Genomic DNA, 56,673 nt, shown 5'->3' on the forward strand with positions numbered 1-56,673 from the left:
GCCCGTGCGCTGCTCTGCCGTGGCGGGATGGCGTGCGGATCAGCGCGTCGTGAAAGCCAAAGAAGCCTTCGCGTTTCGCTACAACAGCGATTGCCGCGGAACCGGACCCTTTTTGCCGCTGTTAGGCGAAAATCGCTACGGTACGGTGCAAATTCCGGTCACGCTTCCCACCTGGGATGAAGTGGTCGGACGCGAGGTAAAGGCGGATGAGTTCAATCGCTACATTCTGGACCGCATTCATCGTGACGCCGGTACGCCGGTCTATACCATCCATGCCGAAGTGGAAGGGATTGCGTATCAGCATGATTTCGACGAACTGCTGACCATGGCCGCTCAGGAGGGCATCGAATTCTGCCCGTTGAGCGAGCTGCTGCCAGATGACCTCAGTACCCTGCCCGTGGGAAAAGTGGTCCGTAATGAACTGGCTGGCCGGGAAGGCTGGCTTGGTTATCAACAAACCGTGAGTCCGGTCCCATGAAAACAGCCCGTTATGGCTTAGCGCTTCTCGCACTGTTTATCGTTTACTACCTCATTCCTGTCGATGTCCGCCTGCTGTGGCAGCCTGATGAAACGCGCTATGCGGAAATCAGCCGCGAAATGCTGGCCTCCGGAGACTGGATTGTCCCGCATTTTCTGGGACTGCGTTACTTTGAAAAGCCGATCGCTGGCTACTGGATCAACAGTATCGGGCAGATGCTGTTCGGGCACACCAACCTCGCCGTGCGCGCCGGGTCCATCTTCTCCACCGGCTTAGCCGCGCTGCTGGTCATCTGGATGGCCTGGCGTCTCTGGCGAGATAAGCGGACAGCCATTTTCTCTGGCCTGATCTTCCTGACCCTGTTCCTGGTGTATGGCATCGGCACGTATGCGGTGCTGGATCCTATCATCACCCTGTGGCTGGTGGCGGCGATGTGCAGCTTCTGGCTGGCCTCACAGGCGCAAACTGTTGCCGGAAAAGCGGGTGGCTATGTGCTGCTCGGGCTGGCCTGCGGGATGGGGGTGATGACCAAAGGCTTCCTGGCGCTGGCGGTACCGGTGATTGGCGTGCTGCCGTGGGTGATCGCCCAGAAGCGCTGGAAAGAGGTGCTGATTTTTGGCTGGCTCGCGATCCTGAGCTGCGTGCTGATTGTTCTGCCATGGGGGCTGGCCATTGCGCAGCGTGAGCCTGACTTCTGGCGTTACTTCTTCTGGGTTGAGCATATTCAGCGTTTCGCCCAGAGCGACGCGCAGCACAAAGCCCCGTTCTGGTACTACATACCGTTCCTGATTGCGGGTAGCCTGCCGTGGCTGGCGCTGCTGCCCGGCGCGTTTCGTCTCGGCTGGAATGACCGACAAAACGCGGGTGGCGGGTTCTATCTGCTGGGATGGGTGGTGATGCCGCTGCTGTTCTTCAGCATTGCCAAAGGCAAGCTGCCGACTTACATCCTGCCGTGCTTTGCCCCGCTGGCGATCCTGATGGCGCGCTATGCCTGCCTTGCGGCGGAGAAAGGCGCCAGAGCGTTGCGCATTAACGGCGGGATTAACCTGGCGTTTGGCGTTATCGGCGTGGTGGCGGCACTGGTGGTCTCGCCGTGGGGACTGTCTAAGCATCCGGTCTGGACCTCGGTCGAACTGTATAAAGTCTTCTGCGCGGTGGTCGCGTTCCTTATCTGGGCCGCGGTAGGCTGGTTTACGTTCAGGCAGAGTCAGCAGCGCTGGTGGCTGGCGGCACTGTGCCCTGCGGGGCTGGCGCTGCTGATTGGTTTTGCCATTCCTAACCTGGTGGTGGATTCCAAACAGCCGCAGTCGCTGGTCGACACCGTGCGCGAGCCGCTTCAGGACAGCCGATTTGTTCTGGCCAATAACGTGGGCGTGGCCGCTGGCCTGGCGTGGGAGCTGAAGCGCAATGACATCACGCTGTTTGGTCAGAGCGGCGAGCTGCGTTACGGGCTGGATTATCCTGATGTGAAAGATCGTTTTGTCGGTAGAGATGACTTCGCGCAGTGGCTGGCAGAGCACCGTCAGCAGGGACGCGTATCGCTGGTTATCCTGCTGTCAAAACGCGATGACCTTTCGCGGGCTAATCTGCCAGAACCGGACAGCCTGTATATCCAGGGCCGTCTGGCCTACCTGCAGTATCTGCCGAAGTGATGACCTGGATCTGGCTGATACTGGCAAGCCTGCTCAGCTGCGCGGGACAACTGTGTCAGAAACAAGCCACCCGTCCGGTGAAAGCCGGGCGGCGTGGGGCGCATATTGCGCTGTGGCTTGGCCTGGCCCTGCTGGCGCTGGGCAGCGGGATGCTGGTCTGGTTGGTGGTGCTGCAACGCCTGCCTGTCGGCATTGCCTACCCTATGCTGAGCCTCAATTTTGTCTGGGTGACGCTGGCGGCGAAGGTATTCTGGCGTGAAAACGTCGCGTTGCATCACTGGCTGGGGGTGGGGTTGATCATCGTTGGGATTGTTATCCTGGGAGGGAGCCTGTGAAAGGAGCGTTCTGGGCCTTATGCAGCGTGCTGTTAGTCAGCGCCGCGCAGCTGTTGCTGCGAGATGCCATGCTGGCACTGCCACCGGCCAGCGATGTTCTGGCGCTGATTTCCGCGCTATGGCACTTCTCATCCGGCACGGGCGCGCTGCTGCTGGGGTTGATGGGGTATGTGGCCTCTATGGGCTGCTGGTATCTGGCGCTGCATCGTATGGCGCTCAGCAAAGCCTATGCCTTGCTGAGCCTCAGTTATATTCTGGTGTGGGGCGCCGCGATCCTGCTGCCGGGCTGGGAGGAGCATTTCTCCTGGCACGGGCTGGCGGGGGTCGGGTTTATTATTCTGGGTGTGTTAGTGATTTTTCTGCCCCGAACGTCCCAACGTGAATAATCGACTCGTTGGTCAGGGTATAAGGGGTCGATGTGCAGACGGCAAGGCTCAGCGAGCCGACCTGTAGCTGACTGACCGCGTGTGTCTGCGCAGTGCTGTCGATGCTGACAATCTGCCAGGCACTGCCGCCACGCTGTTTCACAATCGCTTCTTTCCGTGTCCAGATACGCCAGAACGCAGTAAGCCGTTCCTCGGGCGCTTCACGCTCCAGCTCATCATGCTCTGTCACGCTGAATACCGCATTAGCCAGCGCCTGCCAGTTCTTCCTTGGACGAATCACTTCGATATCACAGCCGACTTCGCCTTCATCGCTCATCAGTAAGGCGATATCGTCACCGCTGTGGCTCAGGTTGAACCACAGTGGATGCCCCTTCGCAAAGGCTGGTTTCCCCTGCTCACCGTAAATGATGTCGGGGAGCGGGTGAGGGGATAACGTTCTGGCGAGCAGCGTCCTCCCGGCCAGCCAGGAGGCATGTCGGGCACCCAGAGGTGCCCTGTCTGCGAGCGTTGACGCCAGCGGGTCCGCGCTAAGGGTGGAGATCTTTCCCAGTACAAACTGGTACATAGTTACGCCCAGCGTTTAATGATAATCGAGGTGTTGATGCCGCCAAACGCGAAGTTATTGCTCTGCAGATACTCGCAATCGATCTGGCGGGCTTCCCCCATAATATAATCTAAAGCACCGCATTGCTCATCCGGGTGCGTTAAATTGAGCGTCGGGGCAAACCAGCCTTCACGCATCATCTGCAAGCTCATCCACGCTTCCAGCGCGCCGCAGGCCCCTAACGTATGGCCAAAATAGCTCTTCAGCGAGGAAACCGGCACGTTGTCACCATAGATAGCGGCAGTGGCCTGACTTTCTGCAATATCACCGCGATCGGTGGCGGTACCGTGCGCGGAGATATACCCCATATCCAGGGCGTTTAATCCCGCCATGGCCAGCGACTGCTCCATGCAAATCTGCATGGTTTCACGCTGAGGCTGGGTGATATGGGCCGCGTCACAGTTAGTGGCAAAGCCCACGATTTCGCCGTAGATCCTGGCTCCGCGCGCTTTGGCATGCTCCAGCTCTTCGAGTATCAGGGTACCTGCGCCTTCTCCAATCACCAGACCATCCCGTTGCGTATCGAACGGTGAAGGGGTGGTTTTGGGTTCGTCGTTACGCTGGCTGGTGGCAAACAGCGTGTCAAACACCGCCGCTTCAGACGGGCACAGCTCCTCAGCGCCCCCCGCAACCATAACGGTCTGGTAGCCGTGGCGAATCGCCTCCCAGGCATAGCCAATCGCCTGGCTGCCGGACGTACAGGCGCTCGACGTCGGGATGACGCGGCCACGTAGCCCAAAGAACAGGCCGGTATTCACCGCGGTCGTGTGCGGCATCATCTGCACGTAGGTTGTCCCGGTGATGTTATTGGTGTGCTTTTCGGTGAGCATGGTCGCGAATTCGCTGACCGGTCCGGTACTGCCTGTAGAAGAACCGTAGGCGATACCGGTTTGCCCGTTGGTGAGTACCGCTTCGCCAATCAATCCCGCCTGCTCCAGCGCCAGCTCGGTGGCGCGGGTCGACATCAACGACACCCGGCCCATGGCGCGAATACGCTTGCGGGTATAGTGTTCCGGCAGCGTGAAATCATCGATCGGCGCACCCAGCAGGGTGTGCAGGCCATCATACACCTGCCATTCCGGCATTTTACGCACCGCGTTTTCATACGCCAGCAGTCTGCTGGACACGGATTGCCAGTTTTCGCCAAAGGCGGTCACGCCGCCCATGCCCGTAATCACCACGCGACGCGTCATAGCATTCCTCCGTTAATGGAAATGACCTGGCGGGTGACGTAGCCCGCAATATCTGACATCAGATAGCTTGCCAGCCCGGCGACCTCCTCAGCCTGGCCCATGCGTTTCATTGGAATGATGGACATCGCTTCTTTCAGCGCGGCCTCTTCCATCTCAATCATGCCGGTATCAATCAGCCCCGGGGCAATGCAGTTCACGGTGATTTTGCGTTTTGCCAGCTCAATCGCCAGCGCTTTGGTGGCACCGATAATGCCCGCTTTTGCCGCGCTATAGTTCACCTGCCCGCGGTTGCCCATCACGCCGGATACGGACGATAAGGTGATAATACGTCCCCCTTTACGGGTGCCAATCATCGGCATAACGCAGGGGTGAATGACGTTATAAAAACTGTCGAGATTGGTGTGGATCACGCTGTCCCAGTCGTCTTCACTCAATGCCGGAAAGGCGCCATCGCGGGTGATACCGGCGTTGCTGACCACGCCATACCATGCGCCATGGGCTTCAATGTCCTGCTCCAGCACCTCGCGGCACTGTTCGCGGTTGCCCACATCAAAGGCGAGTAAACGACCGTTGCCACCCGCCTGCGTGATGGCGTCCAGCGTCTCCTGCGCGCCTGCGGCATCACGATGGTAATGCACGCCTACGGTAAACCCGTCGGCGGCGAGCTGGCGGGCGATGGCGCGCCCTATGCCTTTGCTGGCCCCTGTGACCAGTACGGAACGACTCATGCGTTAGATCCCTGATTAAAAAGCGAGGTTAATTCTTCTGCGCTCGGCTGAAAGGTGTTGACCCGGCCCGTGGCCAGCGTCTCTTCATCAGCGGAAATCGCGCATTCAAAACTGCCGAAGCGTTCGTCCTGCATCAGCAGTTTTACGGTGATTTCCAGCGTCAGACCTTGCGTAAAACGCCCGCTGGCGCAGACCAGCTCGCGCGCGCCGAGCACCATGCCCAGCGCAATATGATCCTGCCCCTGCTGCTGGCGATGCCAGCCTGACCAGACGCCGACGGTCTGCGCCATCAGCTCAAGCGCGTACCAGCCCGGCAGATCGCCATCGGCATTCAGAAACGGCGCCAGTACACTTTGCCTGTCGACCACAACGCGGCATACCGCCGTGTCATCCGTAACGCACTCAACGGACTCGAGCAGCATCATTGGCGCATCGTGCGGCAAATAGTCGACGGGTGATAAGTAGCTCATGACGCTCTCCCCAGCAGAATGCTGGCGTTATTGCCGCCAAACGCGAACGAATTAGACAAAATGACCAGTTTTTTCAGAGCGGCACTCTGGTGCAGCAGGCCGCACGGCGCCAGCGTGTCGTCTGGTGCGTAGCGGGCGAAGTCCTGCGGCGGCAAGGGCAGATTGCGCGTCAGAATCAGCCAGCTCAGGGCCGCTTCGGTAATGCCGGCAGCGCCCAGCGTATGGCCGGTAAGGTGTTTGGTTGAGCTGCACGGCACGCTTTCCCCGAAGAGATCGTGAACGACCTGCGATTCAATCTGATCGTTGAGCGGCGTGGCCGTGCCGTGCAGGTTGATGTAGCCGATATCATCCGGCTGCATACCCGCTTCGTTAAGCGCCTGCGTGATGGCCCTGATCGCCCCTTCACCCTGCGGATGAGGAGCGGAAATATGGTAAGCATCGCTGGATTCGCCCGTCCCGAGCAGCGCCACATCGGCGGGCTCACGGCTCAGCACCATCAGCGCGGCGGCTTCACCGATGGTGATCCCCCGGCGATCGCGACCGAACGGCTCGCAGAGCGTAGGGGAGAAGGATTCAAGGCTGTTAAAACCGTTGACGGGCATTCGGCTCAGGGTATCGGCCCCGCCGACAATGGCGATATCCACCAGTCCGGCGTCGATCAGGCGTTTGCCGCCGATCATCGCCCGCGCGCTGGAAGAGCAGGCCGTCGAGATCGTATAGGCCGGACCGTCGAGCTGAAGCCAGTTGGCAAGGAAGCGGGACGGATCGCCAAGCTCCTGCTGCGGATACTGCCAGCGCGTGCTGGTCTCGCCGTCGGTCATGCGGCGCACATGCTCATCGCCTTCATCCAGCCCGGAGGTACTGGTTCCCAGCACCACGGCCACGCGGTCGCGACCGACGCGGGCGATGGCCTCGTCGACGGTCGACTGAATCTGCGCCAGCGCGGCCAGCAGCAGCTGGTTGTTGCGGGTGCGGTGTGCGGACAAGGTGTCCGGGATGGTCGGCAGCTCGCCTTCCACGCCGCCCAGTACGGCTTCGGGTGAGTCCTGCAGCCAGCCGGTCCGGGCATGCATCCCCGGTGCCACGCCTGCCGTCAGGTTCGCGGCAATCTCATCAGGCGAGTTGCCCAGCGCGTTGACCATGCCAACAGCGGAAATATAAATCATCTCAGTCACCCAGATATTGAATGGTGATGTGGTATTTGAATACGTGTTGCTCGATGCTGATCGGCTCGCGCTTGCCTTTGCGCTGCAGGTAGACAATCTCCGTCACCAGCTTGCCGCTGGCGTTGCGCAGCTCGCGTCGATCGCCATTGTCCGTTAACGTCCAGCCCTTCGGCAACTGTGGCTGCCAGGCGCTAATTGGCCAGTGGCTGAGCATCACGTCGGCCAGCACCTGGCTGGCTGGCGGCAGCTGCGGCACGACGATCGACTGTTCGGTATTAATACCGGTCTCATCGTACGTCGCGAGGAACAGACGAATGCCCACGGAAGAGAGTCCGGCCAGCGTCACCTTATGCGCATCCGCGTTGAGCATCACCAGCAGAGACTGCGATTGTCCGTTAAAGCTGCCGGTCAGCAGCTGTTGGGAGCTTACTGTCGGGCTAATGCCGGGTGGCGGGAGCGTAACTTTAGTTCCCGGCTGGAGCCAGGCCTGGGGACGCGTCTCTTTGGTATCGGTCGAATGGCTGCAGCCCGCCAGCAGCAGCGCCGCGGCCAGCGCGGCGGCGCGGTAAAAAGCGTTCATTTACGTTTTCTCTCTTTCTTATCCGGCATCGCCAGCGGTGCCAGCAGGAAGGCGGTAAAAATACCGCTCACCAGTACGATACCAAAGCTGCTGATGGCCTGGGTGGCGCTGAAGACGAGCATGCCCAGCGTCAGCAGCGTGGTCATCATCGCCAGCGTAATCGCCAGCATTGAGGTCAGCGGCGTACCGCGCGGGTTGCTGAAAAACAGCGTGTAGTTAATGCCAATGCCGAGCACCAGTACCAGCGCCAGCAGTGAAAACAGATTCACCGGATGGCCCGTTGCGGCCAGGACCGCCAGCCCGCAGCTCAGCGACAGCACGGACGGTACCAGGCTTATCAGCCCTTTACGCCAGCCGAGGCGCAGCATTGCCCCACAGGCAATCACTGCCAGTGCCGCAAACAGTAGCCCCGTCAGCAGCGTGCGATAGAGGGCAAACAGGCTGTCAAAGCTGGCTTTGCGATCGACCCAGACGACGCCGTCATGGCGCGCGGCCAGTGCACTGAGGTGCGCGCTGTTTTTCGCGCCGTCCACCGGCACCAGCACGCCGCTTTCTCCATCAGGCAGGGTCAGCCAGAGCAGACGCCAGCCTTCGCTGGCCGGGCTTTTAAGCCACGCGTCCACGCTGACCGGCATGGCGTCGAGATTCGGGGAGACGGCGTTGAGCCCGGCGCTTTGCAGCACGTTCGTTACCGCAGGGGCAGCGTCGCGCAGCAGCGTAAGATCGCTTTTCTGGCGGGCCAGCGAGTTCAGCGGCAGGGTACGCCAGCGGGCGATCTCTCCCGCTTTTTGCGCCTCGGCCAGCGCCGGGGTAAAGGCTTCCAGCCGCTCCAGCGTTTGCTGAGGCGAGGCGCCATGGACCACAAACCATTTCTGATCGACGCTCTGTCCGGTCAGGGCGGTAATGGCCTTCTCCTGCGCCAGAATATCTTTTGGCAGGGCCTGCAGTTGGGCGATGTCGTCGTCCACCCTCAGGGTGCTCATCCCCACGGCGGAGAGCAGCGCCAGCGCGACGGGTAAACCAACGGACAATTTTTTATTGCGTCGCCAGGCGGCCAGCCAGCGCATCATCGGGACCATCAGCGGAACCGGGCGCACCGGTAAACCCCGGCACAGCCACGGATGCCAGAAAATCACCGTCAGGCAGGAGGCGCTCAATCCCACGGCGGCGAACACCGCCATCTGGCGGATCCCGGGGAAGGGGGCCAGCATCATTATCAGGTAGGCGGCGACGGTCGTCAGCAGCGCCAGCAGCAGCGCATTGCGCACTTTCCCCAGGCTTTGCCAGGGGGAATGCTCCGCGCCGTGCACCATCCGTTCGGTCAGGTAGTAGAGCGTGTAGTCGGCTGAAATACCGATGATGCTCATGCTCATCACCAGCGTCATCAGGTGCAGCTCGCCAAAGAGCAGCAGCGTTACCACCGTGCCCGCCAGCGCGCCGATGGCAATCGAGAGCACGCTCAGCAGCAGCGGACGCAGAGAGCGGAACACCGCCACGATGAGCAGGAACACGCCAAGCAGGGTGGCGATGCCCAGCGTTGAGACGTCGCGTTTGGCCTGCTGGCTGGCGTAATCGCTGTAAAACACGGTTCCGCGGGAAAGCAGCTGTGCCTGCGGGTAACGGGCTTTGAGCGTCTCCTGCAGCGCGTTAAGCGTCGTCACGAGCCGGTGGGTCTGCTGCATATCAAATGACGAGCCCGCCAGTTCACCGTGAAGCAGATACCAGTAGTTTCCCGCCTCATCTTTTGTGACCAGCCAGCCGTCCATCAGCCGCAGCTTCTGGCCGTTTTGCGCCAGAGCGAGCTGCGAGCCGCGCATCAGCATCAGGGGATCGTTTTGCAGCTCTTTACCGCTGACGCCGGAAAAGGCTGAATAGAGCTGAGATAAAATCCACTGCGCCTGCGCGTTTCCGCCGTTTTGCAGGCGGGCGCGGGTGGCGGGATCGATAAGGCCGTTGCGGTGCTGCCAGAAGAACTCTCCCCAGGCTTTTTGCCCGGCGGCGTCCATCGGGCCTTTGACTTCGCTGAGCGCGTCACTGCTTTGCAGCATCGCCAGCCACTGCTGCGCCACGCGCGAATCCGGCTCTTTGCCGGGGCTAACCAGCCAGACCAGCTGGCGGTCGAGACGCTGCATAAATCCGTCGTTAAGCGCCGGCGGGATCGCCCCCAGCGTCTGTTTCGGCAGCATGGCCAGCACGCTGCTGTTCAGCCGCGCGCCGGGCAGCCGCGACAGCAGCACGCCCAGCAGGATCAGGCATAGCGTGGCCCACAGCAGCGCCGGGCGCAGGGATTTACGGTGCGGCAAAGCGTTGGCGTTCGTCATCGGTCAGGCTGGCGGGCGTCAGTTGGTGGCGTGAAAGGGCGATATCGGTACGGTCACCCTGTTTGTCGTTGAGGCGAATCGTCTCCAGATAGGTCGCGCCGCCCAGATCGAGGGTGGCGAAAATCTTGTCCAGCGGCGTCGTTTTTGGCGTGAGCACCAGCGACCAGCGGCCTGCTCCCTGGTCTTTAAAATCGATGCGGAAGTTCTCTTCAAGCACCTTGCGGTCGGCCTGGAACAGGGCCCGCAGAAGGTGGTTGAACTGGAACATCTGCGGATTATTGTCGGCAGTGATGGTCTGCGGCGGCTGGCCGTTGATCGCCTGAACCATCCGCTTGTCGTCCAGCAGGAGCGTCATCGGAAACGGCGCTTTTTGATCCCACAGCAGGCCACTGTCGCGGGCGATCAGCATCTCGCCCTGCGAGCGCAGCGGCTGCGGCATATCTTTTATCGTGCGAACCTGTTCGAAGTGCGCGCGCACGACAGGCTGCTCGGTGAAGCGCTGCTGCAGTTCATCCAGCGTCACGGCGCTGACCAGCGGGCTGACGATCAGCGCCAGCAAAGGCAACCATTTCATGGCGTCACTCCCATTCGTTCAAACAGTATTGCCGGGCTCACAAAGCACATTTCGCGGGTGGCTTCTTCTACTGCCACCTGGATGGTGTAACCGGTGGTGGTGCGTTTGCCGGTCTGCGCATCGAAAATTTGATAGGCAATGCGCAGGCGGTTTTCATACTCTTCAATGTGCGCGCGGACGCGAATACGCTGCTCAAAGGTCACCGCATCGCGGTATTTCACCCGGGTATCGACGACGGGCCAGACGTAGCCGGAGGCCTTCATCTGGCGATAGCCATAGTTAAACTGATTGAGCAGCGCCTCGCGGGCGATCTCAAAATAGCGGAAATAGTTACCGTGCCAGACCACGCCCATCAAATCGACGTCGTGGAACGGAACGGTGATCTCGACTTCAGTCGTAAAGCGGGGATCGGTCAGCACCCTTTACTCCTTCTCTCTGGACTCTGGCAGATGCCAGAAATCGAAAAAATTAAACCAGTCGAGCGGCGACATGAGGGCGTAATGCTCCAGCCGCTGCGCGTAGCGATCGACGATATCCTGCAGCGCCTGCTGGCGTTCACCGCGCGGCAGGTGCAGCGGGTCGGCAAACGGTTCGCAGTGCAGGGTGAGCTTCCCCTGCTGGCGCAGAGCGAAAATCAGCACTACCGGGCAGCGCAGGATGGAGGCCAGAATAAACGGCCCCTGTGGGAACGGCGCAGGTTGGCCCATGAACGGACTCCAGATCACGCGCCAGTCACCGCCACGCTGCGGATTCACCGCGATGCGATCGCCCACAATCGCGACCCACTCTCCGCGCTCAAGCTTCTCTTTGATGGCAATCGCGGTGTCCGGGCCGATGTCGGTAACCGACATCAAATTTACGCTGGCCTGGGGCGCCATTTCGCTCATGATTTGCTTAAAGCGCTGGGCGTTCTCGCTGAAAACCAGGGCGTTGATGGTTTTGCTCTCTTCCAGCTGAGCCAGCGCCCGGCAGGCTTCTACGTCGCCAAGGTGCGAGGCGAGCAGGAGCTTGCCCTGCGGTGCCGCGATATCTAGCGCTTCGCTCGCGCCAGGAGCAAAGACCACGTCGCGCTCAAACTTCAGCTCACCGCGCCAGCTGGCGACTTTATCCAGCATCGCGTTTCCGAAGCGCATAAAATGGAAAAAACTGTTGAGCCGTGAGGGAACAGGCATGCTCCGCTGACGCAGTTCTTGCTTCACTCTCGCAATCCACTGCCGCGAGGCCTGCCGCGCCGGACGCGCGATAAGCCAGTACACGCCGATCACCGGCCACAGCAGCACGGCAAAGGCCCGCCGCCCCAGCAGTTGCCAGACGCGCAGCATCAGGCGCATCCCCCACAGACCCTTGACTTCGTCCTGCTGCGCCCAGTGCTGGCGGCGTCGACGGAAAAGCAGGCCGGGCATGCGGGGCAGCATGCCGAAGAAGAGTCGGGTATGCATCAGGGAGATCCGCACGTTATCTTTTAACGCATCGAAGTGGGACAACCCGTCCTTCGGATAGGTGACGCGGGTGGGCAGAAAGACGCTGGTGTTGCCCTGCCAGTAGAGACGGACCATCACTTCGGTGTCAAAGTCCATGCGTTTACCGAGCGGCTCACGCGCTGCCAGCCGCAGCGTGGGCGAGACCGGGTAGACCCGAAAGCCGCACATGCTGTCTTTAAGCTGCAGGGATAAGGTCTCAATCCACACCCAGACGTGGGTTACCCAGCGACCGTAGAGTCGCGAGCGTGGAATGGAATCATCGTAAATGGGCTGGCCGGAAATCAGCGCGTCCGGGTGGCGCTCTGCCAGCGCCAGCAGTTTGGGGATATCTTCGATGGCGTGCTGGCCGTCCGCGTCCACCTGCACGGCGTGGGTATAGCCCGCGCGCGCGCACTCCTCCAGCCCCCTGATGACCGCGGCACCTTTCCCGGCGTTTTGCGCCAGACGGACCAGCGTCATCTGTGGCTCCGCCGCCGCCAGGCGTTCGAGCTCCTGACGGGTGACAGCTTCGCTGCCGTCATCCACCACCAGGCACGGCAGGCCGAACGGTGCGAGACGCGACAGCACGCTGGCGATCATGGCGCCGTGGTTGTAGCACGGGATTAGAACGCAGGGGCGAAAGATTACTGACATAGACGAATCTTTCCGCTGCTGGCGGTATGGCGCTCATCCCCGGCGTGACGCTGGTAGCTGAAGGTCAGCATCTGACGTTCGGCATGCCACTCAAGCACCAGCGTGACCGTGGTTTCCGGCAGCAGAGGCGCCTGGAACTTCACGTTTTGAATGCTGTGAAAGCGGTAGCCCGGTGCCAGTAATGTCGTGGCGTAGTGCATCACCCAGTCAAGCTGTGCAACGCCGGGCAGTAGCGGTTGTACGGCAAAATGGCCCTGAAACCAGAACAGGGCCGCGTCGAGATGCAAAATGATTTCCAGCTTCTCCGGCTGTGTCTGGTGGCGCTCAATTTCATGAATTTTCATGAAACAACTCCTCTAACTGCGCATAGACACGCTTGTTCATACTGTTTACCGGCATTTCATCGACAATACGCCAGTAGCGTGGAACGGCGACCGGCTCAAGCCACGGCAGCAGGGCGCGACGCCAGGCGAACTCCTGCGCTTTTTTATCCTGCATATACCCGCGCTGACGAACCGCTTCGTCCAGGACCAGCAGTGCACCAATCCCCTGACGGCCTCCGCGCGTGACCGGCAGTACAGCCGCTTCGCAAATGCCGTCGAGCTCCAGCAGGCGACGTTCGATCTCGTTAAGCGAGATGCGCTTTTCTTCAATTTTGACCACCCGCCCGCGACGACCGGCGATGCTGAACAGCCCCTCGCTATCGAAGTGGAGGATATCGTCCAGCTGGAGTCCTTCAGCCTCATGGATCAGTGGCGACGTGACGCGACAGGCTTCATCTTCCAGATGGAAGATCACGCCGGGGAACGCCAGCCACGGGACGTTATCCTGCTGGCGATGGCGCCAGGCAAGGATCCCGGTTTCGGTACTGCCATAAATTTCATCCGGGCAGATGTTAAGCCAGCCAGCGGTGGTGGCGACGTCACACCAGGGCAGCATTCCGCCTGCGGAAATCAGCATCCTGACGGGCGGCGCGGCCAGCTCGGTATCCAGGCGCTTCAGGAACGCCGGGCTGCTGATGAACAGGTAAAGCCTGTCATGAGGAAGGGCGGCCAGCTGTTCTGCGTAATAGAGCATCGCGGCATGCAGCGGCAGACCCAGCGCCATCGGCAATACGATGCGGAATGTCAGACCGTACAGGTGTTGCGGTACGACCGAGGCGACAACGCTGCATCCGGCCAGACGCTCGCCGAAGCGGTCAGCCAGCAGACGGGCCTCGCGATCCAGACTGACGATGTGCTTAATCACCCGGCGCGGGGTACCCGTGGAGCCGGAGGTGAACAGCTCTACGAAGCGGCTTTCGTCAATCTCCGGCAGGGGCGCCCAGTGGTTAACTGTCTGATGGTGGGAGGCCACCACAATCAGCTTCCCATGGAAAGCGAGAGTCCGATCGCTCAGAACGCCACTAAACAACGCCTGCTGTTCTTCAAGCTGTGAGACGCGGCTATGGCCGGGAATGACCGGTGTTTTACCGGCATGCAGCGAGGCCAGCAGCGCAACAATAAACAGGTAGCTATTTTCAAAGCACAGCGCCCAGCGCTCGCCTTCCTGCTGACGCAGGGTGTCGACCAGTAAGGTCACGTCGTGGCGCAGCTGGCCCAGCGTCCAGGTACGATCGTCAAGCCAGGCAACGGGCGTATCGTCAGGGCGCGGCGCGTTTAACCACTGGCCCAGTGGAAGGGGGTTAGTCATTGTGCATCTCTTTTTTTATCACCCGCTGGCGCACCAGCCACTCTGTCGCCATCAGCGTCCCCATCAGGATGTAAGCCACCATACCGTTCCACAGCGTCCACAGATGCATGTCGCCGTGGAGGACGGTGAACAGCGCCATCGCGCCGTTACCGATGAAAAAGCCGCACCAGACGAGAGTCACCCTGCGGGTATAGCGCACGCCCTCCGGGGGCAAATCTGGCTCGCGCAAGCGCGCCAGTCGCTCGACAAGTGGCATCGCGGTCCACAGCGAACCCCCGAACACGGCCAGCATCACCAGGTTGACGACCACCGGGTAGAGCAGCAGCCACTGATGGGTTTTCAGCAGATAGCTGGCCGCGCAGAGCACGATGCCCGCCAGCGCAACACACTGCACCACGTACCGCATCGGGCCGGTGTTTCGCTGCGCCTGACGCAGCCGCAGCAGCAATACCAGTGCCATCACCGGTAACAGCCATTGCAGGCTGTTGTGCGTCAGCCCAAATCCAATGAGGAAGGGCCACGCCAGCAGCATCAGCCCCGTCAGCAGTGGGATGACCGGGAACGTCCGTCCACCACGCACAATGTCTTACTCTTCGCGCAGAAGCTGTTCGACGGCGTCTACCACATCCTGAACGGTACGAACCGATTTGAAGGTTTCCGGCTTGATTTTCTTGCCCGTTTTTTTCTGCAGATGAACAATCATGTCCACCGCATCAATGCTGTCCAGCTCCAGGTCTTCGTAAAGACGGGCTTCGGGCGTAATATCCTGCGGGTCGATTTCAAAGAGCTTGGTCAAAAGGCCACAGACTTCCTGATAAATGGTTTCTTGTTCGGTCATCGTGATCACATCTCAGGCGCGTTGAGCGTTGATAAAGGACGCCAGCGTGGCGACGGAAAAGAAGTGCTGGCGCATCTCTTCGCTTTCGGCGGAAAGCACCACGCCATACTGGTTTTTCACGGCCAGCCCCAGTTCCAGCGCGTCGATAGAGTCGAGACCCAGCCCATCGCCAAACAGCGCGGCATCGGTATCAATATCCTCTGCGGTAAGCTCGTCCAGATTCAGCGTGGTGATAATGAGATTCTTAATTTCAAGATAAAGCGCTTGCATCATTAATTCCTGACAAAGATTGAAGGCCTGATGTTAATCGATGCTGTAGATGCCGGTTTAACTGCCTTGCCGCCAGCGCCGGTTCTTGTTCAGTTGCATCGTAAAATTCGTCGATGTTCACGCGGTCGCGGACATCCACGGTGAAAACAGGTTTTTCTGGCGGTACATCATACCAGTGACTTTTTTTATCCAGCAGATGTTCGCTACAGTGGATCAGCACCACCCGCAGATCGCTGTTACAGCGCACGGCGATATTTGCCGCACCGCGCTGGAGAGAGATAGCCTCGCCAAACCGGGTACGCGTGCCTTCCGGGAAGATTAAAAGCGTGTCGCCCTGAGCCAGACGCTGCTGGCTGGCTGTGAGTAGGGGCTCGGCTTCGCTGTTAATCAGATAATCCGCCGCGCGGATAACGCCGCTGACAAACGGGTTGCGCAGCAGCGCGCTCTTCACCAGACAGTCGGTTTCCGGCATCACCGACGCCAGAATCACGTAGTCAATTAACGTGGGGTGGTTAGCCACCACCAGACAACCCCGATCGCTACGCAGCGCGTCAAGATTGTGAATGCGATAGTCAAGTACTCCGAGGCTGCGAGCAACGGTCAGGAAGAAGCGGAAGCTGGCCGCAATGCTGCGACGCGCCAGGCGACGACGGCTGGCGCGGTCGCGCTGGACGATCAGCAGCAGGTTGAACCAGACCAGCGACAGCAGCAGCCCGCCCACGCCAAACAGCGCGAAGCAGAAGCCGGTCATCACCAGACGCCATAACCAGTTGATACGGGCAGCCAGGCGGTTCATGTGCGTGTCCATTGCCACAGCATACGTTCCCCGGGCACCACAAACTGCCGTGCCTCGCTGAGATAGCGTTGCAGGAACAACAGGCTTTGCGGCAGGGTGGGTTCTTCACCCGTGCTGCCGCTGCGGGTTTCACACTGCAATCCGTTGCCGGATTCAATCACCAGCGCCAGCGCGTACGGCCAGGTGGGCATCTGCGGCGGTAACGCCGGATGGTAAAATTCCGGCAACGCGCCGTCAAAATCGACCAGCAGGACGCGGGAATAGCCCGCATGCAGCAGGCTCAGCACTTCACATAAGGCCTGCTGGAAGGTGTCCAGTCCGGCTGAGATGGATGACGAGACGATGGCCTGGCGTGCGGTAATCGTGAGATTGCCCACCGCGGAATTATGCACGGACATAGCGAAATCGGTGGGGGAAACGGACTGCCCGGTCGCCAGAGCATGCAGAATACGGTAGTTGCGCTCCAGTTCGCCGTGACGGCTGGAATAGACGACGGCATCAATGGCGTGCTTTTGCAGCATGGCAAGACCAATGTCCACCGCCAGCTTACTGCCTGAATTGAGGCGGCGCGCGGTCATCATGGGTAAAGCGGTCAGCCGGGGAAGCGGGGCCGCTGGGTCAACGGCCAGCTGCAGGCGCGACCACGCCTGCCACTCTGTGGCATCGCTGAGTCCTGGCGCTCTCGCCTGCCAGTCGATAATGTTCAGTGAAAATTTCATCTACGCGCGTCCGCGAAAAAAAAACCGTATTCAAAGGGCAGGCTGGGCCACCCGGGCAGCTACGCTGCTCTGTTGTTCACGTTTGGTGCATATCAGCAGGGTATGACCGACCCCAAGGTTGTCCAGCCGCTGTTCAACGCTGAAACCTGCGCTCTCCAGGTAGCGATAAAACTTCTCTACGCTGTAAAACCGGCTATTACCATTCGCCATACAGGTGAAATAGAGCGAGGTGGCATTCAGGCTGAAGGAGGCCGCTTCAAACTTCTGGGCATCCCAGAAAAGCTCCATGATGCACAAACGTGCGCCTGGCTTCATGACCTGTGCGACGCGCGTCAGCATGGCGACAATCTGATCCGGAGAGAAACAATCCAGGAACTGGCTCATCCACCAGACGTCGGCGTCACCCGGCAATGCTGCAGGGCTAAGCATATCGACAGCATGGAATGCAATACGATGAGAAAAACCTGCTTTTGCGATGTTTTCCTGCGCCAGCGCTATCTGCTGCGGCAGATCGAGGATCGTCACGGCAACATTTTCGTCATAGCGGCAGCAGCGTAACGACCATTTACCCGTATTTCCGCCCACATCGTACAATTTTGTCGGCGAGCTTGCGAATATATATGGTAACGCAGCGTCAAAAGCGGCGTCAGAATAGTAATGATCAAAGGCGAACCAGCTCTCTTTCGCCGGAGCCGGTAATTGGGATAATGCCGGGTAGATGGTTGGCCAGTCGCCAAACACGGCTAATCCGGCCGGCTTTTCTTCCTGCAGGGCGTCCGCCAGGTGAAATAGCCCCTGATAACAAACGTCCTGAGTGAAATCCATATTTACGCGGGTCATTGCGTCGTGCAGTAAAAAATGTCCCACTTTTGCCAGAAAATAACGTCCATCCTGTTGGGTAACGATGCGTCCGCTTAATCCCATATCCAGCAGGACGCTAACACCATAGCTACTCAGGGTGCTGTTTTCGGTTATTTCCTCGAGGGTAGCTCCCTCTTTGCCTTGTTTATCGAGCCAGGCGAGAACGCCAGAGTTACGCAGACAAAGCGCAGTCTGGAATAACATCGGGGCAAAGGCGATGCGTTGCGCTTCGGTAATGGCATCCAGTGCGCTGAGTGTGTCCTTTTCGTACATTACTGCGTAACCTTTTAGGGCAATAAAGAGAGGTTATCGGGCCATACGCGGCCCGACTTTAGAAAAATATTACAGCGCGGCGCCAGCGGAGAGGTTCAGCTGAATATCGTGGTCGAGGTTATTCACCCAGCGGTTATAATTCTTGTGAATTTTACCGTCTGCCGCTTTCAGGTTAAGGCTGTTTTCATAGTTGATTGAATAGCTTGTTGCCGTGTACGGAATACTCACCTGGACCGAGTGATCGCGTGACTGCAGACGTCCCTTAATCACCCCAGGACCCGCTTCCGTCATGATCCAGTCACGCTTTTGGCCTGCTTTCAAAATTGCCGTTTTTACCTGATCGGCAGTATGACCCGCGCTGACAATAGAGTGAACCTGAGCGATTGGGGCGGTACGCGCACAGCCTGCCAGTGCACCCACGAATACGGCAGCAGTACACCATTTAACGATCTTTTTCATCAACAACTCCATATCAATAATAACAATTAAAGGTAGTGTTTTTTACAAATAATACGCATCCGGCTTTTTTTGACCGCCAGATGTATTTTTAATCAATATTAATGTTTGCATTGCGTTGACGCGAAGGCGGGCATAATAACATGGAAAATAAATAAGAATTTCATTTTTTATAATTTGCGTTAAATCATGGATTGCGTTTCAACATAATGCGCGTGGAGTAAATAAAGACAGAGTGAATATCGCCTTAACGCAAATAAAAATACCGCGACGGATTAGGGACGCGGTAATTTACGGTGTATTACTGACGCTTTAAACCTACCTGTACAGGTAGGCCGGTTACCCGGGTAGCCGGCTTTTCGGCCTCCCCGGGCCGAGCAGGATCGCCAGCTTGCTTCCGCCTTTGGTGGTTTCCATCCAGATTTTACACACGCTGGTCAGGGGGACCGACAGCAGCATCCCGACCGGGCCCAGCAACCATCCCCAAATCAGTAAGGATAAAAACACCACCAGCGTCGACATGCCCAGCCGGTGTCCCATCATGCGCGGCTCAAGAATATTGCCCAGCACCATATGCACGACGAGGAACAGCGCGCCGACCAGCATGCATTCGTAAAAACCGTTAAACAGGAACGCCTGAATCATCGGCGGCACGGCGGAAAGCACCGCGCCAATATTGGGCACGTAGTTGAGCAGAAACGCCAGCACGCCCCACATCAGCGCGAACTGCACGTCCATCAGCATCAGCCCCAGCCAGACAATGATTCCCGTCCAGACGCTCAGCAGCGTTTTCAGCGCCAGATATTTGGAAACGCCCTTCAGTGCCCGATGTAATCCAGCAATATGAATTTGTGGATTATTTAATGCAAAGCGCAGCTTATAGGGGACGTGGCGGACTTCGAACAGCATAAACACCACCGTCATGACCAGCAGCAGAATGCTGGCCATCGCGCCGGAAAGCCCTGTCATCAAGGTGGTGGCGTAGGTCATAACTTTCTCTGAATCCATCCGGCGCAGCATCCGTTCGGGTGAGATATGCAGATTAAGGAAGGGCACCATCTCCTGCAGCGCCACAATCTTACGCGTCAGCTCTTTGTTGTACTGCGGCAGCATGGTGGAGAATTCGCTCAGCGAGGCCGCCAGCACGCCAAAGAGCGCTGTCAGGGCAATCAGCATCACGATGACGACGATGGTGATGGCGACCGGACGGCTGACGCCCCGGCGTAAAAACCAGGTGACCAGCGGATTAAGCACAATGGCAAAAAAGAGCGCCAGCAGGAGCTGGACAATAATGTCAGCGGCAGCGTGGATACCCGCAAGGATAACCACCAGACAGGCGAGTTTTAATAAGATATGGAGCCCTGCTTTGTCGGACGGGTTAGCGATCATGCGTGTTCCTTAATATGATGACCCGGTAAGTGTAGTGCCCGGGCTTCGCTTCGTCTGGCACCGTTAATCTGAAAGTCGGTGCTGATTTTCTTATTGGGGCGTGGTAATAGTGAAACACTGTTGTAAAAAATCCAGGTAGAACCCCATGCCCGAACCTGCCGCTGAACCGGTACTGAGCGGACTGCGCCTCAATCTGCGCATCGTTTCCGTTGTGATTTTCAACTTTGCCAGCTATCTGACCATCGGGCTGCCGCTGGCGGTCCTGCCGGGCTATGTCCATGACGTGATGGGCTTCAGCGCCTTCTGGGCGGGGCTGGTGATTAGCCTGCAGTATTTCGCCACGCTCCTCAGCCGCCCGCATGCCGGGCGCTACGCGGACACGTTCGGTCCAAAAAGCATCGTGGTGGTGGGATTGTGCGGCTGCTTCCTCAGCGGCCTGAGCTATCTTCTGGCTGCCGCAACCAGCCACTGGCCGCTGGTCAGCCTGGCGCTGCTCTGCCTGGGGCGCGTCATTCTGGGCATTGGGCAAAGTCTGGCGGGAACCGGCTCGACGCTGTGGGGCGTGGGGGTTGTCGGCGCGCCGCACATTGGCCGGGTGATCTCCTGGAACGGGATTGTCACCTACGGTGCGATGGCGCTCGGTGCGCCGCTCGGCGTGGCCTGCTATGCGCTGGGCGGGCTGCATGGGCTGGCCATCACCATTATGGCGGTCGCGCTGCTGGCGATCCTTTTGGCGCTGCCGCGCCCGAAGGTGAAGGCCAGCAAAGGCAAGCCACTGCCGTTTCGGGCGGTGCTGGGGCGCGTCTGGCCGTACGGCATGGCCCTGGCGCTGGCGACAACTGGCTTCGGCGTGATAGCCACCTTCATTACTCTATTCTATGACGCCAAAGGCTGGGACGGCGCGGCCTTTGCGTTAACCCTGTTCAGCTGTGCGTTTGTTGGCGCGCGCCTGCTTTTCCCTAACGGCATCAACCGTCTGGGCGGGCTGAACGTGGCGATGATCTGCTTTGCGATAGAGATTGTTGGGCTGCTGCTGACCGGAATAGCGATGGTGCCCTGGGTCGCGAAAGTGGGCGTCTTCCTCGCGGGGGCAGGCTTTTCTCTGGTCTTCCCGGCGCTGGGCGTGGTGGCGGTAAAAGCCGTGCCGCAGCAGAATCAGGGGGCGGCGCTGGCGACCTATACGGTGTTTATGGATATGTCTTTAGGCATTACCGGCCCGCTGGCGGGGCTGGTGATGGCCTGGGCAGGCGTGCCGGTGATCTATCTTGCCGCGGCGGGTCTGGTGATTATTGCGCTGCTGCTGACGTGGCGGCTAAAAAAATGGCCCCCGGTGCAGGCACCGGAGGCCACGACATCATCGTGAATCGTTACTGGATCACGATGGTGTTAATGATGTTTTCAGCAGCCGTCTGTGCTTTCTGCTGATCTTCCGCTGGCAGGGTGATCTGCAGGGTCAGCAGTTTGTTATCGACCTTGCCCAGCACGACAGAGGAGTAAGCTGTCTGGCCTTTTGCAGAGATGATGCTGTCCAGCTGCTGCAGCTTATGACCTTTCAGCTCGATGGATTTATTGGTCACGACCTGCAGCTGCGGGTCGCGGCCGCGCTGCTGATCTTCCAGACGTTTGGACAGAACGGCCAGATCTTCGCTGGTGTCGTCGCCCACAATTACAATGACCGCTTTCTGCCCGGTTGCGTCGGAGTAAACGTGCATGTTATTCGCCTGGGTGCCCAGCTTGCCGCTCTGGTCAGTCATATCGGCTGGCAGAGAGAAACTGAGTTTGCCATCCATCAGATTGACCGGCTGGCCGGTCGCGTTGCTCTCTGCGGATGCGCCCTGAGCAGGCGTTTTCGTGTCGCTGTTATCACAGGCTGCAAGACCCACAACCAGCAGGCCAATCCCGACATATTTAACCAGATTGCGCATTGACTTCTTCCTTTCGATAAACGGCCATAACGGCTCATTCGCTCATCTTATCACAACTGATAAAGCTAACCTTTAACCTGCCTGCAATGCGGTGATTTCAGATTTATCTGCCAGCCTTTTCAGCAGCATATTGAGCAGTACGCCGTACATCGGCAGGAAGAAGACAATGCTGATGAGGACCTTGAAGCAGTAGTCCACCAGCGCGATTTCCATCCAGTGTTCGGCCATGAACGCATCCGGGCTGCGCCAGAAGGCGATGAAGAAGAAGGCCAGAGTATCGCTCACGTTACCGAACAGCGTGGAGGCGGTGGGCGCCATCCACCAGCGGTGATTTTGCCGCAGGCGGTTAAACACGTGCACGTCGAGGATCTGCCCCAGCGCGTAGGCCATAAAGCTGGCGGCGGCGATACGGGCGACAAACAGGTTAAAGTGGGTTAACGCCTCAAAGCCCTGCCAGCTTCCCATATAAAACAGAGACGAAATCACGTACGAGATGAACAGCGCCGGGAGCATGACCGAAAAAATAATGCGGCGAGCCAGCGGTGCGCCAAAGATACGCACGGTCAAATCGGTCGCGAGGAAAATAAACGGAAAACTGAACGCGCCCCAGGTGGTATGAAAACCAAAGATGGAGATCGGGAGCTGCACCAGATAGTTGCTGGAGGTGATCACCAGCAAATGGAAAAGCGAAAGCCAGAACAACGCTTTTACGCGCTGAGATTCGGAAAACGACGTCATATTGTGACCTTTTTATACGTTGGGGTGAGGGAACCCAATAAAAACCGCAGCATGATACTGCTTTGGCAGGACATTGCAATGGTTAGTTTTTACGCAATCGTTAACCTGGTTTGCATTGATCGCAACCGGGCGTAAACTACAGCCGTTTTTATCTGACCGAGAAGATCATGACCGACCTGTTTTCCAGCCCAGACCACACCCTTGATGCCCAGGGCCTCCGCTGCCCGGAACCGGTAATGATGGTACGTAAGACCGTGCGCAATATGCAGACCGGTGAAACGCTGTTGATTATTGCCGATGACCCGGCCACAACCCGCGATATTCCAGGCTTTTGTACCTTTATGGAACATGAGCTGGTGGCACAGCAGACCGAGGCGCTGCCGTACCAGTATTTGATTCGTAAGGGGTAGATGGGCTGTCCTCTGCGGCCTGATGCCCTCACCCCGGCCCTCTCCCACGGGGAGAGGGAGAAAGTCATCCTTTCATCCACGCCCGGATCCCGTCCAGGAACATCTGCGTCGCCATCATGACCAGAATCAGCCCCATCAGGCGCTCCAGCGCGTTCACCCCTTTCTCACCCAGCAGGCGCAGGAACAGGGACGACTGCAGCAGGATAATAAACGTCCCGCCCCAGGCGATCAGCAGGGCAATCACCAGATGACTCATCTGGTTCGGATACTGATGCGACAGCAGCATCAGCGTGGCCAGAATGGTCGGGCCCGCGACGAGGGGGATCGCCAGCGGCACAATAAACGGCTCTTCACCCGCAGGCAGGCCGCTGCTGCTGCCTTCCGCGCTCGGGAAAATCATCTTAATGGCAATCAGGAACAGAATAATCCCGCCGGAAATCGACACAGTTTCGGCGCGCAGGTTCAGGAATGCGAGGATCTTTTCCCCGGCAAACAGGAAGATAAACATCACCAGCAGGGCGATGAGCAGCTCGCGGATCATGATCGCCCGGCGGCGCTTCGGCTCGGTGTGCTTCAGCACCGACATGAAGATCGGCAGGTTACCCAGTGGATCCATTATCAGAATCAATAAAACCGCTGCGGAAATGATTTCACTCATGTAAATTATCCCTGAAATTCTCTATGGTTATTATGATAATTAGCTGTATTTCTGATTGTCGGGCAATCATCGATTAATTTCGCTTGCGACTTTGGCAGCATTTTGTAATGTGAAGCATATCCCAGTTCAATACTGGCTTGCACAAACAGCACACACCCTCAGCAGGAAAAAAATGCTATGAAAAACGTTGGTTTTATCGGCTGGCGCGGTATGGTCGGCTCTGTACTCATGCAACGCATGGTTGAAGAGCGCGATTTCGACGCTATCCGCCCGGTCTTCTTCTCCACTTCCCAGCTCGGCCAGGCTGCTCCGTCCTTTGGTGGTACCACAGGCACGTTGCAGGATGCTTACGATCTGGAAGCGCTGAAGGCGCTCGACATTATTGTGACCTGCCAGGGCGGCGATTATACCAACGAAATCTATCCAAAGCTGCGTGAAAGCGGCTGGCAGGGCTACTGGATTGACGCGGCCTCGTCGCTGCGCATGAAAGACGATGCCATCATCATTCTCGACCCGGTTAACCAGGGCGTGATCACCGATGGCCTGAACAACGGCGTGAAAACCTTTGTCGGCGGTAACTGCACCGTCAGCCTGATGCTGATGTCCCTCGGCGGCCTGTTCGCGCAGGATCTGGTGGAGTGGGTCTCCGTGGCGACCTACCAGGCGGCGTCCGGCGGCGGCGCGCGTCACATGCGCGAGCTGCTGACCCAGATGGGCCAGCTGCACCAGAGCGTTGCGACCGAGCTGGCAAACCCGGCATCCGCTATTCTGGATATCGAGCGTAAAGTGACCCAGCTGACCCGCAGCGGCGAGCTGCCGGTGGATAACTTTGGCGTACCGCTGGCCGGCGGCCTGATCCCGTGGATCGACAAACAGCTGGATAACGGCCAGACCCGCGAAGAGTGGAAGGGCCAGGCTGAGACCAACAAAATTCTCAATACCGCGAACACCATTCCGGTTGATGGCCTCTGCGTGCGTATCGGTGCGCTGCGCTGCCACAGCCAGGCCTTCACCATTAAACTGAAAAAAGATGTGTCTATTCCGACCGTGGAAGAGCTGCTGGCCGCGCACAACCCGTGGGCGAAAGTGGTGCCAAACGATCGCGATATCACCATGCGCGAGCTGACCCCGGCTGCCGTTACCGGCACGCTGACCACGCCGGTTGGCCGTCTGCGCAAGCTGAACATGGGGCCGGAGTATCTCTCCGCGTTCACCGTTGGCGACCAGCTCCTGTGGGGCGCTGCCGAGCCGCTGCGCCGCATGCTGCGCCAGCTGGCGTAATAATTTGTTAAATACCGGGGGTGATTTTCACCCCTTTTTTTTGCGTACTACATGGAGTAACACGCGTATGTCTTATTTTTTATCAGGAGTCATCTAGAGCGTTGGCTATGCTTTAAGGAAGAGTCATTTCTTACCTGAGGTTCGAACGGAGCAGATTGGATGCACATTTTTGTGCTGTCCCGTTCAGGTCACATTAAAAGTCGTCCCGGAGCGCTTAAAAAGGACGACATAAAAAACAGGATGAATACCATGTCCGATCGTGTGGATAGAGACGTGATTAATGCGCTTATTGCGGGTCATTTTGCTGACCCCTTTTCTGTGCTTGGGATGCACCGTACTGAGGATGGCCTTGAAGTTCGGGCACTGTTACCGGATGCCACAGAAGTCTGGGTGATTGAACCCAAAACCGGCCGCAAGGTGGGTAATCTTGAATGCCTCGATTCCCGTGGCTTCTTCTCGGGCGTAATGCCCCGTCGTAAAAACCCGTTTCGCTATCAGCTCGCCGTTCTCTGGCACGGTCAGCAAAACCTGATTGACGATCCCTACAGCTTTGGCCCTCTGCTTAAAGAGATGGATGCCTGGCTGCTCTCCGAAGGGACGCATCTTCGCCCTTATGAAACGCTGGGTGCCCATGCCGATACCATGGACGGCATTACCGGCACGCGCTTCTCCGTGTGGGCGCCCAATGCCCAGCGCGTCTCCGTTGTCGGACAGTTCAACTACTGGGACGGCCGCCGCCACCCGATGCGTCTGCGCCGGGAAACCGGCATCTGGGAGCTGTTTATCCCCGGGGCGCACCACGGGCAGCTTTATAAATTCGAGATGATCGACGCCCACGGCAAGCTGCGCATTAAAGCCGACCCGTATGCCTTCGAAGCGCAGATGCGCCCGGATACCGCGTCGCTGATTTGCGGCCTGCCGGAGAAGGTCGTTCAGACGGAGGAGCGCAAGCAGGCTAACCGCTTTGATGCGCCGATCTCCGTCTATGAAGTCCATCTTGGCTCCTGGCGTCGCCACACCGATAACAACTTCTGGCTGAGCTACCGGGAGCTTGCCGACCAGCTGGTGCCGTATGCAAAATGGATGGGCTTTACCCACCTTGAGCTGCTGCCGGTCAACGAGCACCCGTTCGACGGCAGCTGGGGCTATCAGCCCACCGGGCTGTATGCGCCAACGCGCCGCTTCGGCACGCGCGACGACTTCCGCTATTTCATTGATGCCGCGCACGCCGCCGGGCTGAACGTGATCCTCGACTGGGTGCCGGGTCATTTCCCTGCGGATGATTTCGCGCTGGCAGAGTTTGACGGCACGAAGCTGTACGAGCACAGCGACCCGCGCGAAGGCTATCACCAGGACTGGAACACGCTGATCTACAACTACGGTCGCCGTGAGGTCGCAAACTACCTGGTCGGGAATGCCCTGTACTGGATCGAGCGGTTTGGCATCGATGCCCTGCGCGTGGATGCGGTGGCGTCGATGATCTACCGCGACTACAGCCGCAAAGAGGGGGAGTGGATCCCGAACGAGTTTGGCGGCCGCGAAAACCTGGAGGCCATTGAATTCCTGCGTAATACCAACCGCATTATCGGCGAGCAGGTGGACGGTGCCGTAACTATGGCGGAAGAGTCGACCGACTTTGCGGGCGTCTCCCGTCCGCCGTCATTAGGCGGCCTGGGGTTCTGGTATAAGTGGAACCTGGGCTGGATGCACGACACGCTCGACTACATGAAGCTGGATCCAGTCCACCGTAAGTACCATCACGACAAGCTGACGTTCGGGATGCTCTACAACTACACCGAAAACTTCATGCTGCCGCTGTCCCACGATGAAGTGGTGCACGGCAAAAGATCGATTCTCGACCGCATGCCGGGCGACGCGTGGCAGAAGTTTGCCAACCTGCGCGCCTATTACGGCTGGATGTTTGCCTTCCCGGGCAAGAAACTGCTGTTCATGGGAAATGAGTTCGCCCAGGGGCGCGAGTGGAACCACGACGCCAGCCTCGACTGGCATCTGCTGGAAGGCGGCGACAACTGGCATCACGGGGTGCAGCGGCTGGTACGCGATCTGAACCTGACCTATCGCCACCACAAAGCGCTGCACGAGCTCGACTTCGATCCGTACGGCTTTGAGTGGCTGGTGGTGGACGACCACGAACGCTCGGTGTTTGTCTTTGTGCGTCGTGACAAAGCCGGTAACGAGATCATCGTCGCCAGCAATTTTACGCCGGTGCCGCGCGAACACTACCGCTTCGGCATTAACCAGCCGGGCAAATGGCGCGAAATTCTGAATACCGACTCGATGCACTACCACGGCAGTAACGCCGGTAACGGCGGGCTGGTACAGAGCGACGCCATCGAAAGCCACGGACGACCCAACTCCCTGAGCCTGACGCTGCCGCCGCTTGGCACCATCTGGCTAATGCGGGAGGGCGAATGACGCAGCTTACGGCAGGTAAACCCGAACCGCTCGGGGCGAGTTTTGACGGGAAGGGGGTCAATTTCACCCTCTTTTCCGCTCACGCTGAGCGGGTAGAACTGTGCGTGTTTGACGGGGAAGGTAACGAGCACCGTTACGATTTACCCGCGCGCACGGGGGATACCTGGCACGGCTACCTGGCCGGAGGGCGGCCAGGCTTGCACTATGGCTTTCGCGTACACGGTCCGTGGGATCCGGCGCAGGGGCACTGGTTTAATCCGGCGAAGCTGTTGATTGACCCGTGCGCGCACCGCGTGGACGGCGAATTTAAAGACGACCCGCTCTTCCACGTGGGTTACGGCGATCCCGACCACCGCGACAGCGCGCCCGTCGCGCCAAAAAGCGTGGTGGTGAACGATCTTTATGACTGGGAAGACGATGCCCCGCCGCAGACGCCGTGGGGCCATACCGTCATTTATGAAGCCCACGTCAAAGGACTGACGTACCTGCACCCGTCGATCCCCAAAGAGATGCGCGGTACCTATAAGGCGCTCGGGCATCCCACCATGATCGCCTACCTGAAGCACCTCGGCATCACCGCTCTGGAACTGCTGCCCGTCGCCCATTTTGCCAGCGAGCCGCGCCTGCAGCGGCTGGGGCTCAGCAACTACTGGGGCTACAACCCGCTGGCGATGTTCGCGCTTGAGCCACGCTATGCCGCTCATCCGGAAAAGGCGCGGGACGAGTTTCGCGATGCGGTGAAGGCGCTTCATACGGCGGGCATTGAGGTCATTCTGGACGTCGTGCTGAACCACAGTGCCGAAAGCGATCTCGACGGTCCGACGCTCTCCATGCGCGGAATTGATAACCGTAGCTATTATTGGATCAGGCAGGATGGCGATTATGAGAACTGGACCGGCTGCGGCAACACGCTCAATCTCAGCCATCCGGCGGTCACGCATTTTGCTTATGAATGCCTGAAATACTGGGTGGAAACGTTCCACGTCGACGGTTTTCGTTTCGACCTGGCGCCCGTGATGGGGCGCACGCCGGCGTTCAGCCAGCAGGCGCCGCTGTTTGAGGCGATAAAAAATTGTCCGGTGCTCTCGCAGGTGAAGCTCATTGCCGAGCCGTGGGACATCGGAGAAGGCGGTTATCAGGTCGGGAATTTCCCGCCGCTGTTTGCCGAGTGGAACGACCACTACCGCGATGCCGTACGCCGCTTCTGGCTGGAGCGGAATCTGTCGCTCGGGGAGTTTGCCGGACGCTTTGCCGCTTCAAGCGATCTCTTTAAGCGCGACGGCAAACGCCCGTCGGCCACCGTCAATCTGTTGACGGCGCACGACGGTTTTACCCTCAGGGACTGCGTTTGTTTCAATCAGAAACACAATGAGGCAAACGGCGAAGAGAATCGCGATGGCACTAACAATAACCATAGCTTTAATCATGGTATAGAAGGGTTAGGCGGAAGTCTGGATGTGATAGAGCGGCGACGCGCCAGCGTACATGCGCTGCTGACAACGCTTTTATTGTCGCAGGGCACGCCGATGCTGCTGGCAGGCGATGAACACGGCCACAGCCAGCACGGTAACAACAATGCGTATTGCCAGGACAACACGTTAACCTGGTTCGACTGGGGTGAAGCGAACAGCGGGCTGATTCATTTTACCGCTGCGCTGATCCATCTTCGCCAGCAGATCCCCGCGCTGACCGCCGACCGCTGGTGGGAAGAGGGTGACGGCAACGTTCGCTGGCTGAATCAAGACGCGCAACCGTTAAGCGCGCAAGATTGGCAACACGGCGTACCACGCCTGCAAATCCTGCTGTCGGATAAATGGCTGGTCACGCTGAACGCGACGGATGACGTCGCAGAGATTGTTTTACCTGAAGGGGAATGGCGAGCTGTTCCCCCCTTTGCCGGAGTGGATAATCCGGTAGTAATGGCTGTCTGGCACGGGCCTGCGCACGGAGTGTGCGTATTCCAAAGATGATAAAAAAGGAGTTAGTCATGGTTAGATTAGAGAAGAACGATCCCTTAATGTTGGCACGCCAGCTACCATTAAAAACGGTTGCCCTGATACTTGCGGGTGGGCGTGGTACCCGTCTGAAAGATTTGACCATCAAGCGCGCCAAACCGGCTGTTCACTTTGGTGGTAAGTTCCGCATCATCGACTTTGCGCTCTCCAACTGCCTGAACTCGGGCATTCGCCGTATTGGCGTCATAACGCAGTATCAGTCGCACACGCTGGTTCAGCATATCCAGCGCGGCTGGTCATTCTTCAGCGAAGAGATGAACGAGTTTGTCGATCTCCTCCCTGCGCAGCAGCGCGTTCACGGCGAGAACTGGTATCGCGGGACAGCGGATGCGGTGACCCAGAACCTCGACATCATTCGTCGCTACAACGCGGAATACATCGTGATCCTCGCCGGGGACCACATCTACAAGCAAGATTACTCCCACATGCTGATCGACCACGTCGAAAAAGGGGCGCGCTGCACCGTGGCGTGTCTGCCTGTGCCCGTTGCTGAAGCGACGGCGTTTGGCGTCATGCACGTGGATGCCGACGACAAAATTATCGACTTCGTTGAAAAACCGGCGAACCCGCCAACCATGCCGGGCGATGACACCAAATCGCTTGCCAGCATGGGGATCTATGTCTTTGACGCAGATTATCTTTATGAGCTGCTGGAAGAAGACGACAAAGACGAAAACTCCAGCCACGACTTCGGTAAAGACATCATTCCGAAAATCACGAAAGCTGGCATGGCGTATGCACATCCTTTCCCGCTGTCCTGCGTGCAGTCCGACCCGAATGCGGAACCTTACTGGCGCGATGTGGGCACGCTGGAAGCGTACTGGAAAGCGAACCTCGATCTGGCATCGGTCACGCCTGAACTGGATATGTACGACCAGAACTGGCCGATTCGTACCCATATGGAGTCGCTGCCGCCGGCCAAGTTCGTCCAGGACCGCTCCGGCAGCCACGGTATGACGCTGAACTCGCTGGTGTCCGGCGGGTGCATTATTTCAGGCTCGGTGGTGGTGCAGTCGGTGCTGTTCCCCCGCGTGCGGATAAATTCTTTCTGTAATATCGATTCGGCAGTCTTGTTGCCGGATGTCTGGGTAGGGCGCTCGTGTCGTCTGCGTCGTTGCGTGATCGACCGTGCCTGCGTCATCCCTGAAGGGATGGTTATTGGGGAGAATGCGGAAGAAGACGCGCGTCGTTTCTACCGTTCGGAAGAGGGGATCGTGTTAGTCACACGGGAAATGTTGCGGAAGCTGCAGATCAAACAGGAGCGATGATGCAGGTTTTACACGTATGTTCTGAGATGTTCCCGTTGTTGAAAACGGGCGGTCTGGCAGATGTTTTGGGTGCATTACCGGCAGCGCAAATCGCCGGAGGCGTGGATACCCGAGTCCTGCTGCCCGCCTTTCCGGATATCCGGCGTGGTATACCCGATGCGAAAGTGGTGACCCGCCGTGAGACCTTCGCCGGACGCATCACTCTGCTGTTTGGACATTACAATGGCGTAGGGATTTACCTGATCGACGCGCCGCACTTATACGATCGACCGGGCAGCCCGTATCACGATACGAACCTGTTCGCTTATACCGACAACGTGCTGCGCTTTGCGCTGCTCGGCTGGGTCGGCGCCGAAATGGCGACGGGGCTGGATCCGTTCTGGCGTCCGGATGTGGTGCACGCGCACGACTGGCACGCCGGGCTTGCCCCGGCGTATCTCGCCGCGCGCGGCCACCCGGCGAAATCGGTCTTTACCGTGCATAACCTGGCGTATCAGGGGATGTACTACGCCCATCACATGAATGACATCGATCTGCCATGGTCGTTCTTTAACATGCACGGTCTGGAGTTTAACGGGCAGATCTCGTTCCTGAAGGCGGGGCTGTACTACGCCGATCACATCACGGCGGTGAGCCCAACCTACGCGCGTGAGATCACCCAGCCGGCGTTTGGCTACGGCATGGAAGGGTTGCTGCAGCAGCGCCATCGCGAAGGCCGCCTGTCGGGCATTCTGAACGGCGTGGATGAACAGATCTGGAGCCCGGAAACCGATCTCCTGCTGGCGGCGCGCTACGGTCGTGATTCCGTGGAAGACAAAGCGGAGAACAAACGCCAGCTGCAGATTGCGATGGGCCTCAAGGTGAACGACAAAGTGCCGCTGTTCGCCGTTGTGAGCCGCCTGACCAGCCAGAAAGGGCTGGATCTGGTGCTGGAGGCGCTGCCCGGTTTACTGGAGCAGGGGGGACAGCTGGCGCTGCTCGGCGCGGGCGACCCGGTGCTGCAGGAAGGTTTCCTTGCCGCCGCCGCGGAACATCCGGGGCAGGTGGGCGTGCAGATTGGCTACCACGAAGCGTTCTCGCACCGCATTATGGGCGGCGCGGACGTCATTCTGGTGCCAAGCCGTTTCGAACCCTGCGGCCTGACGCAGCTGTACGGCCTGAAATACGGCACCCTGCCGCTGGTACGCCGCACGGGCGGGCTGGCGGATACCGTATCCGACAGCTCTCTGGAAAACCTGGCGGACGGTATCGCCAGCGGATTTGTCTTTGAGGACAGTAATGCCTGGTCGCTGCTTCGGGCGATTCGGCGTGCTTTCGTCTTGTGGTCCCGTCCATCGCTGTGGCGTTACGTACAACGTCAGGCGATGTCCATGGACTTTAGCTGGCATGTCGCGGCGCAGTCATACCGCGATCTCTATCAACGCTTGATGTAACGAGGCGAAGTTACTGATATGAACGCTCCATTTAGCTACTCTTCACCCACGCTCAGCGTTGAGGCGTTAAAGCACTCCATCGCCTACAAGCTGATGTTCACCATCGGGAAAGATCCGGTTATTGCCAACAAGCACGAGTGGCTGAACGCCACCCTGTTTGCCGTGCGTGACCGCTTAGTTGAACGCTGGCTGCGCTCAAACCGCGCCCAGCTCTCGCAGGAGACGCGTCAGGTTTACTACCTGTCGATGGAATTTTTGATTGGCCGCACGCTGTCCAATGCGCTGTTGTCGCTCGGTATTTATGACGACGTCAAAACCGCACTGGAAGAGATGGGGTTAGATTTAGAAGAACTGATCGACGAAGAGAACGACCCGGGCCTCGGTAACGGCGGTCTGGGACGTCTCGCCGCCTGCTTCCTCGACTCGCTGGCGACGCTGGCGCTGCCGGGCCGCGGCTACGGTATTCGCTACGATTACGGCATGTTCAAGCAGAACATCGTCGACGGGCGTCAGAAAGAGTCCCCGGACTACTGGCTGGAGTACGGCAACCCGTGGGAGTTTAAGCGCCACAACACGCGCTACAAGGTGCGTTTTGGCGGACGTATTCAGCAGGAAGGGAAAAAATCCCGCTGGGTAGAAACGGAAGAGATCCTGGCCGTGGCCTACGACCAGATTATCCCCGGCTACGACACCGACGCCACCAACACGCTGCGCCTGTGGAGCGCCCAGGCCAGTAGCGAAATTAACCTCGGTAAATTTAACCAGGGGGATTACTTCGCGGCGGTGGAGGATAAAAACCACTCCGAGAACGTGTCCCGCGTGCTGTACCCGGATGACTCGACCTACTCGGGCCGCGAGCTGCGCCTGCGTCAGGAGTATTTCCTCGTTTCGGCGACCATTCAGGACATCCTCAGCCGCCACCATCAGCTGCACAAAACCTACGCCAACCTGGCGGAGAAAACCGCGATCCACCTTAATGACACTCACCCGGTGCTCTCTATTCCGGAGCTGATGCGCCTGCTGATCGACGAGCATAAGTTCAGCTGGGACGACGCCTTTGAGGTGACCTGCCAGGTGTTCTCGTACACCAACCACACGCTGATGAGCGAAGCGCTGGAAACGTGGCCGGTGGACATGCTCGGCAAAATCCTGCCGCGCCATCTGCAGATTATCTTTGAGATTAACGACTACTTCCTCAAGACGCTGCAGGAGCAGTATCCGAACGATACCGGCCTGCTGAGCCGCGCGTCCATCATTGATGAGTCGAACGGTCGTCGCGTGCGCATGGCCTGGCTGGCGGTTGTCATCAGCCACAAGGTCAACGGCGTGTCCGAGCTCCACTCGAACCTGATGGTGCAGTCGCTGTTTGCGGACTTTGCGAAGATCTTCCCGACGCGCTTCTGCAACGTGACCAACGGCGTCACCCCGCGCCGCTGGCTGGCGCTGGCCAACCAGCCGCTCTCTGAGGTGCTGGACGAGAATATCGGCCGCACCTGGCGTACCGATTTGAGCCAGCTGAGCGAGCTGGAACAGCATATAGATTTCCCGACGGTGAACAAAGCCGTGCGCGAAGCCAAGCTGCTGAACAAAAAGCGTCTGGCGGTCTGGCTGGCGATGCACCTCAACGTGGTGGCAAACCCGAAAGCGCTGTTCGACGTGCAGATCAAACGCATCCACGAATACAAGCGTCAACTGATGAACGTGCTGCACGTGATCACCCATTACAACCGCATCAAGGCCGATCCGACGGCCGAATGGGTGCCGCGCGTGAAGATTTTCGCCGGTAAGGCGGCGTCGGCCTACTACATGGCGAAGCACATTATTCATCTCATCAACGACGTGGCGAAGGTGGTTAACCAGGATCCGGACATTGGCGACAAGCTGAAGGTGGTGTTCATTCCGAACTACAGCGTCAGCCTGGCGCAGCTGATCATCCCGGCGGCGGATCTCTCTGAACAGATTTCCACGGCGGGGACGGAGGCATCCGGCACCAGTAACATGAAGTTTGCCCTTAACGGCGCGCTGACCATCGGTACGCTTGACGGGGCGAACGTCGAGATGCTGGAGCACGTGGGCGAAGACAATATCTTTATCTTCGGTAATACGACAGAAGAGGTGGAGGCGCTGCGCAGAAAAGGCTACTCGCCACGTCAATATTACGAAGGGGATGAAGAGTTGCGTCAGGTGCTGACGCAGATCGCGACCGGCGTGTTTAGCCCGGATGAACCGAGCCGCTACCGCGATCTGGTGGATTCGCTGATTAACTTTGGCGATCACTATCAGGTGCTGGCGGATTACCGCAGCTACGTGGACTGTCAGGACAAGGTGGACGAACTGTATCGCCAGCCGGAGAAGTGGACCAGCGCCGCGATGTATAACATCGCCAATATGGGGTATTTCTCGTCTGACAGGACCATTAAGGAGTATGCCGAGACGATCTGGCATATTGATCCGGTGAGGTTATAAAAGCAAAACGGCAACCTCGGTTGCCGTTTTTAGTGTTTGTTCCCTCTCCCTGTGGGAGAGGGTCAGGGTGAGGGCATCAGCCCGCACCGATCGCATTAAGACGCCAGCGACAGCTCACGCTTTCCCGCATGTTGCAGTAACCACTGCGCCACGCGAGACTGCTGTTCGGCGTTGAGCCACATCCCTTCTTTGGTACGGCGCCAGATAGCATCGTCCAGACGACGCACCCATTCGTGCTCAACCAGGTAACGCAGCTCGGCTTCGTACAGCTCGTGGCCGAAATGCTCGCCCAGATCCGCAATGTCCTTCGCATCGCCCAGGAACAGCTCGGTATTGCTGCCGTAGGTGCGGGCATAGTGGCGCGCCATCCCTTCGGTGATGAACGGGAAGCGACGGCGCAGCTTCGCGGCGTAATCATCGCGGTTATCGCCGATATCACCGCCGGGCAGTACCGCGCCCTTGGTCCATGCCGGGCCAATGCCTTTGTAGTACGGCGCCAGTTTTTCCAGCGCGTGCTCGGCCAGCTTGCGGTAGGTGGTGAGCTTGCCGCCAAACACGGACAGCAGCGGCGCCTGGCCGTCTACGTCGTGAATATCGAGCGTATAGTCGCGGGTGATGGCCTGCGGTGAGTCAGATTCGTCATCGCACAGCGGACGCACGCCGGAGTAAGTCCAGACCACGTCGTCGCGCGACAGCTGTTTCTTAAAGTGCGCGTTATACACTTTAAGCAGGTAGTTCACTTCGCTCTCGTCGATCTCAACGTTCTTCGGATCGCCTTTGTACTCCACGTCGGTGGTGCCGATGATCGAGAATTCGTCCATCCACGGGATCACAAACACGATGCGCTTGTCTTCGTTCTGCAGAATGTACGCCTGCTTCTGGGTATGCACGCGCGGCACCACAATGTGGCTGCCTTTGATCAGGCGGATGCCGTACGGGGAAGGCAGATGCATGCCCTCGTCAAAGAACTGTTTCACCCACGGGCCGGTAGCGTTCACCAGGCCGCGCGCTTTCCAGCTGAATTTCTCGCCGGTATCGATGTCTTCCGCTTCCACAATCCACAGGCCGTTTTCACGACGGGCAGCGGTCGCGCGAGTGCGGGTTTTCACCTCGCCGCCTTTCTTCTCAACCATCTGCGCGTTCGCCAGCACCAGGCGGGCATCGTCCACCCAGCAGTCGGAATATTCGAATCCGCGCACGATTTCAGGCTTAAGGACCGATTCTGAGCCAAAACGCAAACCTTTCGAACCCGGGAGGCTGGTGCGTTTACCCAGATGATCGTACATAAACAGACCAATTCGGATCATCCATGCCGGACGCAGATGCGGGCGATGGGGCAGGCGGAAGCGCATCGGAATCGCCAGATGCGGGGCCATTTTCAGCAGCACTTCACGTTCGGCCAGTGCTTCACTGACCAGACGGAATTCGTAGTGTTCCAGGTAGCGCAGGCCACCGTGAATCAGTTTGGAGCTGGCGGACGACGTCGCGCAGGCGAGATCGTTAGCTTCCAGCATCAGTACGGATAAACCGCGTCCTGCGGCATCGACCGCAATACCGGCACCGTTGATGCCACCGCCTATCACAATCAGATCTTTGGTTTCCATAACACCCTCATGCACTTTCGTTAAAGCTCAGAAATGTTCGATATCGCTCATAATAGCAAAGGAACGCGCTTTTGGTAACATCAAAAAAACAATTTAGAGTGATATGGATAACATAATGGCGTTTACCCGCCGCCAGGACGTACACTACGGGGTAAAATCTTGTCGTTGACCACTGTAAAGAGAACACCATGGATCAGTTTGAATGTATTAACGTAGAAGAAGCCCACCAGAAGATGCACCAGGGAAAAGCGGTGCTGGTGGACATCCGCGATCCGCAGAGTTTTGCGATGGGCCATACGCCGGGCGCGTTCCATCTCACCAACGACACGCTGGGCGCGTTTATGCGCGATAACGACTTCGACACGCCGGTCATGGTCATGTGCTATCACGGCAACAGCAGCAAAGGCGCGGCGCAGTATCTGCTTCAGCAGGGCTACGACGCGGTATACAGCGTCGACGGCGGCTTCGATGCCTGGCATCGTCATTTCCCGGCAGAAGTGGAATACGCTTTTGAGCGCTGATCCCGCTATACTGTCCCCTTTTGTGTGGAAATAAGCGACCGCTGCCCATGTTGATGATCACCTCTTTTACCAACCCGCGCGTCGCCCAGGCGTTTGTCGACTATATGGCGACGCAGGGCGTTATTCTGACTATTCAGCAACATACGCAGACCGACGTCTGGCTGGCCGATGAGAGCCAGGCCGGGCGGGTAAACGAGGAACTGGCGCGTTTTCTTGAGAACCCTGGCGACCCGCGCTATCTGGCGGCAAGCTGGCAGTCCGGCCAGACCGGAAGCGGATTGCACTACAGCCGCTTTCCCTTCATCGCCACCATTCGCGAGCGCGCGGGCCCGTTTACGCTGCTGCTGATGGCGGCCTGCATCATTGTCTTCATTATCATGAACGTGGTCGGCGACCAGAGCGTGATGATTGCCCTGGCGTGGCCCTATGATCCGTCTGTTGAGTTTGACGTCTGGCGCTACTTTAGCCACGCGCTGATGCACTTCTCGGTGATGCATATCCTCTTTAACCTGCTCTGGTGGTGGTATCTCGGCGGTGCCGTTGAAAAGCGTCTGGGCAGCGGCAAGCTGATCGTTATCACCCTTATCAGCGCCCTGCTGAGCGGCTACGTGCAGCACAAGTTCAGCGGGCCGTGGTTCGGCGGGCTATCGGGCGTTGTGTATGCCCTGATGGGCTACGTCTGGCTTCGTGGGGAGCGCGACCCGGAAAGCGGCATCTATCTGCAGCGCGGATTAATAACCTTTGCGTTAATATGGCTAATTGCCGGATGGTTTGATCTGTTTGGTATGTCTATCGCCAACGGTGCACACGTCGCCGGGCTGGCCGTGGGGCTGGCGATGGCGTTTGCCGACACGCTCCATGCGCGAAAACGAACATAATTCTCAGGGATAATTGATGAAACAAACACAACGTCATGACGCCATTATCGAACTGGTAAAAAAACAGGGATACGTCAGCACCGAAGAGCTGGTGGAGCAGTTTGCCGTCAGCCCACAAACCATCCGTCGTGACCTGAACGACCTGGCCGATCAGAACCGTATTCTTCGCCACCACGGCGGCGCGGCGCTGCCGTCCAGCTCGGTTAACACCTCCTGGCACGACCGTAAAGCCACGCAGACGGCGGAGAAAGAGCGTATTGCCCGCAAGGTCGCCAGCCAGATCCCAAACGGGGCAACGCTGTTTATTGATATCGGCACCACGCCGGAAGCGGTCGCCCATGCCCTGCTGGATCACGAGAACCTGCGCGTGGTCACCAACAACCTGAACGTGGCCAATACCCTGATGCAGAAAGACGATTTCCGCATCATCCTCGCGGGCGGCGAACTGCGCAGCCGCGACGGCGGGATTATCGGCGAAGCGACCCTCGATTTTATCTCTCAGTTCCGCCTCGACTTCGGCATTCTGGGGATCAGCGGCATCGACAGCGACGGCTCGCTGCTGGAGTTTGATTACCACGAGGTGCGCACCAAGCGCGCTATCATTGAAAACTCGCGCCACGTGATGCTGGTGGTAGACCATTCGAAGTTTGGCCGTAACGCGATGGTGAACATGGGCAGCATCAGCATGGTGGATGCGGTCTACACCGACGTGATGCCGCCGGCGGGCGTGATGCAGGTGATTAAAGATAATAATTTGCAGTTAGAGTTGTGTTGAAAAGCCGTTCTCCCTCTCCCTGTGGGAGAGGGTCGAGGTTAGGGCATCAGGCCGCACAAAACCTAAACTCCGTACCCCATCATCTTCAACAGCTGCTGTGCATGCTGTACCGCATCCTGACGATGCGCCACGCCCAGCTTCTGGTACAGGTTGCGGATATGCGTTTTGATGGTGGTCGCCGCCACCGCAAGCTCACCGGCAATCTGCTCATTGCTGTAACCTGAATAGATCAGCCCCAGAACCTGCCATTCGCGCTGGGTGAGCGGGCTGGTGCGAATAAGCTCCGGCACTTCCGGGTGGTTCAGCAGACGTTCAACGAAGTTCTCATCAAAGTGCGCGAACTTGTGCCGATGATGCTGGTTAATCTCGCGCAGAATACGCTGGGCGCGATGTTGATCTAGCTCCGGCAGCGTGTTGAGCTGAATAAGCTGACGCAGCTGCTGCGCCATCACTTCACCTTCAATCACAAAGTGGCTGATAAACCCGGTGCGGTTAGCCAGTTGCAGCGCCTCCAGCAGCACGCGCTGGGCATCATTTTTACGACCCGCCTGCCAGTAGAGCTGGTTCTGCAGCAGCAGGTTGCGGTTCAGGTCGCTCATCAGGCGCAGGCTGCGCGCGTTCTCGTTCAGCTCTTCCAGGACAATCTCTGCGGGCTCTAAATCACCGAGCAGGATCTGCGCGCGGGCAATGTTGCGCCACTGGCTCTGCAGGAAGTGGTTGTTAGCAAATTCCGGTTTTGGCGTCTGACGCAGCCAGTTGGCGGCGGATTTTTTATCGCCGGTCATCTGCCAGTAAATCACCCGAACCTTATCGGCGTTCGATACCCAGTCGCTATGATACTGGCCGTTGCCGAGCAGGTTCTCCAGGCGGTTCAGATGGTTGCGGGCGTTATCGAGATCGCCGCGCGCCAGCGAGCACTGCACCAGCAGCGCCAGGCACTGCAGCTGCTGCTGCGGCTGGAAGCTGGAGAGCACGTCTACACCCTGACGGGCGCAGCTTTCTGCTTCATCCAGACGCGACCATGCCCACAGCAGCTGAGCGCGAATACGCAACAGGAACTCGTGCATCGGCAGCTGTTCCAGATGCTGTTCACGAATCAGCTGGAACGCTTTTTCCTGGTTTTCCCAGGCGGCCTGCAGGAACCCCTGCGCGAATAAAATCTCACTCTGTTGGATCAGGCTCCACAGCGCGTAGTGCCAGACATCATGACGACGCGCCATCTGCTCGGTTTGCTGCATCAGTGAAAGTGAACGCGTGAGATCGCCTTTGCAGTGCAGCACTTCGCCGTGCACCGAGGTCGCCACGATGCGGCTGTAGAAGTTAGCCAGCGGCAGTTCATCCAGCGCGACCATCGCCAGCCGTTCAGCTTCGTCCGGGTCGCCGTCGTTAATGGCCACCTGAGCGCGCAGCGCGTTGAACTCGCCGTGCAGGGTGGTATCCATTTCGCTTTCCATCTCCTGCTCGGCGCGCGCCAGCAGGGTGTTCACTTCGCTGTAACGATGCTGGCTCTGCATCAGCCAGGCCTGCAGCAGCACCAGACGCGGGTTCTCCAGCAGGCTTTCCCACGGCAGGGCTTTGAGGGACTCTTCCAGCAGCGTCAGTTCGCTGTGGTTAAACAGGCCCCATGCATGGTTGAGGAGGATATCGCGCAGCATGCTGGCATCACCGGCGGCCAGCGCGTGGTGGATGGCCTCGCTCGGGAAACCTTGTGCCATCCAGCCTTCAGCGGCGGCACGGTGAATCTCCGGGAGTTCAACCGCCATTTCCCACTGACAGCGCTGGCGCAGGAAGCTACCAAACAGCGGGTGATAGCTAAACCACTCGCCCGGATCGTCCATGCGCGTCAGGAAAAGGCCCTGACGTTCAATCTCTTCGAGCTGCAGCTGACCGTTTTCACAGCCCGTCACCCGCACGATGAGCGCATCATTCATGGAACGCAGCAGAGAGCTTTTCAGCAGGAAATTACGCGTCGAGGGATCGACGCTGTCCAGCACCTCGTCCACCAGGTAGTCAGAAAGGTGGCTGGCGTTGATGCCCGCCAGACGCCGCGCAGACTGATGCGCCGGACTGTTGTTTTGCCGGGCAGAGAGGGCGATAAGCTGCAGCGCCGTGGCCCAGCCCGCAACGTCATCACACAGACGGCTGCTTTCGGCGGCCTCAATCGGTGAGGTCAGGCGGCAGTCAAAGAACTGTTTTGCTTCCTGGTGGGTAAAGGCCAACTGCTGGCTGCCCACTTCCAGAAGCTGATCGCGCACGCGCAGGTTGGCAATACCCAGCTGCGGCAGGTTGCGTGACAGCACGACTAAAGTCAGGTTTTCCGGCTGATGGCGCAGGAAGAAACGCATCGATTCATGAATCACCGGGTTAGTGATGAGATGGTAATCATCAATCACCACGTAAAGCGGGCGATGCCATTCGGCCAGTTCGATAAACAGCTGAGAGAAAAGGGAGGACAAGCTGGCATACTGGCGCTTTTGCACCATCATCTCACTGGCGACGCAGTGTCCATGGGTGGCTTGCTGTATGGCAGCAATCAGATAGCTGGCAAAACGCTCTTGCTGGTTATCGCCCTCATCGAGGGAGTACCAGCCAAGATCGCTCTTACCTGCGGCCCATTGCGAAATGAGCGTTGTTTTTCCATAACCTGCAGGGCTCGTAACCAGCGCCAGTCGGAAATTATGCGCGCCGGAAAGTTTAGCCAACAGACGTTCGCGGACCACTGTATGGTCAAGGCGAACCGGGCGACTTAATTTAGACGGAATCAACATAGGTTTCACTTCACTGTGGGGAACGAGAGATTTTATTTTTTTTGCGCTTCGTAATTAATGGATATAAGGTCGGCCAATAAGTTAACTATTGCAAGTTATGTCTGGATTTGGTGGCTGTGAATTTGCACTCTGTCACAAAACATTCAGGAAGAAGATGGAACTTTCTGGAAAGGTCTTTGACGCCGCGTCACTGCTGGCTTGTCTGTACTGGTTACCGCTGCGCTGAAACTGGTTTCAGAAAGGGATAGTGACGTCAAATTTAATATACTGCTGGTAAAGTTAAGGGAGATTAATAATCTCCTTAGCGATTACCCGATTGCAGAAATATTATTCTACGTAAGTAATTATTTCGGTGGGGTTTGATTTCACCCGAAACTGCATTTCATTTCTTTGACATTATCCTCGGTTACTTTTTTATCTTCCGGGCACACTCGAACTATGCTCTGAGAGTGGCCTCGATCACACTTTTCTGCTCATCCCCGCTACTCCTCCCTGTCTAATCCCCCACGGGAGGAGGAAGAGGGGAAATGAGCCAGGCACACTAGCGCCAACTTGTGTTTTCTTTCTAAAGGATGCCGATCCCCTATGTCACAGCCTACCTTCAACAAAGCTCAATTCCAGGCTGCCCTGACGCGTCAGTGGCAGCGTTTTGGCCTTCATGCTGCAAACGAAATGACGCCTCACCAGTGGTGGCAGGCAGTGAGCGGTGCGCTCGCAGAGCAGCTGGATGCTCAACCCCTGGCAAAACCGGTAAAAGGCCAGCGCCATGTAAACTACATTTCAATGGAGTTCCTGATTGGCCGTCTGACGGGCAACAACCTGTTGAACCTCGGCTGGTATCAGGAAGTCGGTGATGTGCTGAAAGAGCACGACATTAACCTGACCGACCTGCTGGAAGAAGAGATTGACCCGGCGCTGGGCAACGGCGGCCTGGGACGTCTGGCGGCCTGTTTCCTGGACTCCATGGCGACAGTCGGCCAGTCGGCGATTGGCTACGGCCTGAACTACCAGTACGGCCTGTTCCGTCAGTCGTTTGCCGACGGACATCAGATGGAAGCACCGGACGACTGGCATCGCAATACCTATCCGTGGTTCCGTCACAACGCGCAGCTGGATGTGCAGGTTGGCATTGGCGGGAAAGTGACAAAGCAGGGGCTCTGGGAGCCAGCGTTTACCATCACCGGTGAAGCCTGGGATCTGCCGGTGCTTGGCTACCGTAACGGCGTGGCGCAGCCGCTGCGTCTGTGGCAGGCGAAGCACGCCCATCCGTTTAACCTGACCAAATTCAACGACGGCGATTTCTTGCGCGCCGAGCAGCAGGGTATCGACGCCGAGAAGCTGACCAAAGTCCTCTATCCGAACGACAACCACCTGGCCGGTAAAAAGCTGCGCCTGATGCAGCAGTACTTCCAGTGCGCCTGCTCCGTGGCGGATATTCTGCGTCGCCATCACCTGGCGGGCCGCAAGCTGGCGCAGCTGCCGGACTTCGAAGTGATTCAGCTCAACGACACGCACCCGACGATTGCGATCCCGGAACTGCTGCGCGTGCTGATCGACGAGCATCAGCTGAGCTGGGATGACGCCTGGGCCATCACCAGCCGTACCTTTGCCTACACGAACCACACCCTAATGCCGGAAGCGCTCGAGTGCTGGGATGAGAAGCTGGTGAAAGCGCTGCTGCCGCGCCACATGCAGATCATCAACAAGATTAACGACCAGTTTAAAAAGCTCGTGGATAAAACCTGGCCGGGCAACAAAGCGGTCTGGGCGAAGCTGGCGGTGGTTCACGATAAGCAGGTGCGCATGGCAAACATGTGCGTAGTCAGCGGCTTTGCGGTGAACGGCGTGGCGGCGCTACACTCGGATCTGGTGGTGAAAGATCTGTTCCCTGAATACCACCAGCTGTGGCCAACCAAATTCCACAACGTGACCAACGGCATCACGCCGCGTCGCTGGATCAAGCAGTGCAACCCGCTGCTGGCCGGCCTGCTGGACAAGACCCTGAAGAAAGAGTGGGCCAACGATCTGGACCAGCTCATCAACCTGGAAAAACAGGCCGACGACGCGAAATTCCGCGAGCAGTACCGTGCGATCAAGCTGGAGAACAAGGTTCGCCTGGCGGAGTTCGTGAAAATGCGTACCGGGATTGAGATCAACCCGAATGCGATTTTCGATATCCAGATCAAACGTCTGCACGAGTACAAACGCCAGCACCTGAACCTGCTGCACATTCTGGCGCTATACAAAGAGATCCGCGAGAACCCGCAGGCCGACCGCGTGCCGCGCGTGTTCCTGTTCGGTGCGAAAGCGGCGCCGGGCTACTACCTGGCGAAAAACATCATCCTCGCCATCAATAAAGTGGCGGCGGCGATCAACAGCGATCCGAAAGTGGGCGACAAGCTGAAGGTGGTGTTCCTGCCGGATTACTGCGTCTCGGCGGCTGAAATGCTGATCCCGGCGGCGGATATCTCCGAGCAGATCTCTACCGCAGGGAAAGAAGCGTCCGGTACCGGCAACATGAAGCTGGCGCTGAACGGCGCGCTTACCGTCGGTACGCTCGACGGGGCCAACGTCGAAATCGCCGAGAAGGTGGGGGAAGAGAATATCTTTATCTTCGGCCATACCGTGGAAGAGGTGAAAGCCATCAAGGCCAAAGGCTATGACCCGGTGAAATGGCGTAAGAAAGACAAAGTGCTTGATGCGGTGCTGAAGGAGCTGGAAAGCGGTAAATACAGCGACGGCGACAAGCACGCGTTTGACCAGATGCTGCACAGCATGGACAAACACGGCGGTGACCCGTATCTGGTGATGGCGGACTTCACGGCCTATGTCGAAGCGCAAAAGCAGGTCGACGTGCTCTATCGCGATCAGGAGGCGTGGACCCGGGCGTGCATCCTGAACACCGCCCGCTGCGGTATGTTCAGCTCTGACCGTTCAATCCGTGATTATCAGGCCCGTATCTGGCAGGCAAAACGCTAAGGAAGCGCGATGGAGAGTAAACGTCTGGACAGCGCCGCGCAGGCGGCGGGGATCAGCCTCAGTTACATTAATGCTCACGGCAAACCGCAGTCTATTGGCGCCGACACCAAAAGACGTTTGCTGGACGCTATGCACAAAACCGACGCGAAAGCGTCGGGTGCGCCGGTGCCGAACGTGAAGGTATTCACCGCAGGCAAAAAGATGCCGCTGGCGGTGGAGGGGCGCGGCGAGTTTAGCTGGCTGCTGACCACCGAAGAGGGGCATCAGCACAAAGGTCACGCCACCGGCGGCAAAACGTTAAACCTTCCGGCGAAGCTGCCGGAGGGCTATCACACCCTCACGCTCACCCAGGACGATCGGCGTTTCCACTGCCGGGTGATCGTCGCGCCAAAACGCTGCTACGAGCCGCAGGCGCTGCTTGAAGGCAAAAAGCTGTGGGGCGCCTGCGTGCAGCTCTACACCCTGCGTTCCGACAGCAACTGGGGCATCGGTGATTTTGGCGATCTGAAGAACATGCTGGCATCCGTGGGCGAGCGCGGCGGCGCGTTTATCGGCCTCAACCCGATCCACGCGCTTTATCCCGCCAACCCGGAGAGCGCCAGCCCGTATAGCCCGTCGTCCCGTCGCTGGCTGAACGTGATTTATATCGACGTTAACGCCTTAGATGACTTCAAAAACAGCAAAGAGGCGCAGGCGTGGTGGAAACTTAGCACCACGCAGCAGGCACTGAAGCAGGCGCGCGACGCAGACTGGGTGGACTATTCCACCGTCACGGCGCTGAAAATGGCCGCGCTGCGCCTGGCGTGGAAAGGCTTTTCGCAGCGTGACGACGAGCAGATGGCCGCGTTCCGTCAGTTTGTGACGCAGGAGGGCGAGAGCCTGTACTGGCAGGCGGCGTTTGATGCGCTGCACGCGTATCAGGTGAAAGAGGACGAAATGCGCTGGGGCTGGCCGGTCTGGCCTGAAGCGTATCAATCCGTCGACACGCCGGACGTGAAAGCGTTCTGTAAAAAATATGCCGATGAAGTGGACTTCTACCTGTGGCTGCAGTGGCTGGCGTACAGCCAGTTTGCCGCCTGCTGGCAGGTGAGCCAGGGCTATAAAATGCCGATTGGCCTGTACCGTGACCTGGCCGTGGGCGTGGCGGAAGGCGGCGCGGAAACCTGGTGCGACCGTGAGCTGTACTGCCTGAAGGCCTCCGTGGGGGCACCACCGGATATCCTGGGCCCGCTGGGCCAGAACTGGGGATTACCGCCGATGGATCCGCACGTCATGGCGGCGCGCGCCTACGAGCCGTTCATCGACCTGCTGCGCGCGAACATGCAGAACTGCGGCGCGTTGCGTATCGACCACGTGATGTCCGTGCTGCGCCTGTGGTGGATCCCGTACGGTGAAACGGCGGATCACGGGGCGTACGTGCAGTACCCGGTTGACGATCTGCTGTCGATCCTGGCGCTGGAAAGCAAGCGTCACCAGTGCATGGTGATCGGTGAAGATCTCGGTACCGTGCCGGTGGAAATTGTCAGCAAGCTCCGCGACAGCGGCGTCTACTCCTATAAAGTGCTCTATTTTGAAAACGACCATGAGAAAACCTTCCGCGCGCCGCAAGCGTACCCTGAACAGTCAATGGCAGTCGCGACGACGCATGACCTTCCTACGCTTCGTGGCTATTGGGAAAGCGGCGATCTGACCCTTGGCAAAACGCTGGGCCTGTATCCTGACGAAGAGGTGTTACGCGGTCTTTATCAGGATCGCGAGCTCTCCAAACAGGGGCTGCTGGATGCGCTGCATAAGCATGGCTGTCTGCCGAAGCGCGCCGGGCATAAAGCGTCGCTGATGGCGATGACTGCGACACTCAACCGCGGTTTGCAGCGCTATATTGCCGACAGCAATAGCGCCCTGCTGGGCCTGCAGCCGGAAGACTGGATTGATATGGCGGAGCCGGTGAACATTCCGGGCACCAGCTATCAGTACAAGAACTGGCGTCGTAAGCTGTCCACCACGCTTGAGGCGATGTTTGCCAATGACGGGGTGAACAGGCTGATCAAGGATTTGGATAAGCGGCGAAAAGCAGCCGGTAAGAAGTGATAAAAAACCCGCCAGTGGCGGGTTTTTTATTGCCCGGTGGCGCTGCGCTTACCGGGCCTACATGTATCGAGTAGGTCGGGTAAGGCGAAGCCGCCACCCGACTTATGGCATCAGACCACCATATTGAGCAGCAGCACCCCGACCAGACCGCACACCGAAATAATGGTTTCCAGCGCGGACCAGGACTTGATGGTTTCACCGATCGTCAGGTTGAAGTACTCCTTGAACAGCCAGAAGCCCGGGTCGTTAACGTGAGAGAAAATCACGCTACCGGAACCGACGGCGATAACCATCAGCTCAGGGCTCACGCCCGTGGTGGCAATCAGCGGAGCAACGATACCGCCTGCGGTAATCGCCGCAACGGTCGCAGAGCCCAGGGCAATACGCAGCACGGCAGCGATAGACCAGGCCATCAGGAGCGGCGACACGTTGGTTTCATGCATCATGGCCGCGATGTATTTGTCCACGCCGCTGTCGACCAGAACCTGCTTGAATGCACCGCCACCGCCGATGATCAGGAGCATCATGGCAATGATTTTGATGGAAGAGGTCAGCGTGTCGTTGATCTGATCCATTGAACGGCCGCGATTAAGACCGAAGGTGAACATCGCGATCAGCACTGCGATCAGCGTTGCCATCACCGGGTCACCCAGGAATTCCGCAACGGACAGGAACGCATGACCTTTCGGCAGGATCATCTCTGCCACGGCACGCATTGCCATCAGGATCACCGGTACCAGAGAGGTCCAGACGCTGACGCCAAAACCAGGCATCTCTTCTTCGGTGAAGGTTTTGGCGCTGTACAGACCTTCCGGGATTGGCTTATCAATGCCCTTCAGGAAGCGGGCATAAACCGGGCCTGCCAGAATCACCGTCGGGATCGCCAGAATCGTACCGAACAGCAGGGTTTTACCCATATCCGCGTGGAAGATGGTCGCGATAGCGGTTGGACCCGGGTGCGGCGGCAGGAAGCCGTGGGTCACGGACAGCGCCGCAGCCATCGGCACACCAACATACAGCAGCGGGATGCTCGCGGCAGCCGCGATGGTGAACACCAGCGGCAGCATCAGCACGAAGCCCACTTCATAGAACAGCGCGAAACCGACGGTAAAACCGGTTAACACCACTGCCCATTGAATATTCTTCTTACCAAATTTGTCGATAAGCGTGGTAGCAATACGCTGGGCGCCACCACAGTCCGCCAGCATTTTACCGAGCATAGCGCCGAAGCCCATGATCAACGCCAGGCTGCCGAGCGTGCCGCCGACACCGGCTTTGATGGAACTGATAACTTTAACCAGCGGCATACCCTGCATCAGACCGACTGCAAGTGCCACCAGAACCAGAGCGATAAATCCGTTCATTTTGAAACGGATCATCAAGAGCAGTAATAACACAACACCGATAGCAACGATGACTAATGGCATGATTTACCTGGCCTTTGAATTGTTATGGGTAACGTCATTGTTTCAACGACACATTCCGATTGTCCCAACTGGGAACAGAGAAGTAACGGCACTAATACTGATGCCTTGGAAACCATTAAGTTTAGTCGGCTGTTATGAGTGTGCTTAGTGCCCATGAGAATGATACGGGTAACATGACGTGATTGAGAATCACCCTGGCAGGCAAAATGTGAATTATGAGACGCAGGTCAACATATAGAGGGGAACGAAGAGGGGGGGCAGGGTTTTGTAGGCCCGGTAAGCGCAGCGCCACCGGGCAATACAGACGGGCACTGAATCAGTAGTAGGAGTGCTCGCCGCGCTGGTGTTCGGTCAGGTCACGCACGCCTTTCAGTTCCGGGAACTCGTTCAGCAGCTGCTTCTCGATCCCTTCTTTCAGGGTGACATCGACCATTGAACAACCGTTACAACCGCCGCCAAACTGCAGAATGGCAAAACCTTCGTCGGTGATTTCCATCAGGGAAACACGGCCGCCGTGGCCCGCCAGCTGTGGGTTGATCTGGGATTGCAGCAGATACTCGACGCGCTCCATCAGCGGGGCATCGTCAGACACTTTACGCATTTTCGCGTTCGGCGCTTTCAGGGTCAGCTGAGAACCCAGCTGATCGGTGACGAAGTCGATCTCCGCATCTTCAAGATACGGTGCGCTCAGCTCATCAACATAGGCGGTGAGCTGTTCAAATTTAAGGGCAGTGTCGGTGGCTTCCACAGCGTCCGGAGGACAATAAGAAACACCACATTCTGCATTCGGAGTGCCTGGATTAATCACAAACACGCGGATCTGCGTCCCTTCTTCCTGATTTGCCAGCAGTTTGGCAAAGTGCGCTTGTGCAGAATCGGAAATACGGATCATAGCTTTGGCCTAATAGTTGACTAAATTACCTGGGTATAATCATACGCCCATTGAAGAAGGGCTACAAGGTACGGCACAGACACCATACCTGAACCGACGCGGCGCCGCTTCGCAAAAGCAGTCGGGAAAGTTCAGCAACGGTACTGCCCGTGGTGACGACATCATCCACAATCGCGATATGGAGACCGTCGACCGGTAATTCAAGGCGAAAGGCATTTTTGAGATTTCTTTTGCGAAGCCGCGCGCTGAGCTGATGCTGGATGGCGGTGGCATGAACACGCGTCAGCGCGCTGGCATCATACCGACAGCCGAGCCACCGGGCGAGGGGACGGCAGATCAGGTCACTCTGGTTATAGCCGCGCCGCCAGTGCCGATGTCGGTATAAGGGGACATTCACCACCCTGTCAATTTTCGGCAGTGCGCGATGACGCCGTGCCTGCAAAACCGCCAGCAATAGCAGGCGGGCAAGGGGCGGTGCAAGCGAGCTCTGCCCGGAAAACTTCAGCGCGTGAATCAGCCTGCTCAGCGGTGGAACATAATCATCCACGGCCACCAGCGCGCTCCACGGCGGGGATTTCTTCAGGCAGCGGCCGCAGGGCAAAGAGGAATTTGTGGCCGGTAAACCACATTGTGGACAGATCCCGATACGCCATTCCAGCGAACGCGTACAGACGGAGCAGACGCCCCACCCGCTGAGCGCCAGCGGCATTCGGCATAGCCAGCACAACCCAGGTACTGTTAGCATGTGCAACCTCCATGTGAAAAAAGAGAACAGTAACTGATGAAGACGCTGTGGTGGCAGACTGTAGGGACAGGAAATTGCCATCTTGTGCTGCTGCACGGATGGGGCCTGAATGCGGAGATATGGCATTGCATACGTGAGGAACTCGCCTCGCATTTCACACTGCATCTGGTAGATTTACCCGGCTTTGGCCGCAGCCGCGGATATGGCGCGTTGTCGCTTGATGAGATGGCGCAGCAGGTTCTGGACGCCGCGCCGCAAAACGCTGTCTGGCTGGGCTGGAGCCTGGGCGGGCTGGTGGCGAGCCAGGTTGCGCTGTCGCGACCAGACCGCGTACAAGCGCTGGTGACGGTGGCGTCGTCGCCCTGTTTTAGCGCGCAGGACGCGTGGCCGGGGATAAAACCCGAGGTACTGGCGGGATTCCAGCAGCAGCTGAGCGAAGATTTCCAGCGGACCGTAGAGCGCTTCCTCGCCCTGCAGACGATGGGAACTGAAACCGCCCGTAAGGATGCCCGCACGCTGAAGCAGACCGTGCTGTCGCTGCCGATGCCGGAGGTTGAGGTGCTTAATGGCGGTCTTGAGCTCCTGAAAACCGTTGATCTGCGCGAGCCGCTGGCCGCCCTGACGCTGCCGCACCTGCGTATCTACGGTTACCTCGACGGAATTGTGCCGCGCAAGGTGGTTCCACTCCTGGATTCACTTTGGCCGAACAGCGAATCGCAGATCGTTGCCAAAGCTGCACATGCCCCGTTCATCTCTCATCCGGCGGAGTTTTGTTCAGCGCTCATTGCGTTAAGTCAACGTTTCGACTGATTATTTTCTATCCAGCCTGGAAAAAGTTACACACCGCAACCATACTCCAGATGTCGTTGCGGTTGTTCTGCTTACGATAATCAAAACAACAATCCTATGGAGAGTCAGGTTATGAAACTTGTTACAGGTATTGTCACTTCTCTGGTTATTGGGTCACTTTCATTTGGCGTCTTTGCGGCAAAAGAGCTGGAAAAAGATAAAGTTGCCGGCATGAATCTGACCAAAGTTGGTGAGATCTCTACGTCTGATACTACCGCGCCGATGGATGCTCGCAGAGAGCTGTCGAAGAAAGCGGATGAACTGGGTGGGACGTACTACGTGGTAACCAGTGCAAACAAAGACACGAAGAACGTACGCGCAACGGCGGACGTCTACAAGTAATACGATAAAGCCGGGCAGCGATGCCTGGCTTTACTAGCGCAGTGCCCACCACTCCCTGAGGCAGGCCTTTCCTTCCGGACAGCTTTTACAACTGCCGGAGAGACAGCCGTCCGCGTCTTCCTGAATCCGCACGGCTTTCCCCATGGCTTCCAGTCTTTCCAGCATGGCATCGATCATCGGCTGCGGCGTATGCAGGCTGAGGCTCAACTGTTTCGCCTCCATCCGCCCCTGTAGCGCTAGCAGGTCACGAACCTGAATCAACGATGCCATGTGGTGTACTCCTTAGTGGCAGTCGCCCGCCGGGCTGTTGCAGCAGGTCGCGGCGGTTTTACGGTTTGCCAGCAGGTCGATATCGACACGGCTGCGTGCCCGCCGCAGCAGACCGAGCACTACCACGTTAAACAGCACAACCGCGAGAATGCAGACCAGACTGTAGCGCGGATGCTGACTGAAGTTAACGGTTTGATAAAAGAGCGTCGACAGCGAGTACGCAATATTTAACCCCCACAGGATGGAGAAGCCCATCCAGCCGCGGCTGGACTCGCGGGCAATCGCCCCCATCACGGAGATGCACGGAATATAGAGCAGAACGAAGATAAGGTAGCTGTAGGCCGCGGACGCGCTGCCAAATTTCTCGCCCATCACGCCCATGGCACCCGTCGCCATTTCGCCGTCGCCTTTGCTGGCCTCAATCGGGTTCGCCAGCACGCTCAGGCTGAAGGTGTCCTTCAGGCTCTGCCAGGTTTCCTCTACGGCACCCAGCAGCTCATGACCGAGATGAAACTCTGCTGGATTAAATTCCTTTTCCTGAATGTTCTCAGCGGTGTAAAGCGTGTTCAGGGTGCCGACAACCACCTCTTTCGCCATCGCACCGGTGAACAGCCCGACGGTTGCCTGCCAGTTATCCTCATGCACGCCAATCGGTTTGAAGACCGGCGTGATGACGCGGCTGACGGAAGCGAGGGCAGAGTCGTTGATGTTATCTGCCGCCTGCCCGCTGAGGGTGAAGCTGTTCAGCGCGCTCAGGAAAATGCTGACGATGACAATTACTTTACCGGCGCGCAGCACAAAGCCTTTCAGGCGCTGCCAGGTCTGGATCGCCAGGCTTTTCAGATGCGGCACGTGATACACCGGCAGCTCCATCACAAACGGTGACGCTTCACCTCGCATGATGGTGTGCTTCAGCATCAGACCGGTGAGGATCGCCATCACGATGCCCAGCACATACAGCGAGAAGACCGCCAGCGCGCCCTGCTGGCCAAAGAAGGCTGCGGCAAAGACCGCAAAGATTGCCAGGCGGGCACCGCAGGACATAAACGGCGCCATCATAATGGTCATCAGACGTTCACGCGGTGCATCCAGGGTGCGCGCGCCCATCACCGACGGCACGTTACAGCCGAAGCCGACAATCAGCGGGACGAAGGATTTACCCGGCAGACCCAGCGCCTGCATCAGACGATCCATCACGAACGCGGCGCGCGCCATGTAGCCGGAATCTTCCAGGAACGAGAGGAACAGGTACATCATGCCGATCTGCGGCACCAGCGGCAGAACGGTGTTGATACCGCCGCCGATCCCCTGCGCGAGGAAGATGGTGAGCCATTCCGGGAAGTGCAGGGTATAACCCACCCACTGGATCCCGTGGACGAAGACCGCGACGGAACCGGCGTCAAAAATCGGCTGCAGCGCGCCACCGATGTTAATGGCGAGCAGGAACATCACGTACATCACCAGCAGGAAGATGGGCAAACCGAGGAAGCGGTTAAGCACAATCTTATCCACCGCCGCCGTAAAGCGGCTGGGTTCTGCCGTCAGGGCGTTACTGACCACGTCGCAGATTGAGGCGATGGCCTGGTAACGGGCATCGGCGATGTGCAGCGCCGGGTCGTCCAGCTCGTCGCTAAGCCGGGCCACCGTCACGTCCAGCTTATCGGCCGCATGCCCGGCGTAAGCGCGGCTGTAGATATCCCCTTCCAGCATCTGCAGTCCAAGCCACAGGCGCTGTTTCGCAGGCATGCTGTTGTCCATCTCCTGCGCCAGCACGTTGGCTTCACGCAGGAGAGGCTGCGCGTAATGCACCAGCTCAATGTCGCGATTACCCGCGTGACGGTCAATGGCCAGCTTCAGCGCATCAATACCGCGCGCGCGCGTCGAGACCAGCGGAACCACCGGGCACCCCAGGCGCGCGGAGAGGGCATCGACGTCGATGCGCAGCTTTTGTTTCTCTGCGATATCGAGCATGTTGAGCGCCACGATGCAGGGAATCCCCAGCTCCAGCAGCTGCAGCGTCAGATAAAGGTTACGCTCGAGATTGGAGGCGTCGACCACGTTGATCAGCAGGTCCGCGTCGCCGCCAAGAATATAGTGGCAGGCAATCTGCTCATCGAGCGAGGTTTGCGACGAAATGGTGGTTAAGGAGTAGGTGCCGGGAAGGTCGACCAGCGTTACCTGATTGTCCGTTGTCGTGAACTGGCCCTCTTTACGCTCAACCGTCACGCCCGCCCAGTTGCCCACGCGCTGGCGGGCTCCAGTCAGCTGGTTAAAAAGCGTAGTCTTGCCGGAATTAGGATTGCCAATTAAGCCAATAGTTAACTTTTTCATTTTTTTAGACTCACTGAAACCGCTGGCTTGTTATCGGGATAAGGCTTCGACTTCTATTAACGCGAGGTCTTTCTTACGCAGCACCAGATTCACGCGGCGGGTTTCGATATGAACCGGGTCACCTAGCGGCGCCACACGCACGACCTGGAATGACGAGCCGGGCAGCATGCCCAGCGACAGCAGCTTTTGCCGATAGGCCGGGCTAATTTCGCGGGTAAAACCGATAATCTTCCATGCACTGTCTGGAGTGAATTGCATAACGCCTGATTCCACGAAAGGTTAAATTATCTACTATGGGATGATAATGAGAATAGTTTTTATCAGCAATATTAAAACTGTGACGGAATGTTGTTTGCGATATTAATTTACGGCCTTTTTGACCTTGCTCAATATTTGCTGAAATGCCTGGAAAACGAAAAGGAGAGGATTTGTTAACGGGGTGATAATTGGTGGTTTAAATATGGATATGCAATCGGTTTCATATATTACGGCACGATATTATTATTATTCCCTCTCCCCTGTGGGGAGAGGGTTAGGGTGAGGGTTTAGCGTTTCTTACCCATCGCTGCCGCCAGCGCATCCATCATCGCGCTATTGCCTGCAGGCTGGGCATCACGTCCGCGCGGTTTTGCCGCTTTCGCGGCTGGACGCTGCTGCTCGCGGCCACCGCCGTTTCCGCCACGGCGCGCGTTGGTGTCACCCGGCTGCTCGTCCAGACGCATGGTCAGGGCGATACGCTTGCGCTGCAGGTCCACTTCCAGCACTTTGACCTTCACGATGTCGCCCGCTTTGACCACGGTGTGCGGGTCTTCAACGAACTTGTCGGCAAGGGAGGAGATATGGACCAGACCGTCCTGATGCACGCCGATATCCACAAACGCGCCAAAGTTGGTGACGTTGGTCACCGCGCCTTCCAGCACCATGCCGGGCAGCAGGTCGTTCATGGTTTCCACGCCGTCAGCAAAGGTCGCCGTTTTGAACTCAGGACGCGGATCGCGGCCCGGCTTTTCCAGCTCTTTGATAATGTCGGTAACGGTTGGGACACCAAATTTGTCATCGGTGAAATCAACGGCTTTCAGATTGCGCAGAGCGCTGCTGTCGCCCATGAGATCTTTCAGCGCCTGCTGGGTGGCGGCCAGAATACGCTCCACCACAGGGTACGCTTCCGGGTGAACGGTGGAGGCATCGAGCGGGTTATCGCCGTGGTTGATGCGGAGGAAGCCCGCGCACTGCTCAAAGGCTTTTGGCCCCAGACGGCTCACCTTCAGCAGCTGCTGACGGTTCTGGAACTGGCCGTTCTCGTCACGCCAGGCGACGATGTTCTGCGCCATCATGCGGGTTAAGCCCGCCACGCGGGTCAGCAGCGGAACGGAGGCGGTGTTCAGGTCAACGCCGACGGCGTTAACGCAGTCTTCCACGACAGCATCCAGCTTGCGCGCCAGCTGCGTCTGGCTCACGTCGTGCTGATACTGGCCCACGCCGATGGATTTCGGGTCGATCTTCACCAGCTCCGCCAGCGGATCCTGCAGGCGGCGAGCGATAGAGACCGCACCGCGCAGGGAAACGTCCAGGTCCGGGAACTCCTGTGCCGCCAGCTCGGATGCGGAATAGACGGATGCCCCCGCTTCGCTGACGATCACTTTCTGCGCCGTCACTTTCGGGAACTGCTTCTGCACGTCGAGGTAGAAACGCTCGGTCTCACGTGAGGCCGTACCGTTGCCGATGGCAACCAGCTCTACGTTGTATTTTTCGCACAGCGCCGCCACTACCACGGCCGCTTTCGCTGCCTGGCCAGTGTGCGGATAAATGGTATCGGTAGCCACCAGCTTGCCGGTGCCGTCAACCACAGCGACTTTTACACCGGTGCGCAGACCCGGATCGAGACCCATGGTGGCGCGCAGGCCAGCAGGAGCGGCCATCAACAGGTCGTGCAGGTTACGGGCGAAGACGTTAATCGCTTCATCTTCGGCACGCTCGCGCACGGTGCCCATCAGCTCGGTTTCGAGGTGCATCAGCACCTTGATGCGCCAGGTCCAGCTCACCACGCCTTTGCGCCAGCTGTCCGCCGGGGCGTTGTTCAGGCGCAGGCCAAGATGGTCGATGATGATCTGCTCGCAGTGGCTCTCTTTCGGCGGCTCGTCAAACTGCGGGTCGGCGTTCAGGGAGAGCTGCAGCACGCCTTCGTTGCGGCCGCGAAACATCGCCAGCGCGCGGTGGGAAGGGGCGGTAGAGATCGGTTCGTGGTGATCGAAGTAGTCGCGGAATTTCGCGCCTTCTTCCTCTTTACCCGCGACGACGGTAGAGACGATGTGGGCATTCTTCCACAGGTAATCACGCACTTTGGCGAGCAGGGCGGCGTCTTCGGCGAAGCGCTCCATCAGAATATAGCGCGCGCCGTCGAGGGCGGCCTTGGTATCCGCTACGCCTTTGTCGGCGTCGATGAATTTCGCCGCTTCGGTATCCGGATCGTGGGATGGTTCGTTCCACAGCAGGTCGGCCAGCGGCTCAAGACCCGCTTCAATCGCAATCTGTCCGCGCGTGCGGCGCTTCGGCTTGTACGGCAGATAGAGGTCTTCGAGTTCGGTTTTGCTCAGGGTGCCATTGATGGCGCTTTCCAGTTCGCTGGTCAGCTTGCCCTGTTCGCCGATGGACTTGAGGATCGCCTGACGACGTTCTTCCAGTTCGCGCAGATAACCGAGACGGGTTTCCAGGTTACGCAGCTGCGTGTCATCCAGACCGCCGGTGACTTCCTTACGATAGCGCGCAATAAATGGCACGGTGTTCCCTTCATCAAGCAGGCGAACGGCAGCTTCTACCTGTTCGGCTCTGGCCTGAATATCACCCGCAATAATGCGGCAGAGCGAATCTTTCATCATGGCTTTATCATCTTGTGGGTCAAAAATCAGGGGATAGTTATACGGGCTGACACGGCAAAATGCCAGCCGGGGAGGGCGCTCTCGGACTATTTTACGTAGACGATCTCATTGACGTACCAGCTGGCTTCGCCGGCTGGGGTCTGCACGACGGCCAGATCGCCCACTTCCTTTTTCAACAGCGCGCGAGCCATCGGCGAGTCGATGGAGATGTAATCCTTACGACCAAAAATTTCATCGTAGCCGACAATGCGAAAGCGCAGGGTGTCACCGTCGTCGTTTTCAATCTCCACCCACGCGCCGAAGAACACTTTGCCCTCCTGCTGCGGGGAGTAATCGACAATTTTGAGATTCTCGAGGCACTTCGTCAGATAGCGAACCCGGCGGTCAATTTCGCGCAGCCGCTTTTTGTTGTACTGGTAGTCAGCGTTTTCGCTGCGATCGCCCAGGCTCGCGGCCCAGGTCACTTTTTTGGTCACCTCAGGACGCTCTTCGCGCCAGAGGTAATCCATCTCTTTTTTGAGCTTCTCATACCCTTCGCGGGTGATCAGGGGCGTTTTCATGGTAAAGCCTTTGCTGCCGGTTTTCTGTCTTGCGCACAATACGTACCACACAGTGTAACAGACAGGATTAATAATGATTTATGTGATGAAATGAGCAGATAAGCTGCTGTTAAATATGCTTTGTAACAATTTCGACTAGAATTTATACCAGAATTAGCTGGTCGAATACGTGCACTTTTTTAGAATACGCTGTTACAAAGACTATCCGAACCTTTGGGAGTACACACAATGCAAGAGAACTAC

53 protein-coding genes (2 of these 53 running past the window's edge) are annotated in these 56,673 nt (G+C 58.1%); 20 read left to right on the forward strand and 33 right to left on the reverse strand.

Annotation, left to right across the window (positions count from 1 at the left end; genetic code table 11):
- The 4 genes in view from arnD to arnF are tightly spaced (each overlapping or abutting the next) and all read left to right on the forward strand, a layout consistent with a single transcriptional unit that may run on beyond the window.
- Positions 1-478, forward strand: the 3' portion of a protein-coding gene (arnD, locus tag AC0TN7_RS02225; RefSeq protein ID WP_024908858.1) for a 4-deoxy-4-formamido-L-arabinose-phosphoundecaprenol deformylase. Its footprint begins 425 nt before the window's first position; the window shows 478 of its 903 coding nt (coding positions 426-903); the start codon falls outside the window, past its left edge; the stop codon is at positions 476-478.
- Positions 475-2,130, forward strand: coding sequence for a lipid IV(A) 4-amino-4-deoxy-L-arabinosyltransferase (gene arnT / locus AC0TN7_RS02230; RefSeq protein ID WP_248166216.1), 1,656 nt, complete (start codon positions 475-477; stop codon positions 2,128-2,130). Before arnD ends, arnT begins: the two co-directional genes overlap by 4 nt.
- Positions 2,130-2,465, forward strand: coding sequence for a 4-amino-4-deoxy-L-arabinose-phosphoundecaprenol flippase subunit ArnE (gene arnE, locus AC0TN7_RS02235; RefSeq protein ID WP_267217673.1), 336 nt, complete (start codon positions 2,130-2,132; stop codon positions 2,463-2,465). The genes arnT and arnE overlap by 1 nt, the downstream gene beginning before the upstream one ends.
- The gene (gene arnF, locus AC0TN7_RS02240; protein ID WP_267217646.1) at positions 2,462-2,851 is read left to right on the forward strand and encodes a 4-amino-4-deoxy-L-arabinose-phosphoundecaprenol flippase subunit ArnF; all 390 of its coding nucleotides are present in this window, start codon (positions 2,462-2,464) and stop codon (positions 2,849-2,851) included. The genes arnE and arnF overlap by 4 nt, the downstream gene beginning before the upstream one ends.
- On the opposite strand, the gene acpT is transcribed toward arnF, so the two are convergent.
- The 20 genes from acpT to AC0TN7_RS02340 all read right to left on the reverse strand — a co-directional run bounded on the left by acpT (position 2,799) and on the right by AC0TN7_RS02340 (position 19,895).
- The gene (gene acpT, locus AC0TN7_RS02245; protein ID WP_267217647.1) at positions 2,799-3,416 is read right to left on the reverse strand and encodes a 4'-phosphopantetheinyl transferase AcpT; all 618 of its coding nucleotides are present in this window, start codon (positions 3,414-3,416) and stop codon (positions 2,799-2,801) included. The genes arnF and acpT overlap by 53 nt on opposite strands.
- Positions 3,417-3,418: 2 nt before the next feature.
- The gene (locus tag AC0TN7_RS02250; protein ID WP_248166220.1) at positions 3,419-4,648 is read right to left on the reverse strand and encodes a beta-ketoacyl-ACP synthase; all 1,230 of its coding nucleotides are present in this window, start codon (positions 4,646-4,648) and stop codon (positions 3,419-3,421) included.
- On the reverse strand, positions 4,645-5,376 hold the full coding sequence (locus AC0TN7_RS02255; protein WP_024908864.1) for a 3-ketoacyl-ACP reductase FabG2: 732 nt from the start codon (positions 5,374-5,376) through the stop codon (positions 4,645-4,647). Before AC0TN7_RS02255 ends, AC0TN7_RS02250 begins: the two co-directional genes overlap by 4 nt.
- Positions 5,373-5,846 carry a hotdog family protein gene (locus AC0TN7_RS02260; RefSeq protein WP_032648277.1) on the reverse strand — a complete coding sequence of 158 codons (474 nt, stop codon included), beginning with the start codon at positions 5,844-5,846 and terminating at the stop codon, positions 5,373-5,375. Before AC0TN7_RS02260 ends, AC0TN7_RS02255 begins: the two co-directional genes overlap by 4 nt.
- The gene (locus tag AC0TN7_RS02265; protein WP_473701802.1) at positions 5,843-7,012 is read right to left on the reverse strand and encodes a beta-ketoacyl-[acyl-carrier-protein] synthase family protein; all 1,170 of its coding nucleotides are present in this window, start codon (positions 7,010-7,012) and stop codon (positions 5,843-5,845) included. Before AC0TN7_RS02265 ends, AC0TN7_RS02260 begins: the two co-directional genes overlap by 4 nt.
- A 1-nt stretch (position 7,013) precedes the next feature.
- Complete coding sequence (locus AC0TN7_RS02270) at positions 7,014-7,592, reverse strand: DUF3261 domain-containing protein (RefSeq protein WP_473701803.1); 579 nt, start codon at positions 7,590-7,592, stop codon at positions 7,014-7,016.
- A complete protein-coding gene (locus tag AC0TN7_RS02275) occupies positions 7,589-9,913 on the reverse strand; it encodes an MMPL family transporter (RefSeq protein ID WP_473701804.1) in 2,325 nt (774 codons plus the stop codon). Before AC0TN7_RS02275 ends, AC0TN7_RS02270 begins: the two co-directional genes overlap by 4 nt.
- Positions 9,882-10,487 carry an outer membrane lipoprotein carrier protein LolA gene (locus tag AC0TN7_RS02280; protein ID WP_024908869.1) on the reverse strand — a complete coding sequence of 202 codons (606 nt, stop codon included), beginning with the start codon at positions 10,485-10,487 and terminating at the stop codon, positions 9,882-9,884. The genes AC0TN7_RS02275 and AC0TN7_RS02280 overlap by 32 nt, the downstream gene beginning before the upstream one ends.
- Positions 10,484-10,906, reverse strand: coding sequence for an acyl-CoA thioesterase (locus AC0TN7_RS02285; protein WP_473701805.1), 423 nt, complete (start codon positions 10,904-10,906; stop codon positions 10,484-10,486). The genes AC0TN7_RS02280 and AC0TN7_RS02285 overlap by 4 nt, the downstream gene beginning before the upstream one ends.
- A 3-nt stretch (positions 10,907-10,909) precedes the next feature.
- The gene (locus AC0TN7_RS02290) at positions 10,910-12,601 is read right to left on the reverse strand and encodes a glycosyltransferase family 2 protein (RefSeq protein WP_473701806.1); all 1,692 of its coding nucleotides are present in this window, start codon (positions 12,599-12,601) and stop codon (positions 10,910-10,912) included.
- A complete protein-coding gene (locus AC0TN7_RS02295) occupies positions 12,592-12,945 on the reverse strand; it encodes an ApeI family dehydratase (RefSeq protein ID WP_157189825.1) in 354 nt (117 codons plus the stop codon). The genes AC0TN7_RS02290 and AC0TN7_RS02295 overlap by 10 nt, the downstream gene beginning before the upstream one ends.
- Complete coding sequence (locus AC0TN7_RS02300; RefSeq protein ID WP_148769379.1) at positions 12,932-14,293, reverse strand: AMP-binding protein; 1,362 nt, start codon at positions 14,291-14,293, stop codon at positions 12,932-12,934. The genes AC0TN7_RS02295 and AC0TN7_RS02300 overlap by 14 nt, the downstream gene beginning before the upstream one ends.
- Positions 14,286-14,873: a COG4648 family protein gene (locus AC0TN7_RS02305; RefSeq protein ID WP_032648291.1), complete on the reverse strand. Its 588-nt coding sequence runs from the start codon at positions 14,871-14,873 to the stop codon at positions 14,286-14,288. Before AC0TN7_RS02305 ends, AC0TN7_RS02300 begins: the two co-directional genes overlap by 8 nt.
- A 6-nt stretch (positions 14,874-14,879) precedes the next feature.
- Positions 14,880-15,131, reverse strand: coding sequence for an acyl carrier protein (locus AC0TN7_RS02310; RefSeq protein WP_024908875.1), 252 nt, complete (start codon positions 15,129-15,131; stop codon positions 14,880-14,882).
- A gap of 12 nt (positions 15,132-15,143) precedes the next feature.
- Positions 15,144-15,401: a phosphopantetheine-binding protein gene (locus AC0TN7_RS02315; RefSeq protein WP_008503081.1), complete on the reverse strand. Its 258-nt coding sequence runs from the start codon at positions 15,399-15,401 to the stop codon at positions 15,144-15,146.
- Positions 15,382-16,197 carry a lysophospholipid acyltransferase family protein gene (locus tag AC0TN7_RS02320; RefSeq protein ID WP_417928037.1) on the reverse strand — a complete coding sequence of 272 codons (816 nt, stop codon included), beginning with the start codon at positions 16,195-16,197 and terminating at the stop codon, positions 15,382-15,384. Before AC0TN7_RS02320 ends, AC0TN7_RS02315 begins: the two co-directional genes overlap by 20 nt.
- A complete protein-coding gene (locus AC0TN7_RS02325) occupies positions 16,194-16,916 on the reverse strand; it encodes a beta-ketoacyl synthase chain length factor (RefSeq protein WP_417928038.1) in 723 nt (240 codons plus the stop codon). The genes AC0TN7_RS02320 and AC0TN7_RS02325 overlap by 4 nt, the downstream gene beginning before the upstream one ends.
- Before the next feature lie 30 nt (positions 16,917-16,946).
- Positions 16,947-18,050, reverse strand: coding sequence for a class I SAM-dependent methyltransferase (locus AC0TN7_RS02330; RefSeq protein WP_473701807.1), 1,104 nt, complete (start codon positions 18,048-18,050; stop codon positions 16,947-16,949).
- A gap of 69 nt (positions 18,051-18,119) precedes the next feature.
- Positions 18,120-18,509, reverse strand: a complete 390-nt coding sequence (locus tag AC0TN7_RS02335; protein ID WP_024908880.1) for a lipoprotein — start codon at positions 18,507-18,509, stop codon at positions 18,120-18,122.
- Between the two features lie 336 nt (positions 18,510-18,845).
- A complete protein-coding gene (locus tag AC0TN7_RS02340) occupies positions 18,846-19,895 on the reverse strand; it encodes an AI-2E family transporter (protein ID WP_024908881.1) in 1,050 nt (349 codons plus the stop codon).
- 145 nt (positions 19,896-20,040) lie between these two features.
- Here AC0TN7_RS02340 and AC0TN7_RS02345 point away from each other — a divergent pair, with 145 nt between their 5' ends.
- Complete coding sequence (locus AC0TN7_RS02345) at positions 20,041-21,258, forward strand: MFS transporter (RefSeq protein WP_473701808.1); 1,218 nt, start codon at positions 20,041-20,043, stop codon at positions 21,256-21,258.
- Between the two features lie 4 nt (positions 21,259-21,262).
- Here AC0TN7_RS02345 and AC0TN7_RS02350 read toward each other — a convergent pair whose 3' ends face one another.
- A complete protein-coding gene (locus AC0TN7_RS02350; RefSeq protein ID WP_008503073.1) occupies positions 21,263-21,820 on the reverse strand; it encodes a DcrB family lipoprotein in 558 nt (185 codons plus the stop codon).
- A gap of 72 nt (positions 21,821-21,892) precedes the next feature.
- Positions 21,893-22,558 carry a 7-cyano-7-deazaguanine/7-aminomethyl-7-deazaguanine transporter gene (locus tag AC0TN7_RS02355; protein WP_032648297.1) on the reverse strand — a complete coding sequence of 222 codons (666 nt, stop codon included), beginning with the start codon at positions 22,556-22,558 and terminating at the stop codon, positions 21,893-21,895.
- Between the two features lie 167 nt (positions 22,559-22,725).
- On the opposite strand from AC0TN7_RS02355, the gene tusA reads away from it, so the two are divergent.
- Positions 22,726-22,968 carry a sulfurtransferase TusA gene (gene tusA / locus AC0TN7_RS02360; RefSeq protein ID WP_024908884.1) on the forward strand — a complete coding sequence of 81 codons (243 nt, stop codon included), beginning with the start codon at positions 22,726-22,728 and terminating at the stop codon, positions 22,966-22,968.
- Between the two features lie 64 nt (positions 22,969-23,032).
- Here tusA and yhgN read toward each other — a convergent pair whose 3' ends face one another.
- Positions 23,033-23,626, reverse strand: coding sequence for an NAAT family transporter YhgN (gene yhgN / locus AC0TN7_RS02365; RefSeq protein ID WP_003861574.1), 594 nt, complete (start codon positions 23,624-23,626; stop codon positions 23,033-23,035).
- Between the two features lie 177 nt (positions 23,627-23,803).
- Here yhgN and asd point away from each other — a divergent pair, with 177 nt between their 5' ends.
- The 6 genes from asd (at position 23,804) to glgP (ending at position 34,525) form a co-directional block, all read left to right on the forward strand.
- Positions 23,804-24,907, forward strand: a complete 1,104-nt coding sequence (asd, locus tag AC0TN7_RS02370) for an aspartate-semialdehyde dehydrogenase (protein ID WP_024908885.1) — start codon at positions 23,804-23,806, stop codon at positions 24,905-24,907.
- Positions 24,908-25,156: 249 nt separating this feature from the next.
- Complete coding sequence (glgB, locus tag AC0TN7_RS02375) at positions 25,157-27,343, forward strand: 1,4-alpha-glucan branching enzyme (protein WP_148769374.1); 2,187 nt, start codon at positions 25,157-25,159, stop codon at positions 27,341-27,343.
- Entirely contained in the window at positions 27,340-29,313 is a 1,974-nt protein-coding gene (gene glgX / locus AC0TN7_RS02380; RefSeq protein WP_473701809.1) for a glycogen debranching protein GlgX, read from the forward strand. The genes glgB and glgX overlap by 4 nt, the downstream gene beginning before the upstream one ends.
- A gap of 17 nt (positions 29,314-29,330) precedes the next feature.
- Positions 29,331-30,626, forward strand: coding sequence for a glucose-1-phosphate adenylyltransferase (glgC, locus tag AC0TN7_RS02385; protein WP_008503066.1), 1,296 nt, complete (start codon positions 29,331-29,333; stop codon positions 30,624-30,626).
- Complete coding sequence (glgA, locus tag AC0TN7_RS02390) at positions 30,626-32,059, forward strand: glycogen synthase GlgA (RefSeq protein ID WP_008503065.1); 1,434 nt, start codon at positions 30,626-30,628, stop codon at positions 32,057-32,059. Before glgC ends, glgA begins: the two co-directional genes overlap by 1 nt.
- An 18-nt stretch (positions 32,060-32,077) precedes the next feature.
- Positions 32,078-34,525, forward strand: a complete 2,448-nt coding sequence (gene glgP / locus AC0TN7_RS02395) for a glycogen phosphorylase (RefSeq protein WP_032648304.1) — start codon at positions 32,078-32,080, stop codon at positions 34,523-34,525.
- Positions 34,526-34,620: 95 nt separating this feature from the next.
- On the opposite strand, the gene glpD is transcribed toward glgP, so the two are convergent.
- Positions 34,621-36,129 carry a glycerol-3-phosphate dehydrogenase gene (gene glpD / locus AC0TN7_RS02400; RefSeq protein WP_234085105.1) on the reverse strand — a complete coding sequence of 503 codons (1,509 nt, stop codon included), beginning with the start codon at positions 36,127-36,129 and terminating at the stop codon, positions 34,621-34,623.
- 188 nt (positions 36,130-36,317) lie between these two features.
- On the opposite strand from glpD, the gene glpE reads away from it, so the two are divergent.
- Genes glpE through AC0TN7_RS02415 form a run of 3 tightly spaced genes read left to right on the forward strand, consistent with a single transcriptional unit; the run spans position 36,318 to position 38,303 of the window.
- Complete coding sequence (gene glpE / locus AC0TN7_RS02405; RefSeq protein ID WP_008503062.1) at positions 36,318-36,650, forward strand: thiosulfate sulfurtransferase GlpE; 333 nt, start codon at positions 36,318-36,320, stop codon at positions 36,648-36,650.
- Between the two features lie 47 nt (positions 36,651-36,697).
- Entirely contained in the window at positions 36,698-37,528 is an 831-nt protein-coding gene (glpG, locus tag AC0TN7_RS02410; RefSeq protein WP_024908892.1) for a rhomboid family intramembrane serine protease GlpG, read from the forward strand.
- Positions 37,529-37,544: 16 nt separating this feature from the next.
- Entirely contained in the window at positions 37,545-38,303 is a 759-nt protein-coding gene (locus AC0TN7_RS02415) for a DeoR/GlpR family transcriptional regulator (RefSeq protein WP_008503060.1), read from the forward strand.
- A 62-nt stretch (positions 38,304-38,365) separates the two neighbouring features.
- On the opposite strand, the gene malT is transcribed toward AC0TN7_RS02415, so the two are convergent.
- Entirely contained in the window at positions 38,366-41,071 is a 2,706-nt protein-coding gene (gene malT / locus AC0TN7_RS02420) for an HTH-type transcriptional regulator MalT (RefSeq protein WP_024908893.1), read from the reverse strand.
- A gap of 585 nt (positions 41,072-41,656) precedes the next feature.
- Between malT and malP the strand changes: the two genes are divergently transcribed.
- Together malP and malQ are read left to right on the forward strand one after the other, a co-directional pair.
- Positions 41,657-44,050 (forward strand): maltodextrin phosphorylase, encoded by a 2,394-nt coding sequence (malP, locus tag AC0TN7_RS02425; protein ID WP_024908894.1) that lies wholly within the window; start codon positions 41,657-41,659, stop codon positions 44,048-44,050.
- A 9-nt stretch (positions 44,051-44,059) separates the two neighbouring features.
- Complete coding sequence (gene malQ / locus AC0TN7_RS02430; RefSeq protein WP_473701810.1) at positions 44,060-46,138, forward strand: 4-alpha-glucanotransferase; 2,079 nt, start codon at positions 44,060-44,062, stop codon at positions 46,136-46,138.
- Between the two features lie 110 nt (positions 46,139-46,248).
- Here the strand turns inward: malQ and gntT are convergent, their stop codons facing one another.
- From gntT to gntX, 3 genes are all read right to left on the reverse strand, one after another.
- Complete coding sequence (gene gntT / locus AC0TN7_RS02435; protein WP_024907902.1) at positions 46,249-47,565, reverse strand: gluconate transporter; 1,317 nt, start codon at positions 47,563-47,565, stop codon at positions 46,249-46,251.
- Between the two features lie 316 nt (positions 47,566-47,881).
- A complete protein-coding gene (nfuA, locus tag AC0TN7_RS02440) occupies positions 47,882-48,457 on the reverse strand; it encodes a Fe-S biogenesis protein NfuA (RefSeq protein WP_008503055.1) in 576 nt (191 codons plus the stop codon).
- Between the two features lie 61 nt (positions 48,458-48,518).
- Positions 48,519-49,202: a DNA utilization protein GntX gene (gene gntX, locus AC0TN7_RS02445; RefSeq protein WP_024907903.1), complete on the reverse strand. Its 684-nt coding sequence runs from the start codon at positions 49,200-49,202 to the stop codon at positions 48,519-48,521.
- Between the two features lie 36 nt (positions 49,203-49,238).
- On the opposite strand from gntX, the gene bioH reads away from it, so the two are divergent.
- Both bioH and AC0TN7_RS02455 read left to right on the forward strand, forming a co-directional pair.
- Positions 49,239-50,012 (forward strand): pimeloyl-ACP methyl ester esterase BioH, encoded by a 774-nt coding sequence (bioH, locus tag AC0TN7_RS02450; protein WP_024907904.1) that lies wholly within the window; start codon positions 49,239-49,241, stop codon positions 50,010-50,012.
- Between the two features lie 111 nt (positions 50,013-50,123).
- Positions 50,124-50,393: a YdgH/BhsA/McbA-like domain containing protein gene (locus AC0TN7_RS02455; protein ID WP_024907905.1), complete on the forward strand. Its 270-nt coding sequence runs from the start codon at positions 50,124-50,126 to the stop codon at positions 50,391-50,393.
- 33 nt (positions 50,394-50,426) lie between these two features.
- Here AC0TN7_RS02455 and feoC read toward each other — a convergent pair whose 3' ends face one another.
- From feoC to greB, 5 genes are all read right to left on the reverse strand, one after another.
- On the reverse strand, positions 50,427-50,663 hold the full coding sequence (gene feoC / locus AC0TN7_RS02460) for a [Fe-S]-dependent transcriptional repressor FeoC (RefSeq protein ID WP_024907906.1): 237 nt from the start codon (positions 50,661-50,663) through the stop codon (positions 50,427-50,429).
- A gap of 12 nt (positions 50,664-50,675) precedes the next feature.
- Positions 50,676-52,994 (reverse strand): Fe(2+) transporter permease subunit FeoB, encoded by a 2,319-nt coding sequence (gene feoB / locus AC0TN7_RS02465; protein WP_024907907.1) that lies wholly within the window; start codon positions 52,992-52,994, stop codon positions 50,676-50,678.
- Between the two features lie 30 nt (positions 52,995-53,024).
- Positions 53,025-53,252, reverse strand: coding sequence for a ferrous iron transporter A (gene feoA, locus AC0TN7_RS02470; RefSeq protein ID WP_024907908.1), 228 nt, complete (start codon positions 53,250-53,252; stop codon positions 53,025-53,027).
- 287 nt (positions 53,253-53,539) lie between these two features.
- A complete protein-coding gene (locus AC0TN7_RS02475) occupies positions 53,540-55,870 on the reverse strand; it encodes a Tex family protein (RefSeq protein ID WP_024907909.1) in 2,331 nt (776 codons plus the stop codon).
- Positions 55,871-55,956: 86 nt separating this feature from the next.
- Complete coding sequence (gene greB, locus AC0TN7_RS02480) at positions 55,957-56,430, reverse strand: transcription elongation factor GreB (protein WP_014885539.1); 474 nt, start codon at positions 56,428-56,430, stop codon at positions 55,957-55,959.
- Positions 56,431-56,658: 228 nt separating this feature from the next.
- Between greB and ompR the strand changes: the two genes are divergently transcribed.
- Positions 56,659-56,673: the start of an osmolarity response regulator transcription factor OmpR gene (ompR, locus tag AC0TN7_RS02485; RefSeq protein WP_001157751.1), read on the forward strand. 705 nt of this gene lie beyond the right edge of the window; 15 of the gene's 720 nt are visible here — the first part of the coding sequence; it begins with the start codon at positions 56,659-56,661; the stop codon falls past the right edge of the window.

The organism is Enterobacter sp. PL_is511 (assembly GCF_055816065.1).

What these genes read in the sequence shown, in the direction of transcription:
- AC0TN7_RS02475 (WP_024907909.1), bottom strand. Translation starts at nt 55,870, where the DNA reads ATGATGAAAGATTCGCTCTGCCGCATTATTGCGGGTGATATTCAGGCC.
- gntX (WP_024907903.1), bottom strand. Translation starts at nt 49,202, where the DNA reads ATGCTAACAGTACCTGGGTTGTGCTGGCTATGCCGAATGCCGCTGGCG.
- AC0TN7_RS02310 (WP_024908875.1), bottom strand. Translation starts at nt 15,131, where the DNA reads ATGACCGAACAAGAAACCATTTATCAGGAAGTCTGTGGCCTTTTGACC.
- AC0TN7_RS02260 (WP_032648277.1), bottom strand. Translation starts at nt 5,846, where the DNA reads ATGAGCTACTTATCACCCGTCGACTATTTGCCGCACGATGCGCCAATG.
- AC0TN7_RS02290 (WP_473701806.1), bottom strand. Translation starts at nt 12,601, where the DNA reads ATGTCAGTAATCTTTCGCCCCTGCGTTCTAATCCCGTGCTACAACCAC.
- AC0TN7_RS02315 (WP_008503081.1), bottom strand. Translation starts at nt 15,401, where the DNA reads ATGCAAGCGCTTTATCTTGAAATTAAGAATCTCATTATCACCACGCTG.
- AC0TN7_RS02355 (WP_032648297.1), bottom strand. Translation starts at nt 22,558, where the DNA reads ATGACGTCGTTTTCCGAATCTCAGCGCGTAAAAGCGTTGTTCTGGCTT.
- asd (WP_024908885.1), top strand. Translation starts at nt 23,804, where the DNA reads ATGAAAAACGTTGGTTTTATCGGCTGGCGCGGTATGGTCGGCTCTGTA.
- arnT (WP_248166216.1), top strand. Translation starts at nt 475, where the DNA reads ATGAAAACAGCCCGTTATGGCTTAGCGCTTCTCGCACTGTTTATCGTT.
- nfuA (WP_008503055.1), bottom strand. Translation starts at nt 48,457, where the DNA reads ATGATCCGTATTTCCGATTCTGCACAAGCGCACTTTGCCAAACTGCTG.
- AC0TN7_RS02335 (WP_024908880.1), bottom strand. Translation starts at nt 18,509, where the DNA reads ATGAAAAAGATCGTTAAATGGTGTACTGCTGCCGTATTCGTGGGTGCA.
- feoB (WP_024907907.1), bottom strand. Translation starts at nt 52,994, where the DNA reads ATGAAAAAGTTAACTATTGGCTTAATTGGCAATCCTAATTCCGGCAAG.
- arnE (WP_267217673.1), top strand. Translation starts at nt 2,130, where the DNA reads ATGACCTGGATCTGGCTGATACTGGCAAGCCTGCTCAGCTGCGCGGGA.
- AC0TN7_RS02320 (WP_417928037.1), bottom strand. Translation starts at nt 16,197, where the DNA reads ATGAACCGCCTGGCTGCCCGTATCAACTGGTTATGGCGTCTGGTGATG.
- AC0TN7_RS02295 (WP_157189825.1), bottom strand. Translation starts at nt 12,945, where the DNA reads ATGAAAATTCATGAAATTGAGCGCCACCAGACACAGCCGGAGAAGCTG.
- greB (WP_014885539.1), bottom strand. Translation starts at nt 56,430, where the DNA reads ATGAAAACGCCCCTGATCACCCGCGAAGGGTATGAGAAGCTCAAAAAA.
- AC0TN7_RS02265 (WP_473701802.1), bottom strand. Translation starts at nt 7,012, where the DNA reads ATGATTTATATTTCCGCTGTTGGCATGGTCAACGCGCTGGGCAACTCG.
- feoC (WP_024907906.1), bottom strand. Translation starts at nt 50,663, where the DNA reads ATGGCATCGTTGATTCAGGTTCGTGACCTGCTAGCGCTACAGGGGCGG.
- feoA (WP_024907908.1), bottom strand. Translation starts at nt 53,252, where the DNA reads ATGCAATTCACTCCAGACAGTGCATGGAAGATTATCGGTTTTACCCGC.
- AC0TN7_RS02300 (WP_148769379.1), bottom strand. Translation starts at nt 14,293, where the DNA reads ATGACTAACCCCCTTCCACTGGGCCAGTGGTTAAACGCGCCGCGCCCT.
- AC0TN7_RS02255 (WP_024908864.1), bottom strand. Translation starts at nt 5,376, where the DNA reads ATGAGTCGTTCCGTACTGGTCACAGGGGCCAGCAAAGGCATAGGGCGC.
- AC0TN7_RS02270 (WP_473701803.1), bottom strand. Translation starts at nt 7,592, where the DNA reads ATGAACGCTTTTTACCGCGCCGCCGCGCTGGCCGCGGCGCTGCTGCTG.
- AC0TN7_RS02280 (WP_024908869.1), bottom strand. Translation starts at nt 10,487, where the DNA reads ATGAAATGGTTGCCTTTGCTGGCGCTGATCGTCAGCCCGCTGGTCAGC.
- AC0TN7_RS02325 (WP_417928038.1), bottom strand. Translation starts at nt 16,916, where the DNA reads ATGAAATTTTCACTGAACATTATCGACTGGCAGGCGAGAGCGCCAGGA.
- bioH (WP_024907904.1), top strand. Translation starts at nt 49,239, where the DNA reads ATGAAGACGCTGTGGTGGCAGACTGTAGGGACAGGAAATTGCCATCTT.
- AC0TN7_RS02415 (WP_008503060.1), top strand. Translation starts at nt 37,545, where the DNA reads ATGAAACAAACACAACGTCATGACGCCATTATCGAACTGGTAAAAAAA.
- acpT (WP_267217647.1), bottom strand. Translation starts at nt 3,416, where the DNA reads ATGTACCAGTTTGTACTGGGAAAGATCTCCACCCTTAGCGCGGACCCG.
- glpD (WP_234085105.1), bottom strand. Translation starts at nt 36,129, where the DNA reads ATGGAAACCAAAGATCTGATTGTGATAGGCGGTGGCATCAACGGTGCC.
- glgP (WP_032648304.1), top strand. Translation starts at nt 32,078, where the DNA reads ATGAACGCTCCATTTAGCTACTCTTCACCCACGCTCAGCGTTGAGGCG.
- glgX (WP_473701809.1), top strand. Translation starts at nt 27,340, where the DNA reads ATGACGCAGCTTACGGCAGGTAAACCCGAACCGCTCGGGGCGAGTTTT.
- tusA (WP_024908884.1), top strand. Translation starts at nt 22,726, where the DNA reads ATGACCGACCTGTTTTCCAGCCCAGACCACACCCTTGATGCCCAGGGC.
- AC0TN7_RS02275 (WP_473701804.1), bottom strand. Translation starts at nt 9,913, where the DNA reads ATGACGAACGCCAACGCTTTGCCGCACCGTAAATCCCTGCGCCCGGCG.
- AC0TN7_RS02350 (WP_008503073.1), bottom strand. Translation starts at nt 21,820, where the DNA reads ATGCGCAATCTGGTTAAATATGTCGGGATTGGCCTGCTGGTTGTGGGT.
- yhgN (WP_003861574.1), bottom strand. Translation starts at nt 23,626, where the DNA reads ATGAGTGAAATCATTTCCGCAGCGGTTTTATTGATTCTGATAATGGAT.
- glgA (WP_008503065.1), top strand. Translation starts at nt 30,626, where the DNA reads ATGCAGGTTTTACACGTATGTTCTGAGATGTTCCCGTTGTTGAAAACG.
- glgC (WP_008503066.1), top strand. Translation starts at nt 29,331, where the DNA reads ATGGTTAGATTAGAGAAGAACGATCCCTTAATGTTGGCACGCCAGCTA.
- malT (WP_024908893.1), bottom strand. Translation starts at nt 41,071, where the DNA reads ATGTTGATTCCGTCTAAATTAAGTCGCCCGGTTCGCCTTGACCATACA.
- AC0TN7_RS02250 (WP_248166220.1), bottom strand. Translation starts at nt 4,648, where the DNA reads ATGACGCGTCGCGTGGTGATTACGGGCATGGGCGGCGTGACCGCCTTT.
- gntT (WP_024907902.1), bottom strand. Translation starts at nt 47,565, where the DNA reads ATGCCATTAGTCATCGTTGCTATCGGTGTTGTGTTATTACTGCTCTTG.
- glpE (WP_008503062.1), top strand. Translation starts at nt 36,318, where the DNA reads ATGGATCAGTTTGAATGTATTAACGTAGAAGAAGCCCACCAGAAGATG.
- AC0TN7_RS02345 (WP_473701808.1), top strand. Translation starts at nt 20,041, where the DNA reads ATGCCCGAACCTGCCGCTGAACCGGTACTGAGCGGACTGCGCCTCAAT.
- AC0TN7_RS02330 (WP_473701807.1), bottom strand. Translation starts at nt 18,050, where the DNA reads ATGTACGAAAAGGACACACTCAGCGCACTGGATGCCATTACCGAAGCG.
- glpG (WP_024908892.1), top strand. Translation starts at nt 36,698, where the DNA reads ATGTTGATGATCACCTCTTTTACCAACCCGCGCGTCGCCCAGGCGTTT.
- AC0TN7_RS02455 (WP_024907905.1), top strand. Translation starts at nt 50,124, where the DNA reads ATGAAACTTGTTACAGGTATTGTCACTTCTCTGGTTATTGGGTCACTT.
- glgB (WP_148769374.1), top strand. Translation starts at nt 25,157, where the DNA reads ATGTCCGATCGTGTGGATAGAGACGTGATTAATGCGCTTATTGCGGGT.
- malQ (WP_473701810.1), top strand. Translation starts at nt 44,060, where the DNA reads ATGGAGAGTAAACGTCTGGACAGCGCCGCGCAGGCGGCGGGGATCAGC.
- AC0TN7_RS02340 (WP_024908881.1), bottom strand. Translation starts at nt 19,895, where the DNA reads ATGATCGCTAACCCGTCCGACAAAGCAGGGCTCCATATCTTATTAAAA.
- malP (WP_024908894.1), top strand. Translation starts at nt 41,657, where the DNA reads ATGTCACAGCCTACCTTCAACAAAGCTCAATTCCAGGCTGCCCTGACG.